The 50,052-nt window shown below is 39.3% G+C and carries 40 protein-coding genes, 1 tRNA gene and 1 pseudogene; 22 read left to right on the forward strand and 20 right to left on the reverse strand.

Features of this window, described 5'->3' with window-relative positions:
- The first annotated feature begins 93 nt into the window (after positions 1–93).
- Complete coding sequence (locus tag JW794_08200) at positions 94–3,954, forward strand: T9SS type A sorting domain-containing protein (GenBank protein ID MBN2018090.1); 3,861 nt, start codon at positions 94–96, stop codon at positions 3,952–3,954.
- Positions 3,955–4,022: 68 nt separating this feature from the next.
- On the opposite strand, the gene JW794_08205 is transcribed toward JW794_08200, so the two are convergent.
- Positions 4,023–4,781 (reverse strand): class I SAM-dependent methyltransferase, encoded by a 759-nt coding sequence (locus JW794_08205; protein MBN2018091.1) that lies wholly within the window; start codon positions 4,779–4,781, stop codon positions 4,023–4,025.
- 98 nt (positions 4,782–4,879) lie between these two features.
- Here JW794_08205 and rmuC point away from each other — a divergent pair.
- Positions 4,880–6,304 (forward strand): annotated as a pseudogene (gene rmuC, locus JW794_08210) (DNA recombination protein RmuC).
- A gap of 324 nt (positions 6,305–6,628) precedes the next feature.
- Here rmuC and JW794_08215 read toward each other — a convergent pair.
- Positions 6,629–6,704, reverse strand: a tRNA-Val gene (locus JW794_08215).
- Between the two features lie 82 nt (positions 6,705–6,786).
- Between JW794_08215 and JW794_08220 the strand changes: the two genes are divergently transcribed.
- Together JW794_08220 and JW794_08225 are read left to right on the forward strand one after the other, a co-directional pair.
- On the forward strand, positions 6,787–7,446 hold the full coding sequence (locus tag JW794_08220) for a DUF4159 domain-containing protein (GenBank protein MBN2018092.1): 660 nt from the start codon (positions 6,787–6,789) through the stop codon (positions 7,444–7,446).
- Between the two features lie 9 nt (positions 7,447–7,455).
- A complete protein-coding gene (locus tag JW794_08225; GenBank protein ID MBN2018093.1) occupies positions 7,456–8,184 on the forward strand; it encodes a UDP-2,3-diacylglucosamine diphosphatase in 729 nt (242 codons plus the stop codon).
- Position 8,185: 1 nt separating this feature from the next.
- Here JW794_08225 and JW794_08230 read toward each other — a convergent pair whose 3' ends face one another.
- Positions 8,186–9,490, reverse strand: coding sequence for an Ig-like domain-containing protein (locus tag JW794_08230; GenBank protein ID MBN2018094.1), 1,305 nt, complete (start codon positions 9,488–9,490; stop codon positions 8,186–8,188).
- A gap of 128 nt (positions 9,491–9,618) precedes the next feature.
- Between JW794_08230 and JW794_08235 the strand changes: the two genes are divergently transcribed.
- The 9 genes from JW794_08235 to JW794_08275 all read left to right on the forward strand — a co-directional run bounded on the left by JW794_08235 (position 9,619) and on the right by JW794_08275 (position 18,365).
- A complete protein-coding gene (locus JW794_08235) occupies positions 9,619–10,065 on the forward strand; it encodes an SPOR domain-containing protein (GenBank protein MBN2018095.1) in 447 nt (148 codons plus the stop codon).
- Positions 10,066–10,130: 65 nt separating this feature from the next.
- The gene (gene alr, locus JW794_08240; GenBank protein ID MBN2018096.1) at positions 10,131–12,074 is read left to right on the forward strand and encodes an alanine racemase; all 1,944 of its coding nucleotides are present in this window, start codon (positions 10,131–10,133) and stop codon (positions 12,072–12,074) included.
- A 75-nt stretch (positions 12,075–12,149) separates the two neighbouring features.
- Positions 12,150–13,052: an MCE family protein gene (locus tag JW794_08245; GenBank protein ID MBN2018097.1), complete on the forward strand. Its 903-nt coding sequence runs from the start codon at positions 12,150–12,152 to the stop codon at positions 13,050–13,052.
- Entirely contained in the window at positions 13,052–13,705 is a 654-nt protein-coding gene (locus JW794_08250; GenBank protein MBN2018098.1) for a membrane integrity-associated transporter subunit PqiC, read from the forward strand. Before JW794_08245 ends, JW794_08250 begins: the two co-directional genes overlap by 1 nt.
- A gap of 19 nt (positions 13,706–13,724) precedes the next feature.
- Positions 13,725–15,296, forward strand: a complete 1,572-nt coding sequence (locus tag JW794_08255) for a DUF481 domain-containing protein (GenBank protein MBN2018099.1) — start codon at positions 13,725–13,727, stop codon at positions 15,294–15,296.
- Position 15,297: 1 nt separating this feature from the next.
- Positions 15,298–16,395 (forward strand): MlaE family lipid ABC transporter permease subunit, encoded by a 1,098-nt coding sequence (locus JW794_08260; GenBank protein ID MBN2018100.1) that lies wholly within the window; start codon positions 15,298–15,300, stop codon positions 16,393–16,395.
- Positions 16,396–16,400: 5 nt separating this feature from the next.
- Positions 16,401–17,141, forward strand: coding sequence for an ATP-binding cassette domain-containing protein (locus JW794_08265; GenBank protein MBN2018101.1), 741 nt, complete (start codon positions 16,401–16,403; stop codon positions 17,139–17,141).
- A 1-nt stretch (position 17,142) separates the two neighbouring features.
- Positions 17,143–17,820 carry a DUF554 domain-containing protein gene (locus JW794_08270; GenBank protein MBN2018102.1) on the forward strand — a complete coding sequence of 226 codons (678 nt, stop codon included), beginning with the start codon at positions 17,143–17,145 and terminating at the stop codon, positions 17,818–17,820.
- 44 nt (positions 17,821–17,864) lie between these two features.
- Positions 17,865–18,365, forward strand: a complete 501-nt coding sequence (locus JW794_08275) for a DUF2147 domain-containing protein (GenBank protein MBN2018103.1) — start codon at positions 17,865–17,867, stop codon at positions 18,363–18,365.
- Positions 18,366–18,443: 78 nt separating this feature from the next.
- Here JW794_08275 and JW794_08280 read toward each other — a convergent pair whose 3' ends face one another.
- Complete coding sequence (locus tag JW794_08280; GenBank protein MBN2018104.1) at positions 18,444–20,087, reverse strand: phosphoenolpyruvate carboxykinase (ATP); 1,644 nt, start codon at positions 20,085–20,087, stop codon at positions 18,444–18,446.
- Positions 20,088–20,270: 183 nt separating this feature from the next.
- Here JW794_08280 and JW794_08285 point away from each other — a divergent pair, with 183 nt between their 5' ends.
- Positions 20,271–20,786, forward strand: a complete 516-nt coding sequence (locus JW794_08285; protein MBN2018105.1) for a hypothetical protein — start codon at positions 20,271–20,273, stop codon at positions 20,784–20,786.
- Between the two features lie 186 nt (positions 20,787–20,972).
- Here the strand turns inward: JW794_08285 and recO are convergent, their stop codons facing one another.
- The 16 genes from recO to JW794_08365 all read right to left on the reverse strand — a co-directional run bounded on the left by recO (position 20,973) and on the right by JW794_08365 (position 40,473).
- Positions 20,973–21,722: a DNA repair protein RecO gene (recO, locus tag JW794_08290; protein MBN2018106.1), complete on the reverse strand. Its 750-nt coding sequence runs from the start codon at positions 21,720–21,722 to the stop codon at positions 20,973–20,975.
- 6 nt (positions 21,723–21,728) lie between these two features.
- Positions 21,729–23,567 (reverse strand): glutamine--fructose-6-phosphate transaminase (isomerizing), encoded by a 1,839-nt coding sequence (gene glmS / locus JW794_08295; GenBank protein MBN2018107.1) that lies wholly within the window; start codon positions 23,565–23,567, stop codon positions 21,729–21,731.
- Positions 23,568–23,569: 2 nt separating this feature from the next.
- On the reverse strand, positions 23,570–24,805 hold the full coding sequence (locus tag JW794_08300; protein MBN2018108.1) for an MFS transporter: 1,236 nt from the start codon (positions 24,803–24,805) through the stop codon (positions 23,570–23,572).
- Between the two features lie 46 nt (positions 24,806–24,851).
- Positions 24,852–25,544: a tetratricopeptide repeat protein gene (locus JW794_08305; GenBank protein MBN2018109.1), complete on the reverse strand. Its 693-nt coding sequence runs from the start codon at positions 25,542–25,544 to the stop codon at positions 24,852–24,854.
- Between the two features lie 82 nt (positions 25,545–25,626).
- Positions 25,627–26,751 (reverse strand): glycosyltransferase, encoded by a 1,125-nt coding sequence (locus JW794_08310; protein MBN2018110.1) that lies wholly within the window; start codon positions 26,749–26,751, stop codon positions 25,627–25,629.
- A complete protein-coding gene (locus JW794_08315) occupies positions 26,748–28,910 on the reverse strand; it encodes a PBP1A family penicillin-binding protein (GenBank protein ID MBN2018111.1) in 2,163 nt (720 codons plus the stop codon). Before JW794_08315 ends, JW794_08310 begins: the two co-directional genes overlap by 4 nt.
- A gap of 141 nt (positions 28,911–29,051) precedes the next feature.
- Positions 29,052–31,739, reverse strand: coding sequence for a PAS domain S-box protein (locus tag JW794_08320; GenBank protein ID MBN2018112.1), 2,688 nt, complete (start codon positions 31,737–31,739; stop codon positions 29,052–29,054).
- An 18-nt stretch (positions 31,740–31,757) separates the two neighbouring features.
- Positions 31,758–33,827: a tetratricopeptide repeat protein gene (locus JW794_08325; protein MBN2018113.1), complete on the reverse strand. Its 2,070-nt coding sequence runs from the start codon at positions 33,825–33,827 to the stop codon at positions 31,758–31,760.
- Positions 33,828–33,964: 137 nt separating this feature from the next.
- Complete coding sequence (locus tag JW794_08330) at positions 33,965–34,492, reverse strand: Gx transporter family protein (protein MBN2018114.1); 528 nt, start codon at positions 34,490–34,492, stop codon at positions 33,965–33,967.
- Positions 34,489–34,860 (reverse strand): NusG domain II-containing protein, encoded by a 372-nt coding sequence (locus tag JW794_08335; GenBank protein ID MBN2018115.1) that lies wholly within the window; start codon positions 34,858–34,860, stop codon positions 34,489–34,491. The genes JW794_08330 and JW794_08335 overlap by 4 nt, the downstream gene beginning before the upstream one ends.
- Positions 34,853–35,848 carry an AmmeMemoRadiSam system radical SAM enzyme gene (amrS, locus tag JW794_08340; protein ID MBN2018116.1) on the reverse strand — a complete coding sequence of 332 codons (996 nt, stop codon included), beginning with the start codon at positions 35,846–35,848 and terminating at the stop codon, positions 34,853–34,855. Before amrS ends, JW794_08335 begins: the two co-directional genes overlap by 8 nt.
- An 18-nt stretch (positions 35,849–35,866) precedes the next feature.
- Entirely contained in the window at positions 35,867–37,105 is a 1,239-nt protein-coding gene (locus JW794_08345; GenBank protein MBN2018117.1) for a hypothetical protein, read from the reverse strand.
- A 5-nt stretch (positions 37,106–37,110) separates the two neighbouring features.
- Positions 37,111–37,818, reverse strand: a complete 708-nt coding sequence (locus JW794_08350; protein MBN2018118.1) for a pyridoxine 5'-phosphate synthase — start codon at positions 37,816–37,818, stop codon at positions 37,111–37,113.
- Positions 37,819–37,904: 86 nt separating this feature from the next.
- Positions 37,905–38,768, reverse strand: a complete 864-nt coding sequence (locus tag JW794_08355; GenBank protein MBN2018119.1) for a YitT family protein — start codon at positions 38,766–38,768, stop codon at positions 37,905–37,907.
- 26 nt (positions 38,769–38,794) lie between these two features.
- On the reverse strand, positions 38,795–39,541 hold the full coding sequence (locus JW794_08360) for a polyprenol monophosphomannose synthase (GenBank protein MBN2018120.1): 747 nt from the start codon (positions 39,539–39,541) through the stop codon (positions 38,795–38,797).
- Positions 39,542–39,807: 266 nt separating this feature from the next.
- On the reverse strand, positions 39,808–40,473 hold the full coding sequence (locus tag JW794_08365; GenBank protein ID MBN2018121.1) for a T9SS type A sorting domain-containing protein: 666 nt from the start codon (positions 40,471–40,473) through the stop codon (positions 39,808–39,810).
- A gap of 1,833 nt (positions 40,474–42,306) precedes the next feature.
- Between JW794_08365 and JW794_08370 the strand changes: the two genes are divergently transcribed.
- The 8 genes from JW794_08370 to dnaE all read left to right on the forward strand — a co-directional run.
- The gene (locus tag JW794_08370) at positions 42,307–42,711 is read left to right on the forward strand and encodes a hypothetical protein (protein ID MBN2018122.1); all 405 of its coding nucleotides are present in this window, start codon (positions 42,307–42,309) and stop codon (positions 42,709–42,711) included.
- A 114-nt stretch (positions 42,712–42,825) separates the two neighbouring features.
- Complete coding sequence (locus JW794_08375) at positions 42,826–43,167, forward strand: hypothetical protein (GenBank protein ID MBN2018123.1); 342 nt, start codon at positions 42,826–42,828, stop codon at positions 43,165–43,167.
- Between the two features lie 9 nt (positions 43,168–43,176).
- Positions 43,177–43,800: a helix-turn-helix domain-containing protein gene (locus tag JW794_08380; protein ID MBN2018124.1), complete on the forward strand. Its 624-nt coding sequence runs from the start codon at positions 43,177–43,179 to the stop codon at positions 43,798–43,800.
- Between the two features lie 15 nt (positions 43,801–43,815).
- Positions 43,816–46,278, forward strand: coding sequence for a TIGR03960 family B12-binding radical SAM protein (locus tag JW794_08385; GenBank protein MBN2018125.1), 2,463 nt, complete (start codon positions 43,816–43,818; stop codon positions 46,276–46,278).
- 35 nt (positions 46,279–46,313) lie between these two features.
- Positions 46,314–47,822: an Rne/Rng family ribonuclease gene (locus tag JW794_08390; protein MBN2018126.1), complete on the forward strand. Its 1,509-nt coding sequence runs from the start codon at positions 46,314–46,316 to the stop codon at positions 47,820–47,822.
- 74 nt (positions 47,823–47,896) lie between these two features.
- Positions 47,897–48,214: a 50S ribosomal protein L21 gene (rplU, locus tag JW794_08395; GenBank protein MBN2018127.1), complete on the forward strand. Its 318-nt coding sequence runs from the start codon at positions 47,897–47,899 to the stop codon at positions 48,212–48,214.
- Between the two features lie 9 nt (positions 48,215–48,223).
- Positions 48,224–48,508, forward strand: a complete 285-nt coding sequence (rpmA, locus tag JW794_08400; protein ID MBN2018128.1) for a 50S ribosomal protein L27 — start codon at positions 48,224–48,226, stop codon at positions 48,506–48,508.
- Positions 48,509–48,604: 96 nt separating this feature from the next.
- Positions 48,605–50,052, forward strand: a 1,448-nt coding sequence (gene dnaE, locus JW794_08405; protein MBN2018129.1) for a DNA polymerase III subunit alpha, incomplete at its 3' end; no start/stop codon positions are given.

Consider the following 50,052-nt stretch of genomic DNA (forward strand, 5'->3'; position numbering starts at 1 on the left):
TGACATAGTTTTGTATGCATTTTTTTTTAATCAAAATTTTTTGAATAAAATAAAAAAAGCAAAAAGTCTAATCAAAATCAATGGAGGATATTGATGAAAAAGATAGCACTTTTAATGGTTTTTTGCCTCGTGCTTTTTTCCTCGATTGCATATGCAAAACAGTATAATGACAGTTGGGGAGATCACGGATTTAGCATTCTTCGGCAAAATTCCTCCGATCTTTCACTGAACTTTTCCATTCAGGAATATTTTACCACTGATACGGAAGTTGACGGTGAAACGCTTCAAACCATTCACATTCCCGGTGTTTTCCTTCCAAATAATGAAGGTGCACCAGACCTTCCAGGCATGAGCAGATACATCGCTATTCCGGAAGGAGCTTCTGTTACGTTTGAAATAGTTGATTATCGAACAGAAGTTGTTCCCAGCATGGATATCGCACCAGCACCCCGTATTCCACTCGATACTGAAGACGGTCCACTCGATTATCACAAAGACTTGCAGATATACTCAAAAGATGAGTTTTATCCTGCACAACCAGTTGTAATCTCTGACGTCAGACAGATTCGCGGCGTTGATGTTGTTATCGTTGGAATCACGCCATTCCAGTACAATCCTATTACAAAAGAGATGGTCGTGTATCGCGACTTGCAGATCGACCTCAAATTTAACGGCGGTAATGGACAGTACGGTGAAGACAGACTTCGCAGCAGATGGTGGGATCCGATTTATGCCCAATCAATCCTCAACTATGACGTAATTCCTGAAAAAGATTATTCAAATACTTCATCGAAAGATAACGGATGTGAATATCTTATTATTATACCAGATCATCCTGACTTCATCACATGGGCAGATACAGTTAAAAGCTTCCGCCAAAAACAGGGTATCGTTACAAAAGTAGTTACCCTTTCAGACATCGGCAGCAACTCAACATCTGCATTGGAAAATTACTTCAATACTGCATACAACACATGGGATCCTGCTCCATCAGCAGTTCTCTTATTGGCAGATTACGGCACAGAAGGTCCTACAGGTACGAGTATCATCTCTCCTTCCTTCGGCAGCTGCGTTTCAGATAACGTTTATGCTGATGTTGATGGTGATGATCTTCCTGATATCCACTTTGCTCGTATTACTGCTCGTAACTACAGCGAACTTGAAGTTACGATCTCAAAGTTCTTAGATAATGAAACCGATCCCCCTACAAATCCTGATTTTTATGATCATCCAGTCACCGCCCTTGGCTGGCAGACTGAACGCTGGTTCCAAATCTGCTCAGAAACTGTAGGCGGTTTCTGGTCAAATATACTTGGAAAAAACCAGGTCAGAATAAATGCCATTTATAGCGGTAATCCAAATGGTGGTGTATGGTCAACAGCGACGAACACTGCCACCGTTCTTGCTTATTTTGGTCCTGCCGGATTAGGTTATATCCCTACAGATCCCTCAACCCTTGGCGGATGGACCGGCGGGAACGCCACAATGGTTAACAATGCCATCAATAGTGGAGCATTCATGCTTCAACATCGTGACCATGGTGGTACAAGCGGATGGGGTGAACCTGACTATGGAAATAGCGATTTAGGCGGATTGTATAACGATGATCTTGTATATGTATTCTCAATCAACTGTCTCACAGGAAAGTTTAATAATTCCTCAGAATGTTTTGCTGAAGCAATGCATCGTTATGAACATCGTGCACTTGGTATCATTGCTGCGTCAGAAACATCCTACTCCTTTGTGAATGACACATATGTCTGGGGTATGTATGACCTTATGTGGCCGCAATTCATGCCGGATTATGGCGCAAGTCCCACTAACTCTGACTGGATCTACCCCTGCATGGGTAATTCCGCAGGTAAGATTTTCCTCGAAGGTTCTAGCTGGCCATATAATACAAGCAATAAACAAATTACCTATTACCTTTTCCATCATCATGGAGACGCCTTCCTGACTGTCTATTCTGAAATACCTCAGAATCTTGCGGTTACACACGACGCAGCTATGCTGAGTGGTATGACGACATTTAATGTTTCAGCTAATCTCGGTGCTGAAATTGCTCTATCAGTTGATGATGAAATAATTGGAACAGGAATCGGCATGGGATTATCCCCGACTCCCATTTCTATCGAATCTCAACTCCCTGGAGTAAATGTTCTTGTAACTGTTGTAAAGCAAAATTACTATCGTTATGAACAGATCGTTAATGTCATTCCACCTTCCGGACCATATATAATTTATGAAAGCCACTCTATCAATGATGCAGGAGCAAATGATAATGGCGTTATTGATTACGGCGAAGATATATTACTTGGACTGACATTAAAGAATGTTGGTGTGCAAGCTGCAGATAATGTCATTGCTACCCTTTCTACCGCTGATGATTGCATCAACTTCACCGATAACTCAGAGAACTTCGGAACGATCGGTGCCGATCAATCATCAACAATGACTGATGCATATGAATTTACTGTTTCAAATAGTGTTGAAGACCAGCATTATGTCCTTCTCGACGTAAGCGTTGAAGGAGATCCCGGCGTCAAAGAAACCTGGGATACATCATTTGGTATTGTCATCAATGCCCCGCACTTTGTCGTAGGTTCACTCTCAATCAACGATTCAGGCGGCAACAACAATGGTCGTCTTGATCCTGGTGAAACCGTTACCATAACTGTCGAAGCAACCAATGACGGACATGCAATGTCGCCTGACGCAACTGGTACACTTGTCAGCAATAATGGGTATGTTGATATTACTACTGGCACCTATGATTTCGGAACCTTCAATGTTAATCAACCCAAAACAGCATTGTTTGAACTTACGGTTGATAACGACGCTCCTACCGGTGCAAGCATACCTCTTGAATTCAATGTTACGGGTGGAAACTACAGTGCTACCGAAATGTTCTATGAATATATCGGACTTTCTATTGAGGATTTCGAAACCGGTGACTTCAGTGCTTATAACTGGGTTATGGGTGGAGATGCAGACTGGACTATTGATGAGACCAATGCATATGAAGGTAACTACTGTGCACGTTCCGGTGCTATCGGCAATAATTCAGAAACTGAACTTTCATTGACAATCGACACAAATGCCGGTGACATCTCATTCTTTAGAAGAGTCTCTTCAGAAAACAATTACGACTACCTTGAATTCTATATTGACGGTGCACTACAAGGCGAGTGGGCTGGCGAAGCAAGCTGGGGAGAAGTATCTTATCCAGTCTCAGCTGGAACACATACCTTTAAGTGGGTGTATGACAAAGACTATACTCAGACAGGTGGTCAGGATTGCGCATGGATCGATTATATTACCTTCCCGCCAGTTCTTTCACCATTCCCTGTATTCTATCTCTCACCTGGCTCTCTTGATTTCGGTCAAGTTGAAGTCGGTCATGATTCTACAAGACAATTTACGATCTATAATCTTGGCAGCGGGACACTGACCGGTTACATCAGCACTCCTACATGCTATTCGGTTGCAGAAACAGGTACCACTCCCCGAAGAAACCAACTCGATTACTCGATTGGTATGGGCGGCAGCCAGACATATGACCTGACCTTCCTTCCGCAGAATGCTCAAAACTATGACGGTGAAGTAATGATACAGATCAATCCATTCTCATTTGACATTCTTGAAGTCTTCGGTACTGGTGTTCCTGAAATTGGTGTTGACGATAATACCTTCTTCGAAAGAACTGAAATTCTTGGCAGCTTCCCGAATCCTGCAAAAGGATCGGCAGTTATTCAGTATCACCTTAAAGGCAGCATCCTCAACCAAAATGCTGAGATCAAGATATACAATATCCACGGAGAGTATGTTAAAACAGTAAACGGAACCAGTGGTAAAGCGTATATAGACACTTCTGATATGGCAACAGGTATCTATTTCTACAAACTTGTGAACCAGAATCTTGATGAAGTAAAAAAGATGATACTTGTGAAATAAATAATCTCATAATTGATATAAAACCTCGGATCTTTCGGTCCGAGGTTTTTTTATTTTATAATGAATGTTTATTCTTTCTTAGCGATAATTTTCATGCCCTTGGATTCCATAGTAAAGGGTGACTTTTGCCAATCTCCATAGATCGCATCAACCTTCATCCCGCCCTGCTCGATTAATTTTTCTATCTCATTATAATCATATAACCTCATTGAGAAGGGCACATCTTTTCTTATCCCATCACGGATGATGACCCGGTCGTCGAACAAGCGGCCTGTTTTGGGGTCAAAGGTATTGCGGTCTATCATGAGATCCTGCCTGACTTCATAGACATAATAAGGTAAGAAGTCTTTGAGGAAAGCATCCCGATTAAAGGTATCAAAACAGAACAAACCACCCGGAACGAGAGCTTTTGAAATATTCTTTAGAACTTCAAGATTTTCATCATCGGAAAAATAGCCAAAAGCATTGAAAAGTAAAAATGCCCGGTCAAACTCTTCATTAAATTCAACTTCACGCATATCTTTCTTTATAAAATTAATCTTCAAACCCTCATATTCAGCTCTCTTTTTGGCAGCATCGATAAAGCCGTCCATGCGGTCGATACCCGTAACATGATGCCCTAATTTCGCCAACTTAAGAGAATGACGTCCAAAACCGCAAGCCACGTCAAGAATGGACATGGGCTTATTCATACCAAGCTCTTCAACAAGAAATTGTATCTCTTTATCCGTCCTCTCATCAGTGAGAACATTACCATAAAAATACATGTAATCCTGTGGATCGAATACATCAACTGTATCTTGTTTAGATTCTTTATTTTTTGACATATAAACCTCCGAAGTTATACAAATTAATTTTAAGAATTGTTTGAGGACGTCAATTTTTATGGAAATTTTGACATAAATCCTCATTCATTCAAAAATTCATTTGAAATAATTTTCGGGATGTTGAAATGATAAATATTTTAATTTCTGTCATAGCCGGCTTGGTTATCGGCATTGTTGTTACATACATGCTCACGCATAAGAAAATATCTTCCCTTGAGAAAACAATGCATCAGAGTGACAATCTGCAGAATGCGAAAATCGTTGCTGAAACAAAACTCGAGCAGAATTTGCAATATATCGAAGAGATAAAACAGGAAAAAGCAAAAAGTGGGGAAACCATCTCCGCCCTGCGGGAACAGCTCGAGAAACAAAAAGAAGAAAGTGCACGTCTTGAAACAAAAGTTCGGGAAACAGAAAAAAATATCGAAGAACAGAAAGAGCTTCTCAAACAGGCAACTGAAAATCTGCGAGACACCTTTAATGCTCTCTCATCGGAAGCGCTGAAAAGCAATAATGAAACCTTTCTGAAACTTGCTAAACAAAATCTCGAAACAATGCTTGAAAAGACAAAAAGCGAGTTTGGTAAGCAGGCAATCGAACAAACCCTCGAACCCTTGAAAGACTCTCTCGAACGATATAATCGGGAGATTAAAACAATTGAAAATCTAAGAAAAGAAGACCTCGGCAGCTTGAAGGAACAGATCACCCAACTGGCACAATCAAGTGAAAATCTCCAGAAAGAAACTGCTCATCTCAAGAATGCACTCAAGCGTCCGGAAGTTCGCGGAAGATGGGGTGAACTCCAATTGCGTCGTGCAGTTGAGTTGGTCGGCATGTCCGAACATTGCGATTTCACCGAGCAAGTCAGTGTCAAAACAGAAGATGGTCAACTCCGTCCAGATCTGATCGTATACCTGCCCGGACAACGAAGTATTGTTGTGGACTCAAAAGCACCGACCAAGTTTTTCATAGAAGCATATGAAGCAGAAACAGAAGAAAAAAGAGAATCAGCAAAATTATCGTATGCAAAAGCAGTTCGCCATCACATGAATGACCTTGCAAAGAAAAATTATTGGAAGCAGTTTGAGAATGCACCGGATTTTGTTGTCCTCTTTTTACCCGGTGAATCATTTTTTTCAGCAGCTCTGGAGCTGGACAACAAACTCATCGAGGACGGCATTCAGAACAAGGTTATCATTGCAACTCCCACAACCTTCATCGCATTGCTCAGAACCGTTGCTATGAGCTGGCAGCAGCAAAATCTTACAGAGAATGCCAAACAGATCGCTGAAGCGGGAACCGAATTGTATGAACGCATCTGCACATTCCAGGAGCACCTTGATAAAATCGGTTCGAGTCTCGATTCATCAGTGAAACATTATAACAAAGCGGTTGGTTCTTTTACAAGCAGGATTGTTCCCGGTGCGCGCAAGCTCGAAGAACTGGGCGTTCAGCAAACAAAGAAAAATCTCCAGGAAACTCAGGAAATCGATACGAATCCGCGGGAAATTACGTTGGATTAAATCCTTAATATTAAATTGGAGCTTAAAATAAGTTTGTAAAGAAAGAATTTATATCCAATACCCAACACGGAATTACCAAGTATGAAGGAAAAAAAAGTAGCAGATAATATTCCTTCTCAAATATAAAAAATGACAAATATTGTACACCTGAATAAGCAGAGACGCAAAAAGTTGAGAGAGACCAATGAGTTGCCCTCAATGCTTTCATCCGAGTGTTGATATAGTTCTACGAGAGTCAGATATAAATGGACATTGAACATTCCCTGTTGGTTGTTGGAAATTCAATAGTTAAGTAACTAGCCACTCAGAATTATGATAAAAAAATGGTGGGCGATGAAGGATTCGAACCTACGACTTCTTCCTTGTAAGGGAAGCACTCTAGCCTCTGAGTTAATCACCCACGTGAGCCATAATGTATAGATACTCCTCCAAACGTCAAGAATATTGACATCGAAAAGACATCCCGATTTCATGCAAACCTGATGAAAAAATTCTATTTCTTTCTCATAATTCTGTTTTCAATTCCTATCATCCTTTTAGGAGAAATGGAACTCACGATCGCACGTCTCCAATATGACGGCGGTGGAGATTGGTATAATGACACATCTGTTATCCCGAATCTCTGTGAAGAAATCAATGAACGCACAACGATCAAAGCATCTGAAGAACAGGCGATCGTATCTCTGAAAAACAATTCTCTTCTTGATTATCCCCTCCTCTATGTAACAGGTCACGGCAATATCAGTTTCTCAGATGAAGAAAATGAAAATCTGAGAAATTATCTCGAAAAAGGTGGATTCCTCTACATCGATGACGATTATGGGTTGGACAAATATATTCGCCGAGAACTTGCGCTGGTTTTTCCTGATAAAACGCTTCAAGAATTACCTGCAACCTTCCCGCTTTTTGACTGCTTTTATACCTTCCAAAACGGCATTCCAAAGATACATGAGCATGATGGCATGCGACCCCAGGCATTTGGACTGTTCGACGATTTTGGACGTTTGATGGTTTTATATACCTACGAAACGAATATCAGCGACGGCTGGGCATCTCCCGAGGTTCATAATGATCCTGCACATATTCGCGAGCAGGCATTCAAAATGGGAATCAATATTGTATATTATGTTCTCACTAATTAAAGGAAAATCATGAAAATCATCTGCATATCCGATCTTCATCAGCGCTTTTTTGTTGATAAAGAAGAGCAGGAAAAACTCGATATCTTCTACTCATTTCTCGATTCCCTGGCACAAGATCCTCCCAACAAACTCATCATTGCTGGCGATCTTTTTGATGTATGGTTTGAATACGCGATGGTCATCCCGAAAGCATTCTTCGATACACTTCACAAACTTAAAATTATTGTTGAAAAAGGAACGAAAATCATCTATGTGGCTGGAAATCACGATTTTGTTTTCAAGGATTTCTTCCAAAAAGATTTGAAAGGTGAAGTATATGAGAATGACTACACATTTATCTGCGGCAGAAACAAATTTTACGTTTCACACGGGGACGAGTATACTTCAAATGATCTTCAATACCATGTGCTTAAAAATTTTCTGCGGAGTCCGGTTGTTCATACAATATTCGGTTGGCTTCATCCTGATCTTGGTTTGAAAACGGGTAGACTCATGTCACGCTCCAGCAGGAAGCATAATAAATCACCGAAAACGCTTGTAAGGCAGGAAAAGGGGTTGATAGAATATTCTGAAAAATTATTTAGTGCAGGGTATAATTACACAATTATGGGGCATATTCACAGCCCGCAAATGCTTGCTGTCAATAACGGAACATACATAAATCTTGGTGATTGGATTCGCCATTACAGTTATCTTGAAATAATTGACGACAAGGTTGAGCTTAAAACCTGGAAATAGATCAGTTATAGAGGAGTGGAAGAATAGATATTTTCACCCCTTCTTCTAAAGTGTTCCCTTCGTAATCAGACGTGTCCTCATTTATAATAAGCGAATACGGCACGTAATTATTCAACATGTCTTTGGGTTTAACAATAAATGAATAACCTCTTTCTTTAGTAATATCGAGTTCGACAGATTTATTATTTTCTGAGTTCACAAGCATAACTGAGAGCGCATCTTGGGGAATTATTTTATTGAATTTAATAATAAATTCCGGTGTAAGTGTTGTGACGGTTTGTCCATCTTCGTGAGACAGGGAATCGAGCTCAAGCCAGGTGGTATCTGGTGGTTGTGTATTGATGAAACTCATAGAGTCGATCAGTGTAGTATTATTCTTGTAATCAGTAAGATCCTGTATCGTCAAGAGATATGAATTCGTATCTGTCACTGCTGTGATGCACTCAATTTTTGATCCGTTTATCACATATTCATAAATCTGTATACTTCTGCCTGATTCTTTCTCATCAATAGTTAATGATGAAAAATCTTTTATGTCTTCACTCACATTAATAGTTAATGATTGAGCGTTTTGAGGAGTGATACTTTTTACTGCCGGGCTGATCGTATCCTGTAGAGTAAGAGTCAGTGTAACCTTGGTTTGATCTTCATTCAGGATTACTATCTTTTCTTGAAATAACTCTTTTGATCTATCAATTCCCAAATTCCTATTTTCATCAAGAAATGCTCGGATAGATATATTGTTTGAAGGCAAATTCTCAAAGAAGAACGGTTTAATTTCTTCTGAGTTTTGTGATGTTATAAGCAACGTATCCTCAGTATTATAGAGTTCAACGTAATAAATCCCTTTACGTCTAGGTGCACGATCCTCGAGTTGCAGATTCACATCGAGTCTATTTGAAATGAGGCTGTCAGATGTGGAGAATACAAAAGAGTGCGCTTTTTCGAGAGCATTATCCCGAAGGTCTGTACAACGCGTATCTATAGTCATCAGGTATGTTTGGCCTTGCTTTAAATCCTCTTTGAATTGTACAGTAACAGATTGTTTGCCTGATGATATTTTCTTTTTGATAATAGGCGGATAGATCGTTAATGCATCTTCAAAGGAACGTTCATCGATGGTTTCAGTAAAAGTGAAAATCACTTTGTCATCACTGAAATTTTTAGTGCCATTTCCAGGTTCAACATCGATTATTTCTGGTGGAGTCGTATCCTTAGGACCTCCCGTCGGCGGTTTATCTTTGCCGCACGAGATCATGATGAGTACTATCATAATTATGATAATAATATGCCAAACATTTTTCATATGAGAAACAGAAACTTGACGGGATTTTCATGTCAAGATAACTTACTTCGAATTCAACAAATCAAGGTATAACTTGACGAGATTTTTTCAAAAATGTTGATTTTATGTAAAATAATATGGGGGCTTACATGAAAAGAAAAGTTCTTGCGATTATCATTTTGGTAGTAGTTCTTATTGTGTCACTTGCAATTATGCAGGGATGCGGCAAGAAGAAAACTGACCAAGCAAAACCACCTGTAGAAAAGCAGGAAACCACGCAGCCCGAAGAACAGACACAGCAGACCACCCAGCAAACTCAGCAGACAGTTCCAAAGAAGGTGCCTCCTGAAAAAGCAAAAGCCTATGAACTTCAGGTTGCAGCCAGTCCGAGCTATGCAAACATCATTACTGAGAAGAACAAACTTGCCCAATACGGATATGAGACTAAGATAACAACTACCAAGAAAAACGGAAAGCTCTATTATCGTCTGCGTCTTAAGGGACTCTATACTGCAACAGAAGCAAATGAGCTTGGTAAGGAGCTTGCAGCTAAGTTTCCTTCTATCAACGAATACTGGTTGGCAAAAGTTAACTAACTCATTATCAATACTATAACGATCCCGACATTCTTCCTCTGAATGAAGGGATTTTTCTATCTTTAATGAAAAAAGATAAAGAACTCTTTCGAAGCTGGACCATTATCGATCTCGATAACTTCAGGTATAATGTTGAAAAACTGAAGAATATTTTACCTGAAGAAACTGAATACATGCAAATCGTCAAGGCAGATGCTTATGGCCATGGGTCTGTTGAAATAGCTCGAGAAACAGCAAAACTCGGTATCAATTGGCTGGGAGTGGCAAACAGTGACGAAGGAGTTTTACTCAGATTGGAGGGCATCAAACAACGCATTCTTGTTCTAAGTCCTTCTTTTGAGAGCGAAATCGATACACTCGTCTCATATGATCTGACGCCATCCATCTCTGATATGCCATTTGCCAAAGCTTTGAATGCTTATGCAAAAAAGCATAACAAACATATACCAATACATGTCCTTTTTGATACGGGAATGGGACGCGCAGGATTCATGTGGACTGATGTACAAGACATCGCTGAGCAAATTAAGTCATTCAGAAATCTGCAGATCGAAGGAATCTCTTCGCATTTTTCCATGAGCGAATCATCAGAGATATCCTTTGCAGAAAAGCAAAATGAACGGTTCCAAGAAATCATTAAAGTATTTAAAGAAATCGGGATTGATCCGCCGTTAAAACACATCTCAAACAGTGCTGCTATCGTAAACTTCCCGCAATCTCATCTTACAATGATCCGTGCCGGACTTCTTTCTTATGGAATTTATACAGCAGAAAACCTGCACGATAAAATCGACCTCAAACCCGTGATGACCTTCAAGTCAAAGATTGGATTGATCAAAGAGTTCCCTGAAGATATGGGAATAAGTTACAATCAGACTTATAGAACAAAATATCCAATTCGTGCAGCTATCCTGCCAATCGGATACGGTGACGGTTATAATTATCTCCTTTCAAACTGCGGAAAAGTGATTGTGCATGATACAATGTGCACTATTCTTGGGCGTGTTACAATGGATATGATCGTTGTTGATATCTCGAATGTTAAAAATGCAAAGATCGGTGATGAAGTCACGCTGATCGGTCATGAAAAAACCAGCGCCATAACCATCGAAGAACTGAGTTCTTTCTATGATGGATTATCCTATGAAATGGCATGTAATCTTGGACGTCGTGCTCAGAGGATCTATATCCGTGAAAACAAAGATGCAACTATAGAGCCCATATCCCGCAGAACATTCATAGCGAAAGATTTTACTGATACAACACTCGAAAAAGTAATAGAAACTTCACTTAATCAACGCTTGAACAGCAGCGAAATCGGGAGTATCGTATATAGCGAAGTCCTGAAAAATCTCTTCTATAGGGCAGACCGAGAAATGAGCTGGAAAAGGGACTTTATTCACGAAGTACAGCTTTCGGAAACAGAACTCGATCCGATCGTATCACAATTCTTCTATCAAACCAAAACAAAGCTACATTACAAAAAAAGGCTCACTCACGATTCCTTTAAGATCGTTTGTGCTACATCACCAAAAGCCCTCGAACAGTTCATTCTTGCACCGGATGTGGAGTATCGCTGGCTCCTTGATAGCAAGATCGACCTGGTGAACTCATTTACAATCGATAAGATCATGATTGACGACCTCATACTTCATCATACTATTATTCAAAACGGAACATCACAGAGCGAATCATCCAACCTTGAGATCGAATGTTCCCATCCCAGACTTCGCGAACTTCTCGGCAAGGAAGTGCAGTTCACGATCGACACAAGCACCTATTACCCAAAAGACAAGCATCAACTTACCATCTACATTGCAGAACTCACAAAAGGGATCACCATGACCTTTGATTATTCCAGAACAAATATCAAAAAAGTTGAGATCGTACCGATCTTTTCCGGTAAAGAGAAATACCCCCAGGAAAGGATAAAGGGTAAAAAGATCATCATGAAGAGTTCATCAGAGGAATGGTTCTTCCCAAACAGCGGCGTTGTGTTTGTCTGGTGATCGTTACACATCAGGAATATCCTAAAAAAATTGACATAAATATCATTTGAATCTCTCAACATTTGTGGAGAATATATGGTTTCAAAATCTCAGAAAATCAGGTTAGGCATTTTTGCGTTAGTTGGCATTGTCTTTTTGGTAATCCTTGTCGGAATTATTGTTGGATCAAAACTTTTTGATAAAAAGGACTTCTACTTTATTGCTTATAAGGGACAATCAGTCAGTGGATTGAACGTTGGAAGTGCCGTTCAATATCATGGTATCCGTGTTGGCAGGATCGAAGATCTCTCTATTGATAAAGAGGATGTAACAACAGTGATCGTTGAAATAAGCGTAAAAGCAGGAACCCCGATCAAGAAGGATGTTAAAGCAGTTATGGCTGCGGTCGGTATAACCGGTTTGAAGCAGATCGAATTGGTAGGTGGCGATCCCAGAGAAGTGAATCTAAAACCCGGATCCTATATCCAGCCGGGTGAATCAACCCTCGATATTATAACAGATAAAGCCCAGGATATTGCTGAAAAAGTTGATGAAATTCTGCGTAACATTGCCAATATTTTTAATGAGGAAACCCAGGAAAATATTCAGGAAGCTGTTGCAAACACGAATAATTCATTAAAAAACCTTAACCTCATACTTGATGAGAACAGGGCAGGTCTTAATGAGAGCATTCAAAACATAGCCCGGATCTCATCAGAACTTGCCGATCTACTCTCCACCATCAATGATGTAACCCAACAACTTGATCTCGACCAATTTAATGCAACCATCAGTAATATTAATACATCCGTGTATGATCTGACTGAAGCGTTCAATAATATCAATTATACAGTTCTTGAGAGTCGGGATGATGTGGTTGAAACGATTAGACTCCTCAAAGAAACCATGCAGAATATTAATGAATTTTCTCGCATGATTTCTGAGAATCCATCACTGCTCTTCAAATCATCAAAGGACTCATATCAAGGAGGTCCATAATGAAGAACAAATATATCACATGTGTTTTTCTCATTCTTTTTCTTATCGTTGTAGGATGCTCCAGAATGCAATGGGCGCACTTTTATCTGCTTGATTATGTTCCACCGATTACGAAGTCTGATATTCTTGAAGAGCCATTCCCCTATACTATTCAGGTCAAAGATTTCAAGATCGATAAAACATATGATAATTCCCGAATCGTTATTCGACAATCCGCTCATGAGGTTTATTACGATCGTTGGAGTTTGTGGGCACGCCGTCCTCAAGATGCAATGTCCGCACTCATCATAAACCATATAAGAGCATTGAATCTTGTGACAGAATGTAAGAAAACATTCCTTGATCAGCGTCCCGACTATATCATTACGGGCACGATACATAATATCGAAAAGTATGTCAGCGATCTCCCGCTGAATGAATTCCAACGAGCTGATATACGTATGACGATTCAGATGTTACGAGAGAAAACAAATAATACTGTTGTTTCTTACGAGGTGAAACGTTATGCACCTCTATATACAGAGAGTATGAGTTTCTTTGCAAAGACGCTCAGCGATACTTTAAAAAACGAGATTACTATTTTCCTGAGAAAAGTACAGGAATATTTTGAACAATTGCAAGCAAATCAACCCGTCACTGTGCCGGGCAAGTAGTATATATTGCGGAGGATAGATGAAAAAAATAATTTTTATAACCTTTATATTGATTGGAGCATTGATTACATGTGCTTATGGGCAAACGCAACCGAGTTCGAATTTATGTCTTGAAGAAAAATACAAAACCTGGTATACACCGGAACCTTTAAGACAACTCGAAGAGGAAGGAATCGATGACCAGCTTGGCATGGGGAGAATTTTCGTCCCTGCAATGTCCGATCCTCAACTTGAACCAGAATATTTGATCTTTCAAAACGGGAAAATTGTTCGGGATAGATGTCCTGTTGGGCAGAGCATTTTCATGGACCCTGGAACATACACCCTTGTTGTTGGATCAGCAATCCATGAAGATCAAAATGTCGAAGTAAACATAACACTTAAAGCAGGACAGACAAAGATCATTGAACCTATCTGGGGCGGACTCATCGTTAAGATTATCGATGAAAATCGTGACTTCCTTCGTGAACCATATGAAATATATGCTATCAATGACTATATTAACAGCATAGGAACGAAATATAGTGCTGAAGAAGATGAGCCGGGAGAAAAGCAGGAAACATGGCTCCTGAAACCTGGTGTTTATAAGGTCATCAAATATGGTGAGTCACCAAAAACATATACAAACTTTACAACCATACGCGTTATGGAAGGTGTACTTGAAGAACTCACTATCGTTCTTAATTCCTCGACCGATAACTTTATTGGGGCTGGTATCCTGCCGGAAATGAAGGAATCGGACCTTAAACATGCATGGAATTACTATACATCCATCAAAGGTAATTTCTTGCTGAGCAGCGATAATTCTGCAAACAAAGATGAATCTACAACCAATATTACCTTGAGCGCTAAACTGGATAATGAAATCAAATATGATGAATTCCCCTATTATTTCAATTCAAGACATAATTTGAATATTGGTTTCACGAAAGAACAGGATAAAGACTTTCGAATTTACTCAAATTCTCTGGAACTCCAACCTACCTTTATTTTCTATTTTATTCGATCTCTCGGTGTCTATGCACGTCTTCGTGTTGAATCGAGCGTTTTCCCGACGAAGTTCTACTTTACAGCAAGCCAACCTTTTATATATAAAGTCAATACAGAAGGAGATACGGTTGATACTATAACGGATGAAGATAATGTTCAAATTTCTCCAATGCTCTATCCTCTCAATCTTGAAGAAGGTATTGGTCTCAATCTAACTGTTTTCAATACAAATACCAGCAACCTTTATATCAAAACGGGACTCGGTCTTTCTCAAACGATCAACTCCAATGTATATGAGCAGAATGGCACACAAGCAAATGTGTTTAATGAACTCGAATCCGTAAGTTTGAGAGGTTTCGAAGGAACGGTTGATGGTGATTTCCGCATTACTAATAACATCAACTATGTTTTTGAATTCTATACCCTTTATCCTTTTGAAAAGGACAGAAAACAGATCATACGACTTGATAATACATTTAGTTTCAGGATCTCAAGCTATGTGTCTCTGGACTACACTATTACCATCAAGCAGGAAGAAGCGAAGGATTGGACATTGGTCGATCACAATCTCTCACTTGGTTTGACGATCATTTCATTCTAACATGAGTTCCTTTGAATATAAGGATAATACGATTGTCCTCCAAAACGAGTTGACGATCGAAAATGCAGAAGCATTCCTTAAATTTGTTTCTACAAATCTTTCTTCTATTAGACAAAATGCATCTCTCACTATCGATGCTCATAATCTTGAGTCAATTGATAGTGCTGGTGTTGCAGCAATAGACCAAGTTATCGATAACCTTAAGAAATTATCGATTAAAACCGATATCGTCAACACTTCTGACAAAGTACAGAAATCGCTCACAGCTTTTTCATCGCTGGATTTAACGCAAAAGGATTTCAACAAACCCAAAAAGTTAGGATATCTTGAAAACCTTGGAGATAAGGGTTATACCCTCTTTGACAACATTAAATATTTCATATATCTGGCAGCAGATATGTTTTATTGGGGATTAGCCGGCATTTTTTCAAAAAAAGGACAGCGTAAAGGAGAGTTCGTTGTACAGGGCAACCTGATAGGAGTAAATGCACTACCTATTGTCGGATTGATCTCTTTTCTTGTCGGCTTTATTCTTTCTCTCCAGTCTGCACAGCAATTAAGAAGTTTTGGGGCAAATATATTTATCGTCGATCTTATTGCTATTTCAATGACTCGTGAAATGGGTCCCCTCATGACTGCCATCATTCTTGCAGGCAGAAGCGGTTCAGCAATTGCATCAGAAATTGCCACAATGAAAATTTCAGAAGAACTCGATGCTCTCAAAACTATGGCTTTAAATCCCATCAAATATGTTGTTCTGCCAAAATTATATGCAATGACAATCTCAACTCCGCTCCTTACGATCTTTGCTGACATCATCGGTATAGCCGGCGGTTTCCTGATCGGTATCACATATCTGAAACTCAGTCCAACCGCGTTTGTGGACAGAATGGCAAATGTCATGGTTCTCAAAGACATCATCACCAGTGTGGTAAAAAGCTTTGTGTTCGCATGGCTGATCACAATCGTTGGTGTCTTCTTTGGACTGCGTGCCAAAGGTGGTGCCGGTGGTGTGGGTCGCTCGACAACTGCATCGGTTGTTACTGCAATATTTATGGTAATTGTTGCTGATTCCGTGCTTGGATTACTTTTCTACTAATCTTTATGAATAAAACAATCGAGATAAAAGACCTTGTTACAGAATATGATGGTCGAAGGATTCTCGATGGTATAACCCTCGATATTTATGAAAATGAAGTTTTTATCATTCTCGGTGGAAGCGGGTGTGGTAAAACAACCCTTCTCAAGCACATAATAGGTTTGTTGAAACCGGTATCCGGTTCTATAAAAATTTTTGGTCAGGAAACAACGACCATGGAAGAGGAAGATTTTGAGGATATCCTCATGAAATGCGGCGTTCTTTTTCAAAATGGTGCACTCCTGAACTCACTTTCCATCGGAGAAAATGTTGCGATTCCGCTTGAACAGCACTCAAACCTCGATCGTGATCTGATAAACAGGATCATCGAGACGAAGCTTAATCTTGTCGAACTTGCTCATGCTATGTACTTATCGCCAGCTGAACTTTCCGGTGGCATGAGAAAACGCGCAGCACTTGCGCGTGCAATAGCACTCGATCCCCAACTCCTCTTTTGTGACGAGCCTTCAGCCGGGCTGGATCCGATAACGTCAGCAGCGATCGATAAGCTACTCCTGCAGATGAAACATCAGCTCAACATGACGATCACTGTTGTCACACACGAACTTGCGAGCATTCATAGAATTGCAGACAGGATCGTTTTTCTGGATAAGGGAAAAGCACTGTTCGTTGGTACGCTCAAAGAAGCACTGAATTCGGACATCAAAGAGATCCAGGAATTCTTTACTGTCGGAAGGTTCGAATAATATGATCGGGACTCTGGTAAACGTTGGTGCAGTTATTATGGGGAGTACGATTGGGCTTGTTCTTAGAAAACAGCTTCCCCAAAAACTAACTACTATTGCTTTTCAGTCGATCGGGCTTTTCACTATTTTTCTGGGATTTACCATGGCACTGAAAACCGAGCACTATCTCATCCTGATATTCAGTCTTATATTCGGTTCGATCATTGGACAGCTCATCGATATCGATGCATGGCTTATGAGGATAAGCGAATCATTAAAGAAAAAATGGCATTCTAAAAATGATAAATTTTCAGAAGGATTGGTCACAGCGTTTCTCCTTTTCTGCATGGGTTCAATGACGATACTTGGCGCAATCGAAGAAGGACTTGGTGGCGATCCGAATCTTCTTCTTGCCAAATCCCTTCTTGATGGGTTTGCTTCGATAGCACTTGCGGCAGCCCTTGGAATCGGTGTTATGCTTTCAGTTATTCCGCTTCTTATCTACCAGGGTGGGTTGACCCTCTGTGCAAAACTTTTTGAACAGTCTGTGACAGTTCCCATCATGAATGAACTAACTGCAGTTGGAGGTATCATTCTTATCGGTTTGGGAATTTCAATTCTTGAAATCAAAAAATTAAAAGTAATAAATATGCTGCCGGCTTTGGTCATAGCAGTAGTGCTTACAATAATTTTTGTATGAACGTGGTTCAAAAGCTAATCAAAACAAAAACTCCTGGAGGAGCAATGAAAAAACTACTCTTACTTGTTGTGGGTGTCATCTTCATAACAATGGCACTGTATGCAGACAACCTTTCACCAGTCGGTTGGTGGAAAACCATCGATGATGAGTCTGGTGAAGCTAAATCAATTGTTAACATATGGATTGAAAATGGAACAATGTATGGCAAGATCGTGAAACTGTTCCGTAAACCCGATGAGGATCAGAATCCTGTATGCGCAAAAGGTTCAGGCGACCTTACTGGAAAACCAATGCTTGGTTCCACCATTATGTGGGGATTGACTGAAGATAAAGACGGATGGTGGGATGGTGGAAAGATCCTCGATCCGAAAAAAGGAAAGATCTATAATTGTAAGATCCGCACAATAGAAGAAGGTGCAAAACTTCAAGTGCGTGGTTACATCAAAGCAATCATTCAAATAGGCAGAAGCCAGGTTTGGGAACGGGTACCTGAACCAGTCGAGGTAGAACAACCCAAAAAGGTCATTGAAGAAGGAAATAAGTAAAAACTCTATTAATAAAAAAAAGAAACCACCTTATAAGAGCAAATCCTGTAGGGTGGTTTTTTTATATTTATAATTTAACTATTTTCCCGGGCATTCAGCTCTGACCTTGGGATCGATATTCTTGTCACCATAAGCTTTATCATAATGAGCGCTGAATTCCTGGGCTAATCTTCGGGCACGAACATCATACGCATCCTTATCTGCCCATGTATTTCGCGGATTAAGTATCTCTTCTTGTATTCCGGGGCATTCCAATGGAACATATAAATGAAGAAGTGTATTCTCTCGATACACAACCTTCTCAAGAACTCCGCTGAGTGCTGCATCGACCAATTTTCTCGTTAAATTGATATCCATGCGAGAGCCAACACCATAGGGTCCACCGCTCCATCCTGTATTAACAAGATACACATGTGTGTTATGTTCCATCATTTTTTCTCCCAGCATCGATGCATAGACATCCGGATTTCTGGGCATGAAAGGTGCACCGAAAAATCGTGAGAAGGTCGATACCGGTTCTACAATTCCAGTCTCTGTACCAGCAAGTTTGCTCGTGTAACCCATCAAAAACCAAAGCATCGCTTGTTCAGGATTGAGCTTTGCAATTGGCGGTATCACAGCATTGGCATCGGCAGTGAGGAAGAGGATGGTTGTCGGATGTCCTGATTTGGATGAATGTTTTATATTCGAGAGAAATGTTAAAGTATATGAGCCGCGCGAGTTTGGTGTCAACCGCTCATCATCGACGTCAAAATGTCCGTTTGGATACATCATGCAATTCTCGATGATCGCACCGTGCTCAAGATAATCAGCATTATGAAACACTGCGTGGAATATTTCCGGCTCCTTATCAGCCCTGAGATTAATTAACTTTGCATAACAGCCATTCTCAAAATTAGCAATGCCCTTTTCACTCCAACCGTGTTCATCGTCACCAAGAAGAGCGCGCTTTGGATCGGCAGAAAGGGTGGTTTTGCCTGTGCCTGATAGACCGAGAAGTAGAGCGGAATCTCCATTCTCTCCTTCATTTGCAGAGCAATGCAAAGGTAAAATACCTTCTCCGGGAAGATAATAGTTCATCACTGTGAACATAAGCTTCTTTACGCTGCCGCCATATGCAGAACCATACACAACACCGATTCGATTATCAAAATCCATAACTATTGCCATGTTTGATGTTTTTCCATCCGGCAAAGTGCGGAGTCGATCATTATATCGTTCTCTATCAAGTTTATCATATGGAAGGACGAGAATAGTGAATCCTCTCTCGGCAAAAACACTATCTGAAAGGTCATCAGGAACTGGGCGGAACATATTGTCTGTAAAGAGTGCTGTCAATGCCTTATCACAGATTGTTCTAACGGGTAACGCATAGGATGTTTCAGCGCTGAGCACCCTGTTTGTCATGTAGATCTTTTCCTTGTTGGAAAAAGTCTTCAATGTGTCTTCGAGGATCATATCAAAGGTTTCCGGATCTAGCGGGATGTTGTTCGGTGAATGCCAATCAATATCTCCTTCACTTTCAGGTCTTTGTACAATAAGCGTATCCTTCGGGCTTCTTCCTGTTGATTCGATGGGTGTCCAGGTTGTGCATGAACCGTTAGCAGATATGACCGCTTCACCGTCATCGATGGATCGCTGGATCATTTCAGCACGTGGAATATCTTCCAGAATATGAGGATGATTTTCAAGCAACCTGTTGAGTTTTGCAAAAAATTCCATTGTAGCTCCTACAAAAATTATTTATTTTAGATATGAAAAAATAGCTTCATTTATAATTTAAACAGAAGAAGAAATAATCAAGATATCAAATTGTTTTTCAACCTCTGTGGTATATAAAATATATGTTGCATTGGTACGACTCAAATTTCTTGTCAATGATTTCTCATACAATGGAGTCGTGACATGTACTCAAAGAATATGGTTCATCTCATAGGTTCGCATCTTGAACGTTATCCGCTGATGGAAATGAGAGATATTTATAAGCTGCTCTACCAAAGTATTATGGGACCTGCACACCTTTTTGCGAATGAAGAAAATGCGTTTTTATCTCTCGAAAAGGAATTCGATAATGCCGAGCAATCTTATGAGAAATCTGTATTTATCGATATTTCACTTGAACAAGAGATTGTCAGAATTAATATACCAGTTTTTAAACGATATGGTTCTCCACAACAGCTCTGGGAAATGCTTCTTGAAACTAGGAGAAAAATCAAACCGGATAAAGAAAAACTAAAATCATATTGGATAGAACTAAAAACATATATTGAGAACGGTCATATTTCTAAACTCCATATAGAAAATTGGGATAATTTAAACACGGAACTTCATCAACGTGATTTCCCATCATTGAGTCATTCCAAATTGTATAAAACCGCCTATAAACCGTCATATAGGGTTGTTCTGAAAGAGCTTGTTTAACGAACTTTAATCATCTGGTTTATACTTATCAACGAAAAATTTTCGAGTAGGGAGATCCTTCGGTCGTTTCTCTCCCTCAAGGATGACAATTCACAATTTTTTTTCTAGTTGCGCTTAGTTCTTCACAACAATCTTTGCGAAGATCGTCCGCCAGTGGGCAGACAAGTCCAACCATTCGCAAGGTTTCTACAAAACTTCCAAACTCCTCAAATGTATTTTTTTATGAAGATGATGGCTGAGATATGTTTGGAATACCGTATTAATCGTTTTAATGTCCTGGTCTGAGATATCATAGGATTCAATATCCGGTAGGTTTTTCAGAGTCAAGAGGATATCTCGCGTTGACTCATTAATTTGAAATTGCTCAATTGCAGCTTTTTTACGACTGCAATTACTACAAATAAAGCCATTGTGAGCAAATGAGATTCCTTGAAATAGATCGCTGTTCAATGTACCGCAAACCTGGCATGTGTTAAATCTAAGTGAGAATCCCAGGAAGCCGGCAACCCGAAGGAGGAATCGCCAGAAAACGAGGATGTGATTGCTTTTCACTTGTGGAAGAAATTCATAAAATTGTGTCAGAAGAACATAGAATTTTTCATAATCATCTTCTTCAAACATAAGCTGGATATAAAGCTCAGCAGCAGCATGAGCCAGAGCAGTCATTGTAAAATCAGAGGAAAGTCTCCTATGATCCTCGATGAGAGAAATTTCTTTCAGGAGAGAAAGTGTCGTATCTTTCTTATATAATACGATCTCATAATTACCGAGAAGCTGGATCAGTCCGTAATACTTGTTTTTAGGATTTCGTGTTCCCTTTGCTATTACACCGATGTGCCCGAACTCCTTTGAGAAAAATTGTATGATCTGACTGGTATTGCTGTACTCGGTAACCTTCAGTGCAAAGGCATTGCACTTTTCGATACGCTGGTTCATCTCACATTATTCGACAGTCACACTCTTTGCCAGATTCCTCGGTTGATCCACATCGAGTCCACGCTGAACAGCTACATGATATGCAAGAAGTTGGAGCGGGATCACTGTCAGAAGTGGGGTAAGTGCAGGAAGTGTTCGTGGTATAAAAATGATGTCATCAGCGAGATCCTCAAGCCCATTGCTGGGCTCATTCGCGATTGCAATGATCTGTCCTTTTCGTGCTTTGACTTCCTGTATATTGCTTATGATCTTTGCATAGACAAAATCGTCAGGTGCAATGATCACGACCGGCATATTCTCATCAATCAGGGCAATTGGACCGTGCTTCATCTCTGCCGCAGGATATCCTTCCGCGTGAATATATGAAATTTCTTTGATCTTCAGCGCTCCTTCCAAAGCAACAGGATAGTTAATACCCCGTCCAAGGTAGAGGGCATTGGTTACATTTTTATATTTTTCAGCCACCATTTTGATCGCTGCATCCATCTTCAGAATCTCTTCAACCTTACTGGGTATTGATTTAAGTTCCTTGAGATATTGTGCTCCGTCTTGGGGTGAAACCATTCGCATCCTACCCAACAGAAGGGCTAGAAGAAAGAGAACTGTTATCTGCGAAGTGAATGCTTTTGTAGATGCCACACCGATCTCTGCACCTGCATGAATGTATGATCCGAAATCAGTTTCTCGAGCAATGCTACTTCCCACGACATTAGTAATACCCATAACGCGCGTACCTCGCGCTTTTGCCTCTCTAAGCGCTGCAAGTGTATCGGCTGTCTCACCCGACTGGCTGATTACAATGACAAGTGTTTCAGGAGTAAGAATCGGATCGCGATATCGAAACTCAGAAGCATATTCAACCCGAACTGGAATCTTTGCAATGTCCTCGATGAGATATTGTCCTACAAGACCAGCGTGCCACGATGTTCCGCATGCCACGATGCAGATTCTGTTAATCTTGTTCAACTGTTCGGTTGTTAGATTAATACCGCCAAGACGAGCTGTGTTATACATATCCATGATCCTGCCGCGAAAGGCATTGGCAATTGTTGTTGGCTGTTCGAATATCTCTTTCTGCATAAAGAAATCGAACTCACCTTTATCTATCATAGAGATATCCCAGTTGATTTTGCTGATCTCTCGCTGGACTTCATCGTCGGCAATTGTTTTGATCGTAAAATCATGTGCAGAAACCTCTGCTGTCTCATCATCCTGAAGGTAGATCACATTCTTTGTATGCACAACAAGCGCTGCCGCATCAGAAGCAATAAAATTCTGACCTTCTCCAACACCAATAATGAGTGGACTCCCGCGACGTGCAGCATAGAGTTTATCCGGAATATCCCTGTTTATAATTGCAACTCCAAGTGTGCCCTGAACCTGCTTGAGCATCATTCGAACTGCGGTATGCATATCATGACAGTCTGCATAGAACTGTTCGACGAGATGAGCAATAATTTCTGTGTCCGTATCACTTATAAATGTATGCCCCTCTTTTTCCAACTTGTCTCGAAGGGGCTGGTAATTTTCCAGAATGCCGTTATGAACAACGGCTATTTTACCTGTGCAATCGATATGGGGATGAGCATTCAGTGTGGTAGGTTCACCATGGGTAGCCCAGCGCGTATGAGCTATTCCAAGATGGGATTCAAAATTCACATCATTGGGTATAGACTGTTCAAGCTCAACGATCTTGCCCTCTTTTTTATGAATAACAAGGTCTACATCTGAATTAATAAGCGCAACACCCGAGGAATCATATCCTCGATATTCAAGGCGCTTGATACCCTCTATTACAATTGGTAATGCTTGTTTAGGTCCGATATATCCCACTATTCCACACATGACTACTCCTTTCTAAAAATTTGTGATGCTACCTGGATTCCTTTTTTCTCATTAACTGACTGAAGAACGAGGAAACCAGCTATAAAGAACGCTGCGATGCTTAATATTGCCAATCTTTGACTATGAAAGATCAGCACGAGCAATCCATAAATAAGCGGTCCGATGATAGCAGCTGCTTTACCGCTCACTGCGTAAAATCCAAAGAATTCAGCATGCTTATCTTCTGGTGTGAGAAGCGATAGCAGCGATCTGCTTGCCGACTGACTCGATCCGATCGCAATACCGGCGAGTAATCCGACACCATAAAACTGCGTAACATTCGGGCAGAAATATGCCCAGACAACAACTGCGATCCAGATTAGCAGTGTTGTTGATATCGTTCTTTTTGCACCGATTTTGTCAACTACAAATCCAAAAATAATGGCTCCAATAAAAGATGTTATATTAGCAAGTATAAAATAAATAATGAGTTGAGCTCCGGTCATACCGAATCTCCGAGCCCCATAGATAGCCGCAAAAACAATAACAGTCTTGATGCCGTCATTGTATATAAAATATGAAATCAAAAATTTATAAAGCTCTTTCAGGTCCTTTATATGAAGAAATGTATTTCTTATACGAGCGTACCCGATCTTAAGATAATTTGTTTTTGATACACTATGCTGTCTGTTACCTTCTTTAATAAAAACAAAGGTCGGTATGGCAAAAATCCCGAAAAAGAGAGCGATCGTTGGAAAAACAAGGATAACATTGTTTTCAATAAACAGGTATGAGAGCAACAAGGCGCACAATCCACCAATATATCCGATCCCCCAGCCGAGTCCTGAAATTTTACCGATGTTCTCTTTCGTAGTGATTTCCGGCAGAAAGGCGTTATAAAACACATTTCCACCCTCGTAACCGATATTAGCTATCATGAAAATGAGCATACCCCACAATATAGTGCCGGCTCTGGTAAAGTAGAGAAGAGCTGTAAAAACGACTGATGTGTAACAGAACACAAAAAGGAATTTTTTCTTTGAATGAGTATAATCAGCAATAGCTCCAAGCATAGGAGAAATCAGAGCAATAATCAGCATAGACAAACTAACCGAAACTCCCCAAAGTGAATCTCCAACTCCTTCTTTTCCTACAATAACAGTTTTGAAATATACACTGTAAACAACCGTAACGATCACCGTTGTGAATGATGAATTGGCAAAATCATAACTGATCCAGCCGAGTATGTTCTTTTTCATTGTATATAAAAAAAGCCCTCCGGAAAGGGCTTATGGCATCAAAAAATTATGCATCCTGCAGCAGCTGTTCAATATATTCCAATTGCTGCTTTGCCTTATAAAAGTTTGTTGTAGTATTATATTTATCAACAATAATGGAATAATACTTTGTGGCTTGATCATAATTATCCGTTTCAAAGTAATATTCGGCGATCTTATAGGCGAGTTGGGGCACATTGTAAGAATCAGGAAATTTCTTCATCAATCTGCCCAGGAACTCATAATATGCTTCGTCTCCCTTTTGAACGCGCGTACATTCTGCCAAACCAAGCCATGCAGCTTCCTTGAGAACCTGTTGTTTCAGTTTAGATTTTGCTTTTTTAAAATATGTCTCTGCAAGGTCAGCATCCGGATCACTCTTCTCAATATTGATTTTACCAAGGTAGAGATATGTCAAGCCACTGTATTTTGATGATCCATACTCATCCAGTAATTGAAGGAATGCTTCTTCAGCTTTGTCACCTTGATTAGCATCATAAAGAGCGAGAGCTTCATCAAACTGCCTGAGAGCCATAATGTTTACTTTTCCGGAGTGTGACGTCAGGGAAACGATCAAAACGATGATTACAATTACTGCTCCCACACCGAATGCAACTTTTTTCCAATGATTCTGCAAAAATTCATAAAAGAGCAGAGCATTCGTTACGAACTTATCTTCTTTTATTTCGTGGTGTTTATGTTTTTTAATCTTCTTTGCCATACGAAATTTCCTTCATGATTTTCAATAGGACACTTATTCTGAGACCGATATTATTTGTCAAAAGATAAATATGTAATTTTCCTTATTTTCTATTGTTTTTTTTCTTCCACGAAAAAAGGTGCAACTTCCCGCCAATTCCAACAATCGTTATGTAAAAAGGTTGGAGAAGTGCCCATAACGGGAAAAGAATGATAGAATTCTTTAAGAGATCGAAACGCTTTATTCCTCTTTGCAAGATAATATATTCGCCGATGCTCTTCAAGACCCATGCTCCAAGGGCATAAAGAGGAATAAAAAATAATCCAACAAGTATCATCAGATTAAGCAAAAACACATCCGCTAGATAGAAGTAAAATTCAACATTCAATGATATTTGTGCTTTTTCATTGGATGCCCAGCGTGTTCGTTGATTTAAAAAATTTCCCAGTTTCGTCTCTGATTTTGTAAACGCCTGTGTCTCTTTTCCAAATGCAAAACGTATCTCATAACCTGCATTGCGGATAAGCTGCATCATCAGAACATCATCACCGGAGATGTAATTTTTAATCCTATCATACCCGCCTACTTTATCAAATGCTTCCCGTGTGAACCCTACATTCTGACCACTGCACGAGAAAGCTCTTCCTGTACCAAGCGCACCTGCTGCGGCAAAGAAGAGTCCTGCCGTATCAATGTATTCATATTTTTGAAAGAGCGTAGCTGCTTTCCAATCAGGAATAAATGGAGTGGATAATCCCGCAACCATGCCAACTCCTCTTCCGAAGTATCGGATCATCCCTGAAATCCATTGGTATGTAACAATGCAATCTGCATCTGTGCAGAGGATTATCTCTCCCCTACTTTTTTCTACAGCTTGTGCCAATGCATTTTTTTTTCGGGATACAACATCATCAAAAAACGTTACGGAAAATAGTATAAGATTATTACTCTTCTTTTGAAAATCCTGCACGATTTGAGCTGTTGAATCTTCAGACTGATCGTCTGCAATGATTATCTCAAACTCATCTTCAGGATAATCCTGATTGATAAGAGATGTCAGTAATTGGGAAATTGTGTCTTCTTCATTTCGCGCAGCAACGACGATCGATATAAATGGTTTGGCACTTGTTGCAGCAGGATATTTCCTTCCCAGTCCCCGATAAAAAATCACAATAAATATGATGTAATATATAAGTAGAATGCCCAGAATAGTTATTAAGAAGATCATTCACCGCGATGTGTTTTGATGCTTTTCTTATAATCCATCGTACGATAATATTCATCCATATCTATAAACAGCGTATCGATCGTAAGATCCTGGTAGCCGAGGGGTTCAAAATTGTATCCAAGGCTGTCTGAAAGGATTGTGGGCTCGGTTCCTCGAATAAAAACCTCTTCTGTTACTTCCTTTTCAAAGGGCTGTGCAAGAAGTCCTGTTTTTTCTGAAATCGTGACATGAACCATGTTATCCGGTTCCTCGAATTCATAGAGTTTCCTGTTGATAATTGCTTCACCGGTTGAGTCTTTAGGTGAGCTGTTATATACTGCTCGCTTCATGATAAAAGGCCAGGGTGGTACTGCCACGTATGCTCCTGCCTGACCTTTTCCAAGGGTAATGTTGTCATCGAAGCCAACCCAGATCCCGAGCACCATTTGTGTTGTATAAGCAATACACCAAGCATCCTGGAAGTTATCGGTTGTGCCTGTTTTACCTGCTGCAGGAAGATAAAAACCACGCCAGCGAATACCTCCGGCAGTTCCACCGTCAACAACGGATTGCATCAAATTTGTCATAAGATATGCAATCTCTTCACTAATGACCTGAGAGGAGTGAGGTAGATATTCTTCGAGCATCTTTCCCGTCTCATCATCAATTCGTGTGATATAGATTGGATCGACACGCTTACCGCCATTTGCGAAGGGGCAGTATGCGGCGATAAGCTCAGCAGGATAAACCTCTGCAGATCCCAATGAAAGTGCAGGGAAAGGATAAAGTGGACTGTCTATTCCAAGACGCTCTGCATATTTAATAACCTCATAGGGAGTAAGGTCCATGAATATCTTAATAACCGGGATATTCCTTGAATGTTTCAATGCAATACGCAGTCGAGTTAATCCATAGAATTTATCTGCATAGTTGGGGGGTTCCCAGTGTGTTGAATCATTTTGCAAAAAGATTACTGGAAGGTCATTAATCATAGTTGCTGCAGTATAGCCATTTGCTATCGCTGCGGTATAAATGAATGGCTTGAATGCTGAACCGGGCTGCCTTCGTGCTTGTTGCACGCGGTTGAATTTACTGTGATTAAAATTCCTTCCCCCGAGCATCGAGCGGACATATCCCGTGTTTGGTTCTATCGCAAATATACCACCTTGCACATATTTTGTATCAATATCAAAGGTATCTGCTGGAAAGTCTTCATATTTGACATCATAATTCAACTTGTTCTCGAACTCAACAAGATGTCTGTTCAAAACAGAATCCGCATAATTGGTCAGGTCGACATCGAGAGGTGTATAAACCTGTAATCCACCATTGTACAGCATGGATGTGCCGTATTTTTGCTCAACATACTTCCGGACATACTCAAGATAATAATCAACCGGCTGTTTGGCTTTTTTTCTTGTTTTGATCTCAATTGTATCATAGTAGGCTTTATAATATGCTGTTTCATCGATATATCCAAGATCATACATCTGGGCGAGGACAAACTTGCTTCTTCGAACCACCTCATCATAGTGAAGACGAGGATTTAGATAGGTTGGTGCTTGTGGAATTCGGGCAAGCAATGCACACTCCGCGAGTGTCAGGTCTTTTGATGATTTCCCAAAATAATTCTGTGCAGCGGATTCCACACCGTAGTTGCCACCGCCAAGATATGTTTTATTGAGATACATTTCCAGTATCTGATCTTTTGAGAAAGTGCGTTCTATCTTAAAACTCAATAGTGCTTCTTTGACCTTCCTATCCATCGACTGCTCAAGATTCAGGAACATATCACGTGCAAGCTGCTGTGTAATAGTACTGGCACCCTGCTGGATGCTTCCTGCTGTAAAATTTGCCAGGAAAGCTCGAAGGATCGATGTAAAATCAATACCGGTATGATCATAAAAATTCTCATCTTCCATTGCAACAAAGGCATTGATCAATGTGTCGGACATTTCCGAAAGAGGAACACTTCTGCGGTGCTCGCTGGCGAATATCTTAACAAGATTGCCATCTTTATCAAACACCTTTGTGCCATTCATGAGTTCGTATTCTTCAAGCTGTGATATGGGTGGGAGTTCAAGGCTGTAATGATAAATAAGCCCTGCAAAAAGGCCTACAAAAAACAAACAAATGCAGGCAACAATAAAAAATACATTCCAGAATTTAACTTTTTTCATACGTTACATTTTTTCGCAGGATTCCATTGAACTGTCAAAACTTAATTAAATAATATGTGAATACTCTAATTGTGTAAATCTAAATAAGGAAGAAGTGAATTTCAATAATTTGTCAGTATGACAGATCAAAAATCAAATATTTTATCTTCCAATTGTTTTTTTCAAACGAATGACGAATACTGCACCTTTTGGTGTATTATTCTGAATGAAGACTTCTCCACCATAATCATCTATAGTCTTTTTTACAATGTACAGACCTATACCAGTATGCCCATTTTTCCCAAATTGGAAACCTTTATCGAATACCTTATGTTTAATTTCATCAGGTATACCAATCCCATCATCGGCAAATTTGATATCGCAATAATCTTCATTATACGTGATATCAATGTCGAGTTTTGTACTCTTTGCGTGCATTTCCGCATTATTGATAATATTCTCAAATACGGAATATATCGCATTATCAGCATATGCTTTGCCGGTACCTGTAACATTGAATGCTATATCCGGATAATCTTTGATAATTTCTTTTATCACATTATCAATTTGGTACTCATTTAAATCAGAATGAGAATCCAGGAAGCGCTCCTGTTCTCGTTGATGTTTTATTGTAATGAGACTTTTTTCTACTCGTTTATCAATCTCCTCGAGCATTGTTTTATCCTGCTCTTCATGGTAAATATCCAGAGCGCTTTTTATCACGATAAGATCATTGGCAATATCGTGACGTAAGATAGAATTTGCTGTTTTGAGACGCTCTCGATTTACTTTTAACTCATCTTCTGCTTGTTTACGATTTATAGCAAGAGCTATTTCTTCGGAAATAAAGTTTAGAATTTCAATATCTTTTTCTGTATAAAGGTTTGGATCATCATAGCTTTGAACTGCAATTACACCGATTACTTTGTTTTCCAATTTAAGAGGTACACCTAACCAGATTTCAGAAGAAGAACCAATTGTTTCAATTAATCCATTTTTTATTAATTTTTTTACAACATCCTTCGTAGCAAAAAGAGATTTGCCGGTTTTGATGACATATTTTGTAATAGTCTTGCCTGCAGGAAATGTATCAAATGCGTCTTTTTCATCAACATCAAAAGGGAGAGAGATCATATCAGTTTTTTCATTATATAAAGCAATATAGAAATTTGTAGTATCAATTACATCTCCCAGAAATTCTCTGATCTTGCTGTAAAGCTCATTGATATTATCAGTTGTATTCAGAGCATTTGAAATGTTGAATAATGTTTTTTGAATTCTCTCTGCTTCCTTGCGTTCGGTTATATCATGAGCAATATAAAGTACCGTATTGGGGGTTTTGGGGGTTGCTCTACCCTCGAACCAAATAACTTTATTTTTTATTTTTAGGGGGTATTCTATCTTGACAATTCTATCTTCATCAAGTGATTTATGAATCACTGAAAGAAATTTATCAGCTTCATTAAGGGGAAAGATCTCATGTAAGGTTTTTCCTAATATTTCAGCTGCTGGTTTATAAAGAAGGTCGGGCGAAGTAGGTGCGATATTAATATATCTTCCTTCCCGATCCAATTCTAAAACGATATCGGTCATTGCCCTAAAAAGAGCTCTCAAATTCTGTTCCGATCTTTTGAGCTTTTCTTCTGCATGCTTGCGTTCTGTGACATCTTCTGTAAGAATAATAACCTTTTCAACCTCTCCTTTTTCATCTACGATTGAATAAAAATACTGTGAGATCCACTCAGCTTTATTCTCTTTGTTTCGTGAAAGTTGAACATCTTGAATAAAATACTGTCCACCTTCCGAATATACTCTCCTAATTTCATCAAGATGATCATGCAGGTATGAATCTTTTTCATCAAAAACAAGTTTATTTCTTTTTTGATGAGCTGCTGAAATATCTTTTTCAGAAGATCCCCAGAGGGTCTTCCAAGCTTTATTTGATAATAGAAGTGTGCCATTTTTATCTCTCACAGAAATACCAATTGGTGAATTCTCGATCACAGTTCTGTTTAATTGTCCGCTTTCAGCTAAGGCTTTCTCTACCAGTTTGCGCTCAGTGATATCTTGGACTATGGCAATGATTATGGGTTCGCTTCTTAAAGTGATAGCAGTTATATGGACTTCAACCGGATACTGTGATCCATCTTTTCTATAGTGAGTAGAGAATACTTGTTCATGTTCGCCATATTGAAGTTTCTCCCAGATATTTTTCCGAAAGTCCCTTGTGATGCTTTGATGGTCTACATCAGATACCCTCATTTTGAGGAGTTCTCTTTTGGTATAACCAGTATAGTCACTAGAAGTTTTGTTCACAAGAATAAATTCTCCATCAAGATTATGTGCAAAAACAGCAAAAGGTATATTTTCAATTACGAGCGTTAAGGCTTCTTCACTCTCCTTTAATTCATTTGTTCTTTTATATACCGAAACATCTAATTGTTCTTTTTCTGCACGGAGTTTATCTTCAGCTTTTTTAATTCTCAACATTGCATTGATCTGAGCAGTGAGTTCTCCGGCATCAATCGGTTTGGCTAAAAATACATCGGCTCCAGCTTCCAGGCATTGAATACGGGTGTCAGCATCGGTTTTCGATCCTGTGTGTATTATTATTGGTATAAGCTTTGTTTTTTCATCTTTCTTCAATCTCTTGCATACTTCAATTCCATTCATTTCGGGCATAACAACGTCTGAAATAATGACATCCGGCAGTACATCCTTCGCTACTTTTAGCCCTTCTTTCCCTGAATCTGTTGTTATTACGACACAATTCGGGATTAATAATTCAAGTGAATCTTTAACTGCTTCCAGATTTTCTTTTGTATCATCGATTATTAAAATCTTATTCATAATACTTCTTTCGCCCATTTATAATGGAATAATAAGCATAAAACTCGTTCCGTTTTGAAGGTGGACCGTCATGCTGCCCTCAAGTTGTTGAACAAGCATTTGCACAATTGATAGTCCAAGAGTCTTTGGATGAATTTCATCATAATCTTCAGAAATTCCTATCCCATTATCTGAAATAGTTACTTCAAGTGCATTTTCTCTTTTATGAAGTCGAATATGGATATCTCCAGTATCTCTTCCCTCAAAAGCATATTTGATTGCATTGGTCAGGAGTTCGTTCAGGATCAATCCGAGTCTATCAAGGATCTCAATTCCGGCAGTTACTTCATCCATTGTATAATGCATTGTTACTCTGCCCTTAAGATCATAATTATATCTGATCTGATTAGCGAGTTCTTCGATGTATTTACCCACACTCACTTCGGACATATACGGTGAACCCAGCAACAACTCATATGCCTTTGCCATTGCTTGGATCCTATCCTGGCTTGCTACAAATCCTTTATGTGCATCTTCCTTTGTTTTAATCTCCTCTTGCTGAAGATGAAGAAGTCCTGATATCACCTGCAGATTATTTTTTACTCTGTGATGGATTTCTCGAAGGAGCAGCTCTTTTTCTTTGAGCGACCGGTTGAGTTGTCCTTCTGTTTCCTTCCTGACCAGTATCTCATTTTTCAATTCTTCTGTTCGAGTTTCGACCATCGCTTCAAGTTTCTCGGACATTTTTTCACTTACCCTATACTTGTTCAAAAGGAGAAAGATGATAATGACCAGAAAGACTAAAATAATGATTATCGACGTGTGAAGTATTGTCTGCCTTTTGATCTCGAGTTCTTTGATCTCACTGTCTTTTCTAAGAATTTCAAGTTCAGCATTCTTTTTTTCAATAAAATACTCGAACTCAACATCCTGGATGTTACTGATCAGTGTTTCATCATATATCTTGTCCTTTAGATTTGCATATTCAAGGAGATTATCATAGGATTTTTTATACTCGCCCAATGCAGCGTAGGCTTTTGAAAGGTTGAGATAGATATCGCTTGAAATTGCCGGCTCAATATTTGTTCTGGTTATGTCCAGTGCTTTCATAAGATATTCGATTGCTTGATCGTACTTTCCAAACCTGATGTTAAGGGTTCCAATATTTCTCAGTGAGCTTGCAATGAGGGACTGGTTCTCTCTTTCTCTTCTTAAGGCAAGAGCATTTTGATTGTACACCAGCGCATTTTCATAATGTCCGAGATTCATTTCAATATATCCAAGATCGGTGTATGCAACAGATTGAAGGTATAAGTTATCCTCATGTACGGCAAATTCGAGCGCTTTGAGTTCATTCTGAAGTGCCAGATCCCAGTTTTTTTCATCAAGATAGGTTTGACCTATGATGTAGTGGGCATATCCCTTTTGATAAAGGGACGAGTCATCTTCATCTAAAACTTCATTCATACATGTGCGGGACTTCTCCCATTCACCCATCCTTTGATATGATCTGCCAAGACGAATTATCGAATTATAGTATTCTTTCGAAAAACCATTGTCCCTGGCAAGAACCAGTGCTTCCTCGAGATATTGTACTGCATTATTATAGTTCTTTAATACGATGAACAAATCACCGATAAGGATCTTAGTAGCAATGACATTTTTGTAGTCCTGAAGTCTTTCGAAATTCTCGAGCGCTTTTATGGATGCTTCATATGCCTGTACGTATTCTCCCATCCTTTCTAAATTTGAGGCTGCTGTCAGGTATGCATGTGCGCTGCTCTCTCTGTCTTCGGGATTCAAATTTCCTCCAATAAGAAATTCGAGACTTTGAAGAGATTCCTCATACAATCCCATAAGACGTTTTGTTTGAGCAAGCAGAAGATGTGTTTTGCGCTCAAGAGCTTCATCCGGATAATCTTCCAGTATTTCAAGGGCTTGGGAACAGATCTCCACTGTTTTAGCGAGATCTTCATTCTGCATACTTTCGGCAAGTTGAATGAGCTGTTCAACCGACTTATATGCTTCCTGATTCTTCGCAAAAAGTGAGATTGATACACAAATAATAACAAGTAAGAATAGAGTTTTTCTTACTAATAACCCTTTCATGACAGATTACCTCTACTTTCTTGAATCCGTACCATGAACAGCATCATATTCCTGAGCACGAATAAATCGAGAATAGAAAAGTGGCTGAGTTTTTTTTGTCAATCTTTTATGTATCCCTTTTTGATAGTTTTTTCAATTTAGTATTTTTGCAGCGATTCAAAAGTTCTAAGTTGTATCTTTTTATATAACACCACGACAAGTATTCCTGTTATCAGTCCGCTGACAAGTCCTATAAGGAGTATGATTGGAAAAAGAACAAAAATCCTTAACGTATGCACAAAAAGAAAATATCCTAAAATCAGCTGTGTAAGCAAGTGAGAAACAGCACCGGTTATACTAACACCGATCAGACTTACCGGAATTTTGCTCTTATATACTGCATACATCACAAGCAATGAGACCAAGCTGCTTACTAAGGAAAAGAGCACAAACGGTGTAAAAAGCAGTCCTGAAAAAAGGTTGCCTATGATGACCTTCGACATCGTCACGACGAGAGCTGAAACAAAATCAAGCTGTACAAGAATAAGTAATATAAAAACATTTGCCAGTCCGATCCTCATAAAAGGCAGCGGTTTGGGTATGACACTTTCCACGATAAAAAGCAATACAGCCATGATCGAGTAAGCCGAGAGAAGGAGGATTCTTTGTTCCTGGAATTTCATCATCTTGTAATATAGTCGAGGTCAGACTTTTTCTTTAAATAAATTATCGTTTCATTTGGAAGGCACACGATCACATCATTAGCAAATTTCAGCCATCCGTGCTTGACGCATATCTTTTGCGGACAATCAGAATCCTTGACCCTGATCTTTCCTCCTTTGACCTCAATCACCATGCCATTGTCGAGTTCATAGATCTGATCTTTTTCTAAAGATATAGTTTCAGTATTGTCTTCGAATTTGATCACAGCCCATTCTGTCTCATGTCCATTCTTATAAATAATCAATGCTGATATAATTATAATGAGAATAATCAGAAATATCAGCACACCATCTGCAAAGGTAAAATGAGAGAGTAATTCCCGCTTAATCAAAAAGGTGTACTCCGTATATCTTATGTCCGCATGTCATGCAGCAATTATTTTCATCGATATTGCTCACTGAAGTGTAGAATCCCGAACGTTTGATAAGCAGTTCATGACAGCTTGGGCAGTATGTATCATGGGTTTCATGTAGATGAATATTTCCAACGTAAACATAGGATAGTATCTTTTTTCCGATCTCGTATGCCATTTCAAGCGTTTCAGGTTTTGTAGGTGGTTTTTTCATTTTGTATACAGGGAAATATCGTGAAAAATGAAGAGGAATATCTTTATTTATACCTGCCACAAATTCAACGAGTTCCTCGATCTCTTTTCTCGAATCATTCAAGTCAGTTATGATAAGATTCGTGATTTCGATATGTGTGTGCTGCGCAGCAAGGTTGATCGTATTTTTTACCGCTTCAAGGCGTCCGGAACAGTATGTTTTATAAAAATCATTAGCAAATGCCTTCAGGTCTATATTCATGGCATCGACATAAGGAAGGAGCTTCTTCACCGGCTCGGGATTGATAAATCCGTTCGATACGAGTACGACCTTGAGATCGTGTGCTTGCAATACTTTAGCTGTATCAAGAATATATTCGTACCAGATAAGCGGTTCTGTGTACGTATAGGCAACACCGATTGAATTATATTTCTTGCAGAGTGCAATCAGGTCTTCAGGATGAAGAGTGCTTGTTGGTGCTTTTTGCTGGGATATGGAATAGTTCTGGCAAAAATCGCAGGTAAGATTACACCCGTTTGGACCGATCGAGAGTATATCCTTTCCCGGACAGAAATGATAGAGCGGTTTTTTTTCAATAGGATCCATTGAAATCGAGATTGTCTCACCATAATTCTCAGCATACAGCGTTCCACGTTCGTTCTTCCTGCCAAAACACATCCCTCGTTTTCCATCTGCAATCTCACACATTTGCGGACAGAGTAGGCATTGTACCTTATTGCTTTCTAATTTCTTATAAAACTGTGCTTCTTTCATAGTCACCTCGCCAACAGTTTACAGGAACTTCTCGATCATGTTCAAGGTTTTCTCAAGAGCATCCCTGTTCTTTTCCATTACTTCTTTTGCTTTCTGCCCCATCTCGACTCGCTTTTGAGGATCATTAAACAAATTAAAGATTACATTCTGCAATTCATTCTTGTCCGAGATAACTATTGCATCAGCATTTTTGAGCATTTCGACGGATTTCATACAGCTTGAATGATACGGCCCCATGATAATTGGTTTGGCGAAATAAGCTGGCTCAAGTGGATTATGACCGGTAAAATCATAGAAGCTGCCGCCGACTAACGCAATATCTGAAACGGCATATGCTTTTGTCAATTCGCCCATTGTATCAATGAGAATGAGTCGTTTTGGTGATGATAAATCGGATAATTTTCTGTACTCAATATTATTATCTTTAAGAATTTTCTCAACTTCATCAAGCCGCTGAAGATGGCGTGGTGCGAGAATGATCTGGGAATCAACATTTTTTTCATTGAGAAAGGTATAGAGCTCTGCAACGATAAGTTCTTCGCCGGGTCGCGAACTACCAAAGGTAATAATGAATGGTGAGGATAGATGCCATTCTTTCTTGATTTCAACAACATCAAACTCGGTAAGCTGGAGTGCATATTTCAGATTCCCTATAACATGAACAGGGCTGGCTGTCACTTCCTCGAATCGTAACCTATCTTCATCGGTCTGAGTACCGATCTCATCAATGTGATTCAGCACTTTCCTGAAAATAAAGGAAAATTTCTTATAATTCTTAACAGTTTTGGGAGCGATCCTTCCATTGATAAGAATAATATTCGACTTTAGCTTGTGAGCATAATGTATCAAAGCAGGCCATATCTCAGTTTCTGCAATGACAAGTAGATCGGGAGAAATTCTCTTTAGTGTTCGCAAAATTGAGAAAGGAATATCCAGAGGAAGAAGGATCGGAGTAACATTTTCCTGACAAGATGATGCAAATTCCTTCGTTCTTTCATGCCCGGTAGTTGTTGTAGTTGAAATGACTACATACCATTGATCGCTGTGTTTATTTATAAACTCCCTAACAAGCGGTATAATGGCATGTATCTCACCAACTGATGCTGCGTGAAACCAGATAGTTTTTTTATTATGATGAGGAATTTGTATGAATCCTAAGCGCTGTTTCCATTCGTAAGGATTCTTCAAATATTTAAAGAGAAAATATGGAGTAAGTAGAATAGAAAAAAAAGTAATGGCTGCAAGATAGGCATACATAGCATTCAGGAAATGAGTGCTTTCATCTCTTGAACAGCTCTTCCGAGCCCCACAAAAACTGCCCGTGAAATGATCGAATGCCCGATATTATATTCCTGGATATCCTCTATTCCTGCAAGATAATGTGCATTGAAATATGTAATTCCGTGACCCGCTGCCACATAGAGTCCTTGTTTCTTGCCTGTATGCACTGCTTCTTTGATGCGCTCCACTTCGCTGAGTATGTCTTGTTCGCTTTTTGCATTTGCAAAGTAACCGGTGTGGAGTTCGACGGCATCAGCCCCAAGCTTGTGTGCCATTTTTACTACTTCATTATCCGGATCGATGAACACGCTGACTGCAATCCCTGCTTCTTTCAGTGCATGTATTTTCTCTTCTAGACCTTTGAGTTCCAGGTTCAATCCGCCCTCTGTTGTAACTTCCTCACGTTTTTCAGGCACCAGCGTAACCGTATCCGGATGGACAGCTTTTGCTATGGCGACCATCTCTTCAGTTGGTGCCATTTCAAGGTTGAGTTTTGTCTGCACTGTTTCTCTGATAATCCTCAGATCTCTGTCCTGTATATGACGTCTATCTTCACGAAGGTGGATGGTGATCTGGTCTGCGCCGTATTTTTCTGCAATAAAGGCTGCTTCCACCGGATCGGGCTCAAAGGTTTTGCGAGCCTGTCTGATCGTTGCTACATGATCGATATTAACACCTAATTTTGCCATAAAACTCCTGTTTATTTTAACCACGAAAAACACGAAAGAACAGAAATCCATTGATTTCATTTGCTTGTATTTCGTGGTTCATTTTATTATACAATATTTTCTCTTGGTTTGAAGCCCTTACCCAGAACTTGATGAACTTCCTGAATGATGACAAACGCATCGGGATCAGTTGATTTCACGATCTCGGTGAGTTTTGCTACCTCGCGCCTGGAAACGATGCAAAGTATCACATCACGCTCTTTGCCTGAGTAAGCGCCCTCACTTTTCAAGAACGTCACACCCCTGTTCATTTTATCGAATATGAGTTCTTTTATTTCATCCGATTTATCTGATATAATAAGTGAAGCTTTTGCATAGCCGAGTCCGGCAATAATAACATCGACAACTTTGCTGGAAATGTATAATGCAATAAATCCCCAGAGTGCAAACTCGACACCCCTGAAGCACAAACCCGCTATACTGATCACAACAAAATCTATGAGAATAAATGTATTACCAGCAGTCATGATCCTGTTCTGGCTGAATATCTGCGCAACAATGTCCGAGCCGCCTGTCGAGCCCTTTGCCTTAAAAACGATGCCGAGTCCAATACCAAGTAACAATCCGCCATACAAACTTGCGAGAAGAGGATTTTCGGTAAGCGCTTTAAGGTGAAGAATATTATTGAAAAAGTCTGTGAACAGTGAAAAGGTGATCATCCCAACAATTGTTCGAATGCCGAATCGTTTTCCCAGAATTTTCAATCCTATTAAGAAAAGCGGAATATTGAACACAAGCATGATAATACCGATAGGGATGTGAAAGAGATAGTTGATAACAACTGCCAGACCGCTCACACCACCAGCAGCGATCTTGTTTGGAGACAAAAAAAGTACAATGGACAAACCCATCAGAGCTGTTCCGATAAGAATGAAAAGATAATCTATGAGAATTTTAACTTTGATTTTCATGATAATAATTCGTTATAAATTATGAACTATGATTTCTTTTGCAGCTTTTTTTTACTTCGTCGCTCCCAGTATTCAGGGAAAAAACGAAGCTGCCAAACTCTGACAATTGCCTCTCTGACAATTTTTTTGGACATCTTGGATGTTCCGTTGACACGGTCATAAAAAACGATGGGAATCTCTTTTATGCGAAATCCCTTTTTCCAGACCTTGTAGTTCAGCTCTATCTGGAATGAGTAACCGTCCGACATCACGCTATCAAGATCGAGTGCTTCGAGCACTTCTTTTCTAAAGCATTTGTATCCGCCGGTTGGATCTTTTATTGGAAGCGATGTGATAAGGCGGACATATTTTGATGCGCCAATACTTAAAAGCAATCGTCTGAAGGGCCAGTTGACGACATTCACGCCGGTTATATATCGTGAACCAATGACCAAATCGTTAGTTTTGATTGCTTCAAGGAAGTTTGGGATGTCATCCGGATTGTGAGAGAAATCCGCATCCATTTCGAATACATAATCATAGTTATGTTCCAGCGCATATTTGAATCCTGCGATATAGGCACTTCCAAGACCCATTTTGCCTTCACGCTCAAGAATATGCACTTTCGGATTTGTTTTCATGATGTTCTTCACGAGATCAGCAGTACCGTCCGGTGAATTATCATCAACGATCAGTATTTCGATACGTTTATCTTCCGAAAGAACTTTGGGTATGAGCTTTGGAATATTCTCAGATTCATTATAGGTCGGGATGATTATTAATGCTTTTTTCATGTTCTCATTCCTCTCGATAGATTAAGATGAAATACGAATGCGTCCAGTTCATTTTTGTGTCAACTAATTTGTGCTTGAAGCAAAGACTTAAGTTGGGCTGCTTTCTTTATCCTGGTCAATTGGGGCAATTGACCCTACATGTTCTAATTTTTGTTTTTATATCTAAGAAAAGTAGTATTAAACTACAGAGATCACAGAGAAAAATCTAGGTGAATAATATCTTTCAAACCTCTCCCTTTTATTTCCTCTCCTTGCCAAGGAGAGGGTTAGGGTGAGGTAAATTTCACCATCTTCCTCACAACAGCAGTTTCCTCGAACTCAAGAGAATAAAAATACACACCAGGAGCAGTGACATTCCCGTCCATATCTTTTCCATCCCATACAATCTCGTTTATTGCCCAGAAATGTTCATCTGGTCCGTAAAATCTTCGCACAAGCTGTCCTCGTAAATTGTAGATTGATAATGTGTATTCTCTCACCCTGTCATAATCCAATGACGTGAAAGAGATTGTGGTTTGATCTTTAAAAGGATTGGGTGTGTTCTTAAAGAAGTACAGATTATTCACCATATTGGTATCCGGATCGACACTATATCCCTGCCACTCTAAAGCGCCCATATCGATTCTTCCACCATATACACGTGGGTTCCCCGCTAAGTCTAACCATGGAAGATTGAGTCCTGTTGTGTCGGGTGTGCCTGCATCAATACAGGGAGAAGTGCTCGATAAATAATAAGGATAATCTCCCGTACCCGTAAACTGTGGATCTACATCAATATTACCGTCCAGCCAGTGTACTATGTTTGCCCCATTCTGGTTCCACACACCGTCGATACTATCTTTTATATCGTTATATTGAATATCTAATGTAGAAATAATTCCATACGCTGAAAGATCATATATGAATACTTCACATTGAGTTGAATCCCACATTATATTATTCGTAAATGTAATATTTCCTCCTACATTCAAAGTAGATCTTTGTGAAGAATTGTTTGCGAAAGTATTATTAGTAAAAAACACATCACCTATCGGATCTGTGGATGAGCAAGACATTATGGAATTTGAAGGTGATGCATTATTTGTAACTATACAATTTCTGACCTCTAATGTGGGATTACAAAATTGCTGATAACTCATTAACATTAATGTTCTTTCATCATTGTTATTACTATTATTATTAAAAATACAATTCTCAACAACTGCATAATCCACAGCATCTATTCGTATTGCAGTAAATGAATAAATACCATGGGCATAGTTGTCTGTAAAAATACAATTCTCTAATTTTGCATTGGTTTGTTCGTGATGGATTCCGCATATTTCATTTGAATCAATATTATTTACTAAAATGTTCTGATACAATACTGAATCAGCTATATAGGTATAAATTGAACTTCCATACCTGAATATCATATCACTGAATTGTAAATCTTTAAAAGTAATATTCTTATTATCATGAAAATTTAATATTGCACTTTGCAAGGTTATATCACTTTCAAAAGAGAAGTTGGTTATGTTAATATTTTCTTTTTCATTATAAATCATTATCAGGGTATTAAACAATGAATCATCACCAATAATCTTTGTGTCGATATTCTCCCCAACGAGTGATGTATTACTCTTCATAGAAATTGGAAATATCTGATCATTAAGTGTTTGTGAATACTCACCTTCTTCGACGTGAACGGTTTTTGGATTTAAGCTGTCTGACGCGATCCTGTCGGTTGCTAGTGCAATGGTTCTTAAAGGCTCGTCCATCGACAATCCGCTGTTACTGTCATCCCCTTCTGAAGACACATATAAATCGTGGTTGATCTCTTCCATCCATGAATGTTGAATATCAAATGAAAACTCTCCTATATCATTTGGATAATATTGTATATACTCAGCAAAATACTTCTCAGGTTCAAAAACAGTAAATGTATCCACAACCACATGGATATGACATGAATCATAGGCATAGATATCCTGCCCAAGACCTGCATGATTGTTATAAATGTTACATAAATTATCAGGATCAAATGAAGGTCGGGAAAATATGTTATGAATTCCGCCTCCCGACATTGATTGATTTGTTTTAATTGTAACACCTGAGAGAAGTGGAGTGTATATATTATCATTCGAACCACAAATAAAAATCCCACCGCCCTGTTCAGCAATGTTATCTTTTATCATACAGTTTACAATCGAAATACCCGAACTTGATGAATAACCATGATGTGCAATGATACCACCACCCCTATTACCAGCTGACATATCTGTTCCGGAACCATTTGTTATGGTAAATCCTCTGATGGTGGCTATCTCCCCATTTATCACCGTCACACAGCTTCCTGCTCTATTCCCATCGATGATCGTTGAATCTATATATACTTCATTTCCTGTGGTGAGTTCCAAGCTCGCCAAAGTAATGCTATGTCCATTAAAATTTACATTCTCTATATATCGTCCCGGATAAACCAGGACTACATCTCCATTTGCCGAGTAATCTATACCTTCCTGGATCGTTATGTAATCTCCAGTGCCGTCTATATCTACGATAATGGTATCAGTAAATAAATGTGAAACCAATAATAATCCTGCACAACATAACAAAATCTTCTTACTCACCAGACAATCCTTTTCTTACTCTTATTATTTTCATCTTTTATCCTTGTGCTTTCTAAAATTATGGATTAATTATTGTCAATGAGTATTTTCATTCACAAATATTTTGACAAGCTCAATCAGTTTTTCAAATTGTAAAACCAAATTGGAGGTGCGATGGCACAGCAAAATGAAGCAAAAAAGGCGACATTGATAGAAGTTTTGATGGTTATACTGATCGTGGGTATAATCGTGATACTTGTTTTTCCTGCAATCGGTGAAAAACGCAACAGGGACAGAATGGATCTCGAGGTGTTCCCGACCTTTGATATCATTCTTCAAGCAAACGAGCAATTCAACGCAGATCAGGGTTATTATGCATTCGACATAACCATGCTCAACCTTACTGACGAGCTCGAAGGCAAACAATTTTTCGAATTTACTCTTACAGACACAACGGTTATTGCTACCACGACGAACAAATTCGGTAAAGCCGGCGCACAGATCGTTTATAACTTTGACAAGGATTACTGGTCTGTCACAGGCACAGAGGATGTGATCGACGAGAGCTGGCTTCCTTAAGAGATCATAAAACCAGTTTTATAAAAGAATTGTATGCCCACAAGTTGCAATTCTTTTATTTTTTTTGCTTTGATTCATGTTACCCGATCAGTTAAATATGGCAATCAATAGCTTATGAAATATATCATGATCTTTCTTTTGGTTATTTTTGCATGTGGCATTGTACAGCGTGCAGAAGCTGAACCATTGAAATTCGTTGGAGAACCTCTTTTTGCACATGATTCCATTTCACACGTGCTTTCATCGGCTTTTGTGTATTGCTGGCAGTATGAGATGCTGAAAAATGCAGGGCACATGAAACCGGATTCAGCCAGGATCTGGTCTTTGAGTCTGACTGGAATAATTGGAATTTTTAAAGAAATTTTTGACGATAAAGTAAAAGGGCAGTATTTTAGTTACAAAGACGTCGCCTGTAATCTAGCGGGTTCGCTGATGATGTTTGTACTTTGGAAATAAAGGATCGCAATGGCAATTAAATTTTCGCAGAAGGTTGTTGAAGAAAACCATGAAAGTCTCGGGGGATACCTGAGAGCCCACCGTATGTTCAAAGGCATCGATCTGGATGAGGTCCATGAACGCACGATGATCAAGATACAATTCCTGGAAGCTATTGAGAATGACACACTTCATGAACTGATCGATATCAGGTTTGCCCGAATGTATATTCTGAATTATACCCGTTTCATCGGTGCGAATATTAACAAAGCAATGACGCTTTATGCCAAGCAATATGATCTCGAAGAAAAGAAGAAAAGTGTTCCTTTGCAAAAGAAGAAGCAGACGTCAAAAAAAGTACTCATACCCAGGATCTTTTTTAAGATATCAGCCCTCGTGATCATTGTTGCCATCCTTTTCATGGTCGGGCTTCATCTTCAGAAAAAGGGTGTATTGCACAGGAATCTATTTGAGGATAAAAATGCTTTGCTTACCCAGCAGAATGGAACAGATATCCTCAACAGTTCCGGTGAACTCGAACAGACCGAAACTCAGAAATACTCATATAAAAAAGAAGACCTTTATAAAAAATATATTCTCAAAGGGAAGGATGTACCCTGGCACGTGTTCCCCGAGTATGTGAAGAATCGATAGAACTCAAGGAATGATGTGCAGACCGTTGACATTGAAAAATATCTCTATTTTGTTACTCGTCCCGGAAGATATACAAATAATGAACTGAACACAAAAAAGAAACAGGTCTCAGAAAAGTATTTTAACATCGCTCTTTGTTTCCCGGACCTTTACGAAGTGGGAATGTCCCATCTGGGATTGAAGATTTTATACACGATCCTTAACGCTCAAGACACTCTTGCTGCAGATAGAGTCTATGCGCCAGATCATGATTTGATTGAGCTGCTCAGGGAGAAGTCCATTCCTCTTTTTTCTATTGAGGATAAAGTGCCTTTAAAGAATTTTGATGTTGTCGGTTTTACCCTCCAGTATGAACTTTCATGCACTAATATCCTTCTTATGCTTGAACTCGGTCAGATACCAATCCTGTCTGAAAACCGAATCCAAGAGGATCCGATCATCATTGCAGGTGGGCCGGGTGCTTTTAATCCGGAACCCCTTTCTCTTTTTATCGATGCTTTCGTTATTGGTGATGGAGAAGATGTTATACTTGAGATAGCTGAACTTCTTCGTGCTTATAAATCAAAAACACGAGAAGAGATACTCTATCTTCTTACCCAGATCGAGGGAGTATATGTTCCTCGATTTTATGAGCAGGTCAAAGATGAGAATGGCACCTCGATCCGACCGACCAGAAACGATGTTCCTCAAACAATCAAGCGAAGGTTCTTCAAAGATTTCAATAATCCTGATAAAATGCACTCTCCGCAACTGATGCCAATTATCGATATTGTACATCGCAGACCAGCATTTGAGGTCATGAGGGGATGCTCACGAGGTTGCCGATTTTGCCAGGCGGGAATGATCTATCGTCCCATACGGGAACGGGACAGCAGCCTGATCGAGAAACAAATCTACAGAGATATCGAAACAAACGGCTGGGAGGAAATATCTCTCAACTCACTTTCAACTTCAGATTATTCTTCAATCCAACCTCTTCTGTCATCGCTGATGCACGTACTGCCGAAATCCAACATCACGATCTCTCTCCCCTCTTTAAGAATCGATACGTTTGAAGATAATTTTCAACCTCAACTAAGAAAAATACTCGGAAATACAATAACTCTTGCACCTGAAGCCGGCTCGCAAAGACTCCGTGATAGTATTAACAAAAATATCTCAGAACAAGAAATTCTAACATCAGTTCAATGTGCTCTCAATATGGGTATCAGATCGATCAAGTTATATTTTATGGTCGGTCTTCCGGGTGAAACAGAAGAAGATATTGAAGAGATCATCACTCTTATCGAAAAGATGTATGCTATTAATCCGAAGAAAATTTCAAAGATTAACGTAAGCATTGCCCCATTTGTTCCGAAAGCACATACTCCCTTCCAGTGGTGCAGGCAGGATACAGTTGAGGAATTCCTCTATAAAATATCGTTGGTGAAGCATTACTTTTCAAACAGAAAAAAGATCTCGATTAAGTATCATACCTTAGAACAGTCCAAGCTCGAAGCTGTGATTGCACGTGGGGATAGAGATATTTCAAATGTAATCTTCACAGCTTACAAAGATGGTGCACTTTTTGACAGCTGGAATAACTCATTTGATTATATTGTTTGGGAACAAGCTGCTGAAAAAAATAATGTCGATTTTAATACATACAGATGTGAGATTCCTTCCAATTCCTTACTTCCCTGGGATCATATCGATTCGTGCATAAGGAAAGATTTCTTAATCGAAGAATTTAATAAGTCGATGCATTACCTGATAACAGAAGACTGCCGTACCGGAGTGTGTTCACAGTGTGGTGTTTGCGAAAATATGTCGCCAACCTTTAGCACAGAAGAAAGAGAAGAGAGTGTTTCTTCGCAGAACAAAGAAATTAATACAGAATCGGATGAATGTAGAATTTTTTATAAGATTATCTATGAAAAAGGCGACAAATTACGTTTTATATCTCATAAAGAGCTGTCGGCATTGATCTATACGATCTTGAGAAAAAGCACCCTTCCGATTTATTATACAAAAGGATTTAATCGACATCCAAAAATTTCCTTCTGTCCACCGTTAAGTCTCGGAATGACAGGCAAAAGAGAAAGTATAACATTTTCGATGACAAAAAAAATGGATGAGCAACTAATCAGAAAAAAACTTGACGTGAATCTGCCGAAAGATTTTGTCATCAAAGAAGTGATTACTATAGATTCTTCGAAGAAAATGAATTATACAGAGGAATTGATAAGAATTACTTCTCCTGACAATTCGATAGATTGGAAAAAGATCGATGAATTTCAGGATATATTTTTTTATTCAGAACGAAAAAATAATGAGATTTATTTGAATAATTTTTTTTTGGAAGTAACAATGCTTGCGAACGGAGTCGACATCTTAAAAAAGCTGGGGCTCAATATGTTTGAAATCCTCGAAAAGGCTTTTCACTATTCGCAGATGCAAATCGGAACATGTCATATTGAAAGAATAGAACTGTATTAATTTTTTAATTTTATTTATTTTTGGAGGCTTTTTTAATGAAAAGTGAATTAGTGGTTAATATAAGCACATTCGCAAATCGGATGGCGCTCATCGAGAACAACAAACTTGTCGAATTGTTTATACACCGAGAAGATCAAAATGAGATCGTTGGGAACATATACAAAGGAATCGTCAAAGATAATGTTCCGGGTATGGGGGCAAGTTTTATCGACATTGGACTGGAGCGAACGGCTCTTTTACATTTTAGAGATGCCGTGCCCGATTTCATGGATCTCGAAGAACTGGACGATGTCAATTTAAAAGAAATCAAGAACGACATCTACAAGATGGGAGAATTACTTGAAGATGGGCAGGAAGTTATGGTTGAGGTGGAGAAAGCGCCAATTGGGAAAAAGGGCGCTCGTCTAACTGGTGAGATTTCCATACCCGGTCGTTTCATGGTTTATATGCCAAACAAGAATTACATAGCCATCTCAAGAAAGATCAGTTCGAGCAAGGAAAAACGTCGCCTAAAACAAATATTTTCTAATCTAAAAGAGAAAAATATCGGTCTTATTGTGAGAACTTTCGCAGAATATCATACCGAACAGGAATTCAAGAAGGAGTATCGAAACCTGAGAAGAACCTGGATGGAAATACAGGAAAAATTCAAAGAATCAAAAGAACCGACCTGTATTTATAATGATAATGATTTGACTTCAACGATTATTCGCGACCTTATCCATAAGAACATCGACAAGGTCATCATTGACTCAAAGAAAGTCCGTGCAAATGTGATCAAACGTCTTAAAATGATAGCCCCTGATTTCATTAAAAAGATCCGTCTCTACAGGGAGGATGCCAATATTTTCGATGCGTATGGGATCGAGAGAGAGATCTCAAAGATATTCCGTTCACGCATCTATCTTGATAGCGGGGGCTTTATTGTCATTCAGCAAACCGAAGCATTGGTCTCAATCGACGTGAACACAGGTAGTTTTGTCGGGAACAAAAGTCTTGAAAATACAGTGACCATAACAAATATTGAGGCAGCTAAAGAGATCGCTCGCCAGATCAGACTCCAGGACCTAACAGGCATGATCTTCATAGATTTTATCGATATGTACAAACCTGAAAACCGTCTCAAAGTACTCCAGACATTCCGTCAGGAGATGGCTAAGGATTACTGTCCAAATAAAATATTTTCTTCCAGTCCACTAAATATGGTAGAAATGACCAGAAAACGGGCAAAAGGAAATCTTCTCTCGAATTTCTACGAACCATGCCCATCTTGTCAGGGAGCAGGGCGGGTATTGTCACGGATCAGCATACTCGATAATATTTTTCGCTGGCTGGATCGTGCTTCGAAATATCATACAAAAGATGAACTGGAAATACATATCCATCCATGGGTTTATGAATATATTCTGGAAAAAAAGCCCACGATCAAAAAGGACTATCCTTTTACATGGAAATTCATCCTTAACGGTGAAATGGGGATTACCGATTTTAAGATTTTATCATCAAAATCTAAGAAAGATATAACTGATCTTTATCAAGTTTAGGGGGTTTTTTCATAAAACTTGACATGGATTATGGGCACTTGAATTTTGCAGTTCCTAATTACAAGGAGTTAGAGATGTACGCAATAATAGATTTCAAAGGTCAGCAACACAGAGTTCAAAAAGACGATGTGCTCCATGTAGCATATCTTGAAGACAAAGAGATCGGCTCAGAAATAGAGATCGATTCCTTACTTCTACTTGAAGATGACTCAAAAACTCATATCGGCAAACCAACCGTTAAAGGTGCAAAGATCATTGCTGAAGTTCTTGGTCATGGAAGAGATAAAAAGATCATAGTTTTCAAGAAAAAAAGACGTAAGAGCTATAGCCGCAAGCAAGGTCATCGTCAGGACTTTACGGAAATCAAGATCAAAGAAATTATTAAAAATTAGAGGATTATCATGGCACATAAAAAAGGTGTAGGCAGTACTCAAAACGGTAGAGATAGTAACCCGAAATTTTTAGGCGTGAAAAAATATGCCGGTCAATTCGTTGAAAAAGGAAATATCATCGTACGCCAAAAAGGCACAAAGATCCATCCTGGAAAAAATGTCGGACTCGGTAATGATTTTACCATTTATGCTCTTATCGACGGATTTGTTAAATTTGAGCCCTATAAATTCACTGGATTCCGCACAAAAAGAAAACGCACACGTCAGGTGAGCGTGTACGAAAAATTGCAATAATTTTTCTAAAATTCATAAAATTTACATCGGCAGTTGAAAATATTTGACTGCCTTTTTTTTATCTCTACGAATAATGAAAATTATTTAGGAGAACATGTGTCCTTTGTCCATCTTCACAACCACACTCAGTACAGTCTTTTAGACGGTGCAAGCAGAATCTCCGACCTGATGAAGCTGGCTTCTGAATGGCAAATGCCTGCAGTAGCGATGACCGATCATGGAAACATGTATGGAGCAATCGATTTTTACAAAACCGCAAAAGCCCATCATGTCAAACCTATTATCGGGATGGAAGGATACATTATCAACGGGAGCATTCTGTCTGAAAAAGACAAGCAGTGTCGCCGTCATCATATCACATTGCTTGTAAAAAATCAAACCGGATATCACAACCTGATGAGACTCTCCAGCATTGCTTTCATCAAGGGACATTATTATAAACCAAGGATCGACAAAAAGCTCCTTTCGAAATACTCTGAGGGCTTGATCGGAATGAGTGGCTGCATGCAGGGGGAAGTATCCCAAATGATCCTTCAAAACAAATATGACAAAGCAGTGCAGGTTGTCAAACAGTATCAGGAAATATTTGGTAAGGATGACTTCTATCTTGAAATTATGCGGCTTGGATTGGACAAAGAAGAGGATCTCATCAAACAGATCAGAAGACTCTCTGAAGAAACAGGTGCCGCGTTGGTGGCGACAAATGACTGCCACTTTATTAAACGCTCGGATGCCAAAGCTCAGGATGTACTTCTTTGCGTTCAGACAGGTAAGATCCTTGAAGATACCAACCGAATGAAATTCACTACTGACCAGATATATTTTCGCAGTCCCAATGAAATGAAGAGCCTTTTCAGCGACATTCCAGAAGCTATTGATAACACCTTGAAAGTCGCCGAAAAATGTGATTTCGAACTCGATTACAAGGGATTCCTATTCCCGCATTTCACTATTCCGGAAGGCTATGCCGACGATTATGAATACCTCAGAAAATTGGTTTATGAAGGTGTTGAAAAAAAATATTCTGACGTGACAGACGAGATAACAGACCGCATCGAGCATGAACTTGCCGTGATCAAAAAGATGGGATTTGTAAGCTATTTTCTGATCGTTTGGGATATTATACGAGAAGCACGAAAGATGGGTGTTGCAGTTGGACCTGGTAGAGGTTCTTGTGCAGGTAGCATCGTAGCATATCTAATCGATATAACAAAAATAGATCCTATACGATATAACCTATTCTTCGAACGTTTCCTGAATCCTGCACGTGTTAGCATGCCTGATATCGATACGGATTTCTCAAATGAAACCAGACCAAAGGTCATCGATTATATTGTAAAAAAGTACGGACAGGAAAATGTAAGCCAGATTGGAACACTTGGAAGTCTGGGTGCAAAAATGGTTATACGTGACGTTGGCAGAGCAATGAGTGTTCCACTCTATGAAGTTGACGGCATCGCTAAGATGATTCCCGGCGGTCCTGAAGTTAGTCTCGAAAAAGCTTACGATCAAAATGAAAAACTTCGGGAACTCATAAACTCAAA

This window comes from Candidatus Cloacimonadota bacterium (assembly GCA_016932035.1).
Taxonomy (GTDB): domain Bacteria; phylum Cloacimonadota; class Cloacimonadia; order JGIOTU-2; family JGIOTU-2; genus Celaenobacter.

What these genes read in the sequence shown, in the direction of transcription:
- JW794_08280 (MBN2018104.1), bottom strand. Translation starts at nt 20,087, where the DNA reads ATGGAATTTTTTGCAAAACTCAACAGGTTGCTTGAAAATCATCCTCAT.
- alr (MBN2018096.1), top strand. Translation starts at nt 10,131, where the DNA reads ATGAAAAAAGATAAAGAACTCTTTCGAAGCTGGACCATTATCGATCTC.
- JW794_08225 (MBN2018093.1), top strand. Translation starts at nt 7,456, where the DNA reads ATGAAAATCATCTGCATATCCGATCTTCATCAGCGCTTTTTTGTTGAT.
- JW794_08220 (MBN2018092.1), top strand. Translation starts at nt 6,787, where the DNA reads ATGAAAAAATTCTATTTCTTTCTCATAATTCTGTTTTCAATTCCTATC.
- rpmA (MBN2018128.1), top strand. Translation starts at nt 48,224, where the DNA reads ATGGCACATAAAAAAGGTGTAGGCAGTACTCAAAACGGTAGAGATAGT.
- JW794_08305 (MBN2018109.1), bottom strand. Translation starts at nt 25,544, where the DNA reads ATGGCAAAGAAGATTAAAAAACATAAACACCACGAAATAAAAGAAGAT.
- JW794_08365 (MBN2018121.1), bottom strand. Translation starts at nt 40,473, where the DNA reads ATGTGGGATTCAACTCAATGTGAAGTATTCATATATGATCTTTCAGCG.
- JW794_08230 (MBN2018094.1), bottom strand. Translation starts at nt 9,490, where the DNA reads ATGAAAAATGTTTGGCATATTATTATCATAATTATGATAGTACTCATC.
- JW794_08380 (MBN2018124.1), top strand. Translation starts at nt 43,177, where the DNA reads ATGGCAATTAAATTTTCGCAGAAGGTTGTTGAAGAAAACCATGAAAGT.
- JW794_08330 (MBN2018114.1), bottom strand. Translation starts at nt 34,492, where the DNA reads ATGATGAAATTCCAGGAACAAAGAATCCTCCTTCTCTCGGCTTACTCG.
- JW794_08255 (MBN2018099.1), top strand. Translation starts at nt 13,725, where the DNA reads ATGAAAAAAATAATTTTTATAACCTTTATATTGATTGGAGCATTGATT.
- recO (MBN2018106.1), bottom strand. Translation starts at nt 21,722, where the DNA reads ATGAACCAGCGTATCGAAAAGTGCAATGCCTTTGCACTGAAGGTTACC.
- rplU (MBN2018127.1), top strand. Translation starts at nt 47,897, where the DNA reads ATGTACGCAATAATAGATTTCAAAGGTCAGCAACACAGAGTTCAAAAA.
- JW794_08320 (MBN2018112.1), bottom strand. Translation starts at nt 31,739, where the DNA reads ATGAATAAGATTTTAATAATCGATGATACAAAAGAAAATCTGGAAGCA.
- JW794_08360 (MBN2018120.1), bottom strand. Translation starts at nt 39,541, where the DNA reads ATGAAAAAAGCATTAATAATCATCCCGACCTATAATGAATCTGAGAAT.
- JW794_08235 (MBN2018095.1), top strand. Translation starts at nt 9,619, where the DNA reads ATGAAAAGAAAAGTTCTTGCGATTATCATTTTGGTAGTAGTTCTTATT.
- JW794_08260 (MBN2018100.1), top strand. Translation starts at nt 15,298, where the DNA reads ATGAGTTCCTTTGAATATAAGGATAATACGATTGTCCTCCAAAACGAG.
- JW794_08350 (MBN2018118.1), bottom strand. Translation starts at nt 37,818, where the DNA reads ATGGCAAAATTAGGTGTTAATATCGATCATGTAGCAACGATCAGACAG.
- JW794_08270 (MBN2018102.1), top strand. Translation starts at nt 17,143, where the DNA reads ATGATCGGGACTCTGGTAAACGTTGGTGCAGTTATTATGGGGAGTACG.
- JW794_08285 (MBN2018105.1), top strand. Translation starts at nt 20,271, where the DNA reads ATGTACTCAAAGAATATGGTTCATCTCATAGGTTCGCATCTTGAACGT.
- JW794_08390 (MBN2018126.1), top strand. Translation starts at nt 46,314, where the DNA reads ATGAAAAGTGAATTAGTGGTTAATATAAGCACATTCGCAAATCGGATG.
- JW794_08245 (MBN2018097.1), top strand. Translation starts at nt 12,150, where the DNA reads ATGGTTTCAAAATCTCAGAAAATCAGGTTAGGCATTTTTGCGTTAGTT.
- JW794_08345 (MBN2018117.1), bottom strand. Translation starts at nt 37,105, where the DNA reads ATGTATGCCTATCTTGCAGCCATTACTTTTTTTTCTATTCTACTTACT.
- JW794_08200 (MBN2018090.1), top strand. Translation starts at nt 94, where the DNA reads ATGAAAAAGATAGCACTTTTAATGGTTTTTTGCCTCGTGCTTTTTTCC.
- JW794_08250 (MBN2018098.1), top strand. Translation starts at nt 13,052, where the DNA reads ATGAAGAACAAATATATCACATGTGTTTTTCTCATTCTTTTTCTTATC.
- JW794_08265 (MBN2018101.1), top strand. Translation starts at nt 16,401, where the DNA reads ATGAATAAAACAATCGAGATAAAAGACCTTGTTACAGAATATGATGGT.
- amrS (MBN2018116.1), bottom strand. Translation starts at nt 35,848, where the DNA reads ATGAAAGAAGCACAGTTTTATAAGAAATTAGAAAGCAATAAGGTACAA.
- JW794_08275 (MBN2018103.1), top strand. Translation starts at nt 17,865, where the DNA reads ATGAAAAAACTACTCTTACTTGTTGTGGGTGTCATCTTCATAACAATG.
- JW794_08355 (MBN2018119.1), bottom strand. Translation starts at nt 38,768, where the DNA reads ATGAAAATCAAAGTTAAAATTCTCATAGATTATCTTTTCATTCTTATC.
- JW794_08325 (MBN2018113.1), bottom strand. Translation starts at nt 33,827, where the DNA reads ATGAAAGGGTTATTAGTAAGAAAAACTCTATTCTTACTTGTTATTATT.
- JW794_08315 (MBN2018111.1), bottom strand. Translation starts at nt 28,910, where the DNA reads ATGAAAAAAGTTAAATTCTGGAATGTATTTTTTATTGTTGCCTGCATT.
- JW794_08205 (MBN2018091.1), bottom strand. Translation starts at nt 4,781, where the DNA reads ATGTCAAAAAATAAAGAATCTAAACAAGATACAGTTGATGTATTCGAT.
- JW794_08370 (MBN2018122.1), top strand. Translation starts at nt 42,307, where the DNA reads ATGGCACAGCAAAATGAAGCAAAAAAGGCGACATTGATAGAAGTTTTG.
- JW794_08310 (MBN2018110.1), bottom strand. Translation starts at nt 26,751, where the DNA reads ATGATCTTCTTAATAACTATTCTGGGCATTCTACTTATATATTACATC.
- JW794_08375 (MBN2018123.1), top strand. Translation starts at nt 42,826, where the DNA reads ATGAAATATATCATGATCTTTCTTTTGGTTATTTTTGCATGTGGCATT.
- glmS (MBN2018107.1), bottom strand. Translation starts at nt 23,567, where the DNA reads ATGTGTGGAATAGTGGGATATATCGGACCTAAACAAGCATTACCAATT.
- JW794_08300 (MBN2018108.1), bottom strand. Translation starts at nt 24,805, where the DNA reads ATGAAAAAGAACATACTCGGCTGGATCAGTTATGATTTTGCCAATTCA.